Source organism: Micromonospora sp. DT233, from assembly GCF_049841815.1.
GTDB lineage: Bacteria > Actinomycetota > Actinomycetes > Mycobacteriales > Micromonosporaceae > Micromonospora.
In genome coordinates, this window is sequence record NZ_JBNCLB010000009.1 from 142971 (window position 1) to 199192 (window position 56222).

The following is a 56222-nucleotide window of genomic DNA, read 5'->3' on the forward strand; positions in this document are numbered from 1 at the left end:
CCGACGCCGAAGGCGGCCGTACGCCGGTGCGGCCAACCGCCCCCGCCCGGCCCGCGTTGGCGCAGCGCGGCGGCGAGGTAGACCCAGAAGAGCACCAGCGGCACGAGCAGCGTCGGCCCGGGGGCGAACCCGTCGTGGCCGGTGTGGGGCCCGGTCACCGCCGGTCGGCGCAGAGGTCGACCGGCGTGCCCCGCCGCTGGATCAGCCAGCCGACGACGATCAGCACCACCCCGAACGCCAGGAAGCCGAGGTCCCACCAGGTCTGGTGCGGCCCGCCGCGCACGTGGTGGATGCCGAGCAGGTGGTGGTCGATGATCCCCTCGACGAGGTTGAACAGCCCCCAGCCGACCAGCGCCCAGCCCCAGAGCACGGGGGAGCGCCACAGCCGGCCCCGCGACCGGGTCACCCGGGAGTAGAGCAGGGCCAGCCCGGTCAGCACGGCCACCCAGGTCACCACGTGGAAGAGCCCGTCCCAGAGGGTGTTCATCTCCAGGCCCGGCACGGTGTCCACCGGGTACGACTTCACCCCGATGTTGTCGGTGTCGGTGCTGCTGAGCAGGTGGTGCCACTGGAGCACCTGATGCAGCACGATGCCGTCGACGAAGCCGCCCAGGCCGATGCCGAGGACCGTGGCGGGCACCCGGATGTCGGCGCCGTCGATCGTGGGTGTGGCCATGGTGGAACCTCCGCGTCGTCACCGGTCCGGGTGATCCTGCCCCCGTCTCGCGGGGCTAAACGCCGCCGCGTGCCGGTCGGTCACGGGGCGGTCAGCTTGTGGACGGAGCCGGACCCGGGGCGGTCGGCTGGACTAGGCTGCCGGCGATGGACGAAGTGACCCGAATTCCGGTCGGCGGCGAGCGGCCGTACGACGTGTTGGTGGGACGCGACCTGCTCGGCGCGCTCCCGACGTTGCTGCCCGGCGCGACCCGGGTGGCGGTGCTGCACGCGCCGCCGCTGAAGGGGCTGGCCGACCAGATCGGCGTGCGGCTGGCCGCCGCCGGGGCGACCCCGCTGGCGATCGAGGTGCCCGACGCCGAGGCGGGCAAGGACGTCGAGGTGGCCGCCGACTGCTGGGACCGGCTCGGGGCGGCGGGCTTCACCCGTACCGACGCGGTGGTCGGGGTGGGCGGCGGCGCGGTGACCGACCTGGCCGGCTTCGTCGCGGCCTGCTGGCTGCGCGGGGTGCGTTGGGTGCCGGTGGCGACCTCGCTGCTCGGCATGGTCGACGCGGCGGTCGGCGGGAAGACCGGGATCAACACGGCGGCGGGCAAGAACCTGGTGGGCGCGTTCCACCCGCCGGCCGGGGTGCTGGCCGACCTGACGGTGCTCGACAGCCTCCCGGCGGTGGACCTGGCGGCGGGGCTGGCCGAGGTGGTCAAGTGCGGCTTCATCGCCGACCCGGTGATCCTCGACCTGGTGGAGGGGGAGCGGGCGGCGGCCACCGACCCGACCTCGCCGGTGCTGCGGGAGCTGATCGAGCGGGCGGTCCGGGTGAAGGCCGACGTGGTCTCCGGCGACCTGCGCGAGGCCGGGCTGCGCGAGGTGCTCAACTACGGTCACACGCTGGCCCACGCCATCGAGAAGGTCGAGGGGTACCGCTGGCGGCACGGGCACGCCGTCGCCGTCGGCCTGGTCTACGCCGCCGAGCTGGCCCGGCTGGCCGGCCGGCTGGACGCCGCGACCGCGCGGCGGCACCGCACGGTGCTGGCCGCGCTCGGGCTCCCCACGACCTACCGGGCCGACGCGTGGCCGCAGCTGCTGGCCGCGATGCGGGTGGACAAGAAGGCCCGGGGTGCCCGGCTGCGCTTCGTGGTGCTCGACGGCCCGGCCCGCCCGGCGATGCTCGAGGGCCCGGACGACGACCTGCTGCACGCCGCCTACCGGGAGATCACCTCATGAGGGTGTACGTGTTGAACGGGCCGAACCTGGGCCGGCTGGGCACCCGCCAGGTCGACGTGTACGGGGCCACCAGCTACGCCGACCTGGTCGACCTCTGCACGGCCACGGGCCGGGAGCTGGGGCTGGACGTGACGGTCCGGCAGACCGAGGCCGAGCACGAGCTGATCGGCTGGCTGCACGCGGCGGCCGACGAGGGCGCGGCGGTGGTGCTCAACCCGGCGGCGTGGTCGCACTACTCGATCGCGGTGCGGGACGCCTGCGCGATGCTGCGCGGGCCCCTGGTCGAGGTGCACATCTCCAACATCCACGCCCGGGAGGAGTTCCGCCGGCACTCGGTGGTCTCCGCGGTGGCGACCGGGGTGATCTGCGGGCTGGGCGTCGACGGCTACCGCCTCGCCCTGCACCACCTGGCGGCCCGGCCGGGTGTCGCGCCGACGAGCGCCCGAGCGGGCGGCGCAGCAGGGACGGCGGGCCGCGAGTAGACTCGTCAGGTCTGTCCGCCCCGCGATGATCAAGGCAGGAAATGGCCTCCACCAACGACCTGAAGAACGGCCTGGTTCTCAACCTCGACGGAGAGCTCTGGGCCGTCGTCGAGTTCCAGCACGTCAAGCCCGGTAAGGGTGGCGCCTTCGTGCGCACCACCCTGAAGAACGTGCTCAGCGGCAAGGTGGTCGACAAGACCTTCAACGCGGGCACCAAGGTCGAGACCGCGACCGTGGACAAGCGCACGATGCAATACCTCTACGCCGACGGCGAGGACTACGTCTTCATGGATCTGGAGACGTTCGACCAGATCACCGTCCCCGGCGCCACCGTCGGGGACGCGGCCAACTACCTGCTCCCCGAGGCCGAGGCGACCGTCGCCACGCACGAGGAGGTGCCGCTCTACATCGAGCTGGCGACCTCCGTCGTGCTGGAGGTCACCTACACCGAGCCGGGCCTGCAGGGCGACCGCTCCACCGGCGGCACCAAGCCGGCCACCGTGGAGACCGGCGCGACCGTGCCGGTGCCGCTCTTCATCACCACCGGCGAGAAGATCAAGGTCGACACCCGCGACGGCCGTTACCTCGGCCGGGCCTGATGGCCGAGGGCGCCAAGCAGCAGATGCCGGCGCGCCGCAAGGCGCGCAAGCGGGCGCTGGACGTGCTCTACGAGGCCGACCTGCGGGACCGGCCCCCGGTGGAGGTGCTCGCCGGTTACCTCGAACGCATCGAGAAGCCGCACCCGGAGCACCTGCCGTACGCGGTCGGCCTGGTCGAGGGGGTGGCCGCCCACCTCGACCGGATCGACGAGTTGATCGCCAGCTACGCCGAGGGCTGGACGCTGGACCGGATGCCGGCGGTGGACCGCAACCTGGCCCGCATCGCCGTGTACGAGTTGCTCTATGTCGACGAGCTCGACGACGCGGTGGCGATCAGCGAGGCCGTCGAGCTGGCCCGGCAGATGTCGACCGACGACTCGCCGCGCTTCCTCAACGGGGTGCTCGGCCGCATCGCCGAGTACGCCACCCGCTAGGCGGCACCGGCGGCCCGCCCGCCTGGGCCGCCTCGGCGAACCGCCAGCCCGCCGGCCGGCGGGAGACGACGAGAAGGGGGCCCACGCCGAACGGCGCGGGCCCCCTTCGTCGATCGCGGATCAGGAGGCGAAGAACGCCCTCGGGTCGGCGACGAGCACGTTGTGCTCGGTGAGGCGCTCGATCAGGCCCGACGGCGAGGCGTCGTAGACGATCGCCAGGGCGCGCAGGTCGTCGGCGCGGATGGAGAGCACCCGACCGTTGTAGTCGCCGCGCTGCTGCTGGATGGCGCGGGCGTACCGGGCGACGTAGGCCAGCTCCTCGGAGGCCTCGTCGTAGAGCCGCTCCAGGTCCAGCACGATCTTGCTGGTGGGCTCGTGACGGACCCCGCTGCCGTCGGGCAGCAGCTCGGAGACGGGCACCCGGTAGAAGTCGGCCAGCTCGGCCAGGCGGGACACCGTGACGGCCCGGTCGCCGCGCTCGTACGAGCCGACCACCACGGCCTTCCACCGCCCGTTCGACTTCTCTTCCACCCCCTGCAGGGACAGACCCTGCTGCTGGCGGATGGAGCGCAGGCGGGCGCCCAGCGACTTGGCGTATTCAGAGGGCATTCGGACACTCCCAGTGCTGCTTGGGGTTCTCCCCGCGGTGGCTACGGAGCGTGACGGTACGGGGATTGCGACACCTGGTCAAGTGGTCGTGATCGTACCGTTGGCTACCCCGGGCGAGTTGTCCCGGTTCGCCACCCTGATCCAGGGGTCAGTGCCGGCGTCGGCCGGCCCGGTGACCGCTGGTAACGTGGCCGTGAGCCCCGGCCAGGCCGTTCACGGCCACCGGGGCGTGCCAGACATCCTTTAACGACCCGTCCCGTGAGGCGGGGAAGGAGGTCCGCCGTGGCCTACCCACCGGCTGCCCCCGCATCACCACCGCGGCAACCCTCGGTGAAGGTGATCCTCACCGCAGCGGACGTCTCGCGGGTGGTGGACCGCATCGCACATCAGGTGCTGGAGAAGACCCAGGGCGCCGCCGACACCGTGCTGCTCGGCATCCCCACCCGGGGGGTTCCGCTGGCCAGACGCCTCGCCGCCCGGATCAGCACCTTCGAGGGCATCGCCGTGCCGGTCGGTGTGCTCGACATCACCCTCTACCGCGACGACCTGCGCCGCAACGGCGTCCGTGCGGTCGGCCCGACCCAGGTGCCGCCCAGCGGCATCGACGGCAAGCGGGTCGTCCTCGTCGACGACGTGCTCTTCTCCGGCCGCACGGTCCGGGCCGCCCTGGACGCGCTGGGCGACCTCGGCCGCCCCGCCTCGGTGCAGCTCGCCGTGCTGGTCGACCGGGGCCACCGGCAGTTGCCGATCCGCGCCGACTACGTGGGCAAGAACATCCCGACCTCGCTGGCCGAGAACGTGCGGGTCACCCTCGCCGAGACCGACGGCGTCGACGAGGTGCGGCTCTTCGCCGGCGCACCGACCGCCAGCGCGAGCGGCCCGGCCACCGACGAGAGGCCAGCCCGGTGAGCGCGAGGAGTGCAGCGCAGCGGAGCCCCGCAGTCGCGAACGAGAGGCCAGCCCGGTGAGCGCGAGGAGTGCAGCGCAGCGGAGCCCCGCAGTCGCGAAGCAAAGGCGGCCCGGCCAATGATCAAGCATCTGCTCTCCGGCGCCGACCTGGACGCCGCCACCGCCACCCAGATCCTCGACACCGCCGCCGAGATGGCCACCGTGGCCGGGCGCGAGGTCAAGAAGCTGCCCGCGTTGCGCGGGCGGACCGTAGTGAACCTCTTCTACGAGGACTCCACCCGGACCCGGATCTCCTTCGAGGCGGCGGCGAAGCGGCTCAGCGCCGATGTGATCAACTTCTCGGCCAAGGGCTCCAGCGTGACCAAGGGCGAGAGCCTGAAGGACACCGCGCTGACCCTGCAGGCGATGGGGGCCGACGCGGTGGTCGTGCGGCACCCCGCCTCGGGTGCGCCGCACCGGCTGGCCGACTGGGTCGACGGGTCGGTGGTCAACGCCGGCGACGGCACGCACGAGCACCCCACCCAGGCGCTGCTCGACGCGTACACGATGCGTTCCCGGCTGGGCCGCATCGCCGGCCTGCACGTCGCGGTGGTCGGGGACGTGCTGCACTCCAGGGTGGCCCGCTCCAACGTGCTGCTGCTCTCCACCCTCGGCGCGAAGGTCACCCTGGTCGGCCCGCCCACCCTCATCCCGGTGGACATCGTCGCCGCCCTCGCCCCCGGCACCGACGTCTCCTACGACCTCGACGCCGTGGCGCCCGACGTGGACGTGGTGATGATGCTGCGGGTGCAGCGGGAACGGATGAACGACTCCTACTTCCCCTCCGCCCGCGAGTACGCCCGCCGTTACGGGCTCGACGGGCCGAGGATGCGCCGGCTGCCCGAGCACGCGATCGTCATGCACCCCGGGCCGATGAACCGGGGCATGGAGATCACCTCGGAGGTCGCCGACTCGCCCCGCTCCACCATCGTCGAACAGGTCGCCAACGGGGTCTCCGTGCGGATGGCCGTCCTCTACCTGCTGCTCGGGGGGAACAACCAGTGACCGCGTACCTGATCACCGGCGTGAGCGTCGTCGGCGCCGAGCCGTGCGACCTGCTGATCCGCGACGGCGTCGTCGCCGCCGTCGGCGCGGGGCTGAGCGCGCCGGACGCCACCGTCGTCGACGGTGCCGGGCTGGTCGCCCTGCCCGGACTGGTCGACCTGCACACCCACCTGCGCGAGCCGGGCCGCGAGGACGCCGAGACCGTCGAATCGGGTTCCCGGGCGGCGGCGCTCGGCGGGTACACGGCGGTCTGCGCGATGGCCAACACCTCCCCGGTCGCCGACACCGCCGGGGTGGTCGAGCAGGTCTGGCGGCTGGGCCACCAGGCCGGGCTGGTCGACGTGCAGCCGATCGGGGCGGTCACCGTCGGCCTGGCCGGCGAGCGCCTGGCCGAGCTGGGCGCGATGGCCGACTCGGCGGCCCGGGTGCGGATCTTCTCCGACGACGGGCACTGCGTGGCCGACCCGCTGCTGATGCGCCGGGCGTTGGAATACGTCAAGGCGTTCGACGGGATCATCGCCCAGCACGCCGAGGAGCCCCGGCTCACCGAGGGCGCGCAGATGCACGAGGGGGAGGTCTCCACCCGGCTCGGGCTGACCGGCTGGCCGGCGGTCGCCGAGGAGGCGATCATCGCCCGGGACGTGCTGCTGGCCGAGCACGTGGGTAGCCGGCTGCACGTCTGCCACGTCTCCACCGCCGGCAGCGTCGAGGTGCTGCGCCAGGCCAAGGGCCGCGGCGTACGGGTCACCGCCGAGGTCACCCCGCACCACCTGCTGCTCACCGACGCGCGCGCGGAGAGCTACGACCCGGTGTTCAAGGTCAACCCGCCGCTGCGCACCGCCACCGACGTCGCCGCGCTGCGCGCCGCCCTGGCCGAGGGCGTCATCGACGTCGTCGCCACCGACCACGCCCCGCACTCGGTGGAGGACAAGGAGTGCGAGTGGGCGTACGCCCGGCCGGGGATGCTGGGGCTGGAGACGGCCCTGTCGATCGCCCTGGACGTGCTCGGCCCGCAGTGGGACCTGATCGCCGAGCGGATGTCGCGGGCCCCGGCCCGCATCGCCGGGCTCGACGGCCACGGCCTCGACCCGGCCCCCGGCGTGCCGGCCAACCTGACCCTGGTCGACCCGGCCGCCCGTCGCACCATCGAGCCGACGGAGCTGGCCAGTCGCAGTCGCAACACCCCGTACGCCCGCATGACGCTGCCGGGTCGCATCGTGGCGACCTTCCTGCGCGGCGAGCCGACGGTTCTGGACGGAAAGGCTGTCAAGTGAGCGCGAGGAATGCAGCGCAGCGGAGTCCCGCAGTCGCGAACGAAGGGCGGGCCCGGTAATGGGGAAGCGTAGACCGGCGATCCTCGTCCTCGAGGACGGGCGCACGTTCCACGGCGAGGCGTACGGCAGCGTCGGGGAGACCTTCGGCGAGGCGGTCTTCAACACCGGCATGACCGGTTACCAGGAGACCCTGACCGACCCGTCGTACCACCGGCAGGTGGTGGTGCAGACCGCGCCGCACATCGGCAACACCGGCGTCAACGACGCCGACGACGAGTCCGGCCGGATCTGGGTGGCCGGGTACGTGGTCCGCGAGCCGGCCCGCATCGGCTCGAACTGGCGGGCCACCGGGGGGCTGGAGGAGCGGCTGGCCGCCGAGGGTGTGGTCGGCATCAGCGGGCTGGACACCCGGGCGTTGACCCGGCACCTGCGCGAGCGCGGCGCGATGCGCGTCGGCGTCTCCAGCGTCGACGACGACCCGCGCGCCCTGCTGGCCCGGGTCCGGCAGGCCCCGCCGATGGTCGGCGCGGACCTCTCCGCGCAGGTGAGCACCCCTGCGCCGTACGTGGTCGACGCCGTCGGCGAGCACCGGTTCACGGTGGCCGCCCTGGACCTGGGCATCAAGCGCAACGTGCCGCGCCGGCTCGCCGCGCGCGGCGTGACCACCCACGTGCTGCCCGCCTCGTCGAGCATCGACGACCTGCTGGCCACCGGCGCGGACGCGGTCTTCTTCTCGCCCGGTCCGGGCGACCCGGCCACCGCCGACGGCCCCGTCGCACTCGCCCGGGAGGTGCTGCGCCGTCGGGTGCCGCTCTTCGGCATCTGCTTCGGCAGCCAGATCCTCGGCCGGGCGCTGGGCTTCGGCACCTACAAGCTGGGCTACGGCCACCGGGGGATCAACCAGCCGGTGCTCGACCGGGTCACCGGCAAGGTCGAGGTGACCAGCCACAACCACGGCTTCGCCGTGCGGGTGCCGGGCGCGGGGGAGGGGGCGGTCGTCCCCGATGAGGTGATCGAGACCGAGTTCGGTGGCGTCCAGGTCAGCCACGTCTGCCTCAACGACAACGTGGTCGAGGGGCTGCGGGCCCGTGACGTGCCCGCCTTCACCGTCCAGTACCACCCGGAGGCGGCGGCCGGCCCGCACGACGCGGACTACCTCTTCGACCGCTTCGCCGAGCTCATCGAGGGCCGGACCCACAGCGAGGGGCGCAGCAATGCCTAAGCGGACCGATCTCAAGCACATCCTGGTGATCGGCTCCGGGCCGATCGTCATCGGGCAGGCCTGCGAGTTCGACTACTCGGGCACCCAGGCGTGCCGGGTGCTGCGCAGCGAGGGCATCCGGGTCAGCCTGGTCAACTCCAACCCGGCGACCATCATGACCGACCCGGAGTTCGCCGACGCCACGTACGTCGAGCCGATCACCCCGGAGTTCGTCGAGCTGGTCATCGCCCGGGAGCGCCCCGACGCGCTGCTGGCCACCCTGGGCGGGCAGACCGCGCTGAACACCGCGGTCGCCCTGCACAGCGCGGGCGTGCTGGAGAAGTACGGCGTGGAGCTGATCGGCGCGAACATCGACGCCATCAACCGGGGCGAGGACCGGCAGCTGTTCAAGGAGGTGGTGGCGCGCGCCGGTGAGCGCATCGGCCTGCCCGACCCGACCGGCCTGGTGCCGCGCTCACGGGTCTGCCACTCGATGGACGAGGTCGAGGCCACCGTCGCCGAGCTGGGCCTGCCGGTGGTGATCCGGCCCTCGTTCACGATGGGCGGGCTGGGCTCCGGCATGGCGCACACCGACGCCGACCTGCACCGCATCGCCGGCGCCGGGCTGGCCGCCAGCCCGGTGCACGAGGTGCTCATCGAGGAGAGCGTGCTCGGCTGGAAGGAGTACGAGCTCGAGCTGATGCGCGACCGCCGCGACAACGTGGTGGTGGTCTGCTCGATCGAGAACGTCGACCCGATGGGCGTGCACACCGGCGACAGCGTCACCGTGGCCCCGGCCATGACGCTGACCGACCGGGAGTACCAGAGCCTGCGTGACCTGGGCATCGCGGTGCTGCGCGAGGTCGGGGTGGACACCGGCGGCTGCAACATCCAGTTCGCGGTGAACCCGGCCGACGGCCGGATCGTCGTCATCGAGATGAACCCCCGGGTGTCGCGCTCCTCGGCGCTGGCGTCGAAGGCGACCGGTTTCCCGATCGCGAAGATCGCCGCGAAGCTGGCCATCGGCTACACCCTGGACGAGATCCCCAACGACATCACCCGCAAGACCCCGGCGGCGTTCGAGCCGACCCTGGACTACGTGGTGGTGAAGATCCCCCGCTTCGCGTTCGAGAAGTTCCCCGGCGCGGACCCGGAGCTGACCACCACCATGAAGTCGGTGGGCGAGGCGATGAGCCTGGGGCGCAACTTCACCGAGGCGCTGAACAAGGCGATGCGCTCGATGGAAACCAAGTCAGCTGGTTTCTGGACCACCCCGGACCCGCAGGGCGCGACCCTGGAGAACACCCTCGCCGCCCTGGCCACCCCGCACGACGGCCGGCTCTACACCGTCGAGCGGGCGTTGCGGCTCGGCGCGTCGATCGCCGAGGTCACCGCCGCCTCCGGCGGGATCGACCCGTGGTTCCTGGATCAGATCGCCGGGCTGGTGGAGCTGCGGGCGGAGATCGTGGACGCCCCGGTGCTCGACGCCGACCTGCTGCGTCGGGCCAAGCGGGCGGGCCTGTCCGACCGCCAGCTCGCCGCGCTGCGCCCGGAACTGGCCGCCGAGGACGGCGTCCGCACCCTGCGACACCGCCTGGCGGTCCGGCCGGTCTACAAGACGGTGGACACCTGCGCCGCCGAGTTCGAGGCGAGCACCCCCTACCACTACTCGACGTACGACTCGGAGACCGAGGTCGCGCCGTCGGCCCGACCCAAGGTGCTCATCCTGGGCTCCGGGCCGAACCGGATCGGTCAGGGCATCGAGTTCGACTACTCCTGCGTGCACGCGGTGATGGCGCTGCGGGAGGTCGGCTACGAGACCGTGATGATCAACTGCAACCCGGAGACCGTCTCCACCGACTACGACACCGCCGACCGGCTCTACTTCGAGCCGCTGACCTTCGAGGACGTCCTGGAGGTGTGGCACGCCGAGGACTCGTCGGGGCGGGCGGCCGGCGGGCCGGGCGTGATCGGGGTGGTCGTGCAGCTCGGCGGGCAGACCCCGCTGGGGCTGGCGCAGCGGCTCAAGGACGCCGGCGTGCCGGTGGTCGGCACCTCGCCGGAGTCGATCCACCTGGCCGAGGAGCGCGGCGCGTTCGGGGCGGTGCTGCACCGGGCCGGCCTGCGCGCCCCGGCGCACGGCATGGCCACCTCGTACGACGAGGCCAGGGCCATCGCCGAGGAAATCGGCTACCCGGTGCTGGTGCGCCCGTCGTACGTGCTGGGCGGTCGGGGCATGAAGATCGTCTACGACGACCCGACGCTGCGTGACTACATCGACCAGGCCACCGACATCTCCCCGGACCACCCGGTGCTGGTGGACTGCTTCCTCGACGACGCCATCGAGATCGACGTGGATGCGCTCTGCGACGCCGACGGCGAGGTCTACCTCGGCGGGGTGATGGAACACATCGAGGAGGCCGGCATCCACTCCGGCGACTCGTCCTGCGTGCTGCCGCCGATGACGCTGGCCGGCCCGCACCTGGCCGAGGTGCGCCGCTACACCGAGGCGATCGCCCGGGGCGTGGGCGTGCGCGGCCTGCTCAACGTCCAGTACGCCCTCAAGGACGACGTGCTCTACGTGCTGGAGGCCAACCCGCGGGCGTCGCGTACGGTGCCGTTCGTCTCGAAGGCCACGGCGGTGCCGCTGGCCAAGGCGGCGGCCCGGATCGCCCTGGGCGCGACCGTCGCCGAGCTGCGCGCCGAGGGGTTGCTCCCGCCGACCGGCGACGGCGGGACGCTGCTGACCGACGCGCCGATCGCGGTGAAGGAGGCGGTGCTGCCGTTCAAGCGGTTCCGCACCCCGTCCGGTCAGGGCGTCGACTCGCTGCTCGGCCCGGAGATGAAGTCCACCGGCGAGGTGATGGGCATCGACAAGCACTTCGGGCACGCCTTCGCCAAGAGCCAGTCCGCCGCGTACGGGTCGCTGCCCGTCGAGGGGAAGATCTTCGTCTCGGTGGCCAACCGGGACAAGCGCGGCATGATCTTCCCGATCAAGCGTCTGGCCGACCTGGGCTTCCAGATCGTCGCCACCGCCGGCACCGCCGAGGTGCTGCGCCGGCACGGCATCGGCTGCGAGCAGATCCGCAAGCACTACGAGTCCGGCGCGGGCGAGGACGCGGTCTCGATGATCCTCAACGGCGAGGTGGCGCTGGTGGTCAACACCCCGCAGGGTTCCGGGGCGAGCGCCCGCGCGGACGGCTACGAGATCCGTAGCGCGGCCGTGGCAACCGACATCCCCTGCATCACCACGGTCCCGGGCGTGTCGGCGGCCGTGATGGGCATCGAGGCCCGGCTGCGCGGCGACATGACCGTCCAACCCCTGCAGGAACTGCACGCCACGCTGCGGGCTGCCCAGTGACCGCAGGCGTCGGCCGGGGGTGCGGGCGGTGATGTTCGAGCGCGCGGTGCGGCCCTGGCTGTTCCGGGTCGGGGGCGGCGACGCCGAGGCGGCGCACGAGTGGACGCTGCGGCGGCTGGCGGCCGTGTCCCGGTCGCCGGTGGCCCTGGCCGCGCTGCGGGCCCGCTACGCCGTGGCGGCGCCCCGCACGGTCTTCGGGGTGCGCTTTCCCAATCCGGTGGGGCTGGCCGCCGGGATGGACAAGGACGGCGCGGCGCTGCCGGCGTGGCCGGCGCTGGGCTTCGGCTTCGTCGAGGTCGGCACCGTCACCGCGCACGCCCAGCCGGGCAACCCCCGGCCCCGGCTGTTCCGGCTGCGCGACAGCGAGGCCGTGGTCAACCGAATGGGCTTCAACAACGCCGGGGCGCAGGCCCTGGCCGACCGGCTGGCGGCGCTGCCCCGCCCGATCGGGGTGCCGTTGGGGATCTCGCTGGGCAAGTCCAAGGTGACCCCGCTGGCCGAGGCGGTGGGCGACTATCTGGCCTCCTACCGGGCGCTGCGCGGGCACGGGGACTACTTCGCGGTCAACGTCTCGTCGCCGAACACCCCCGGGCTGCGCTCGTTGCAGGACCGTTCCCACCTGGACGCGCTGCTGGCGGCCCTGGTGGGGGAGAAGCCGGTGCTGGTGAAGATCGCCCCCGACCTGACCGAGCCGGCCATCGCCGAGCTGCTGGAGGTATGCCTGGCCCGGGGCGCGGCCGGGGTGATCGCCACCAACACGACCCTGGCCCGCGACGGCCTGGCCCCGGCCGACCGGGCAGCGGGGGCGCAGACCGGCGGGCTCTCCGGCCGGCCGCTGGCCGCCCGCGCCCGGCGGGTGGTCTCCTTCGTCCACACCGAGACCGGCGGTCGGCTGCCGGTGGTCGGGGTGGGCGGCATCGTCGACCCCGACGACGCCGCCCGCATGTTCGACGCCGGGGCGTCGCTGGTGCAGCTCTACACCGGCTTCATCTACCGGGGTCCGACCCTGGTCCGGTCGGTGGCCCGCACGGCCGGCCGGGCCCCGTGACACCCGAGGAGATCCTCGCCGTCGACCGGGAGCACGTGTGGCACCCGTACGCGCCGCTGCCGGCCGCCACGCCGCCGTACCTGGTGCGCAGCGCCCAGGGGGTGCGGCTGCGGCTGGCCGACGGCCGGGAGCTGGTGGACGGGATGTCGTCGTGGTGGGCGGCGATCCACGGCTACCGGCATCCGGTGCTGGACGCGGCGGTCACCGACCAGCTCGGCCGGATGAGCCACGTGATGTTCGGCGGGCTGACCCACGAGCCGGCGGCGCGGCTGGCCGCCACGCTGGTCGAGCTGGCCCCCGACGGGTTGGAGCGGGTCTTCCTCTGCGACTCCGGGTCGGTGGCCGTCGAGGTCGCGGTGAAGATGTGCCTGCAGTACCAGCGGGCCGTCGGGCGCCCGCAGCGGCGGCGGCTGGGCACCTGGCGGGGCGGTTACCACGGCGACACGTTCCACCCGATGAGCGTCTGCGACCCCGAGGGCGGCATGCACCACCTCTGGGGCGACGTGCTGCCCCGGCAGGTCTTCGCGCCGGTCCCGCCGGCCGGCTTCGACACCCCGCCCGACCCGGCGTACCTGGCGGAGCTGACCGACGCGGTCGAGCGGCACGCCGACGAACTGGCCGCGGTGATCGTGGAGCCGGTGGTGCAGGGCGCGGGCGGGATGCGCTTCCACCACCCGGCGTACCTGCAGGCGCTGCGCGAGGTCACCCGCGCCCACGGGGTGCTGCTGGTCTTCGACGAGATCGCCACCGGCTTCGGCCGCACGGGCACCATGTTCGCCGCCGAGCACGCCGGGGTGAGCCCGGACGTGCTCTGCGTCGGCAAGGCGCTCACCGGCGGCTACCTGACGCTGGCCGCCGCGCTCTGCACGGCGGAGGTGGCGTGGGGGATCTCCCGCGACGGCGTCCTGGCGCACGGCCCGACGTTCATGGGCAACCCGCTCGCCTGTGCGGTCGCCAACGCCTCCATCGGCCTGCTGCGGGCCGGTGACTGGGCCGCCGAGGTGTCGAGGGTGGGTGCCGGCCTGCGGGCGGGCCTGGAGCCGCTGCGCGACGCGCCGGGGGTCGCCGACGTGCGGGTGCTGGGCGCGATCGGCGTGGTGCAGCTCGATCACGAGGTGGACGTGCCCCGGGCCACCGCCGCCGCGGTCGAGCGGGGGGTCTGGCTGCGGCCGTTCCGCGACCTGGTCTACACCATGCCGCCGTACGTCACCGACGACGCCGACGTCGCCCGGATCGCGGCCGGGATCGCCGCCGCGGTGGCGGTGGGCTGACCGCCCGGCGGGGCCGCGCCGCCCGGTGCGGCGCGACCCGGCCCGGTCGGCGGCCGGGAGGACCGCCGTGGGGCCCGGCGGGTCCGGGTGGGGCCGGCGGCGGTCGGTCTGGCGGCCGGCGGCGGCGCGGGTACGCGTGGCGGGAGTCGCCGCGCTCAGCAGAGGTCGAGAGGGAGGAATCGGATGGAGAGCTTCGGTGGCCGGTTGTGGCGGGCGGTGGCGGAGCGCGGGCCGCTCTGCGTGGGCATCGACCCGCACCCGGGGCTGCTGGCCCGGTGGGGGCTGGCGGACGACGTGGACGGGCTGGAGCGTTTCAGCCGCACCGTGGTGGAGGCCCTCGGCGACCGGGTCGCGGTGGTCAAACCCCAGTCCGCGTTCTTCGAGCGGTTCGGTTCACGCGGCGTGGCGGTAATGGAGTCAACTATCCGACAGTTGCGCGAAGCCGGCTCGCTCGTTCTTCTCGACGTCAAGCGTGGGGACATCGGTTCGACCGTCGCGGCGTACGCCTCCGCGTACCTCGATCCATCCAGCCCCCTGTATGTCGACGCGATCACGGCGAGCCCCTACCTGGGAGTAGGTTCCCTCGCCCCGATGTTCGAGCGCGCCGCCGCGCACGGCGGCGGAGTGTTCGTTCTGGCGCTGACGTCCAATCCCGAGGGTGCCGCCGTGCAGCGCGCCCGCGGCGCCGACGGGCGCACCGTCGCGCAGACCGTGATCGATGAGATTGCCCAGCTCAACCGGGGTGCGCAGCCGCTCGGAAGCATCGGTCTGGTGGTCGGGGCGACCATCGGCGAGACGGGTCACGACCTCTCCGCCGTGCACGGTCCACTGCTCGCGCCGGGGCTCGGCGCGCAGGGCGCGACGGCGGCGGATCTGCGTACCGTCTTCGGCTCCGCCCTGCCGGCGGTGCTGCCGTCGTACTCCCGCGAGGTGCTGCACGCCGGACCCGATCCGGCGGCGCTGCGGGCCGCCGCCGAGCGGGTCCTGAACGAGTGCCGGGCGGCCCTGGGCGGACCGGCGACTGAGTGAAGGCTCGGTCCTGTTGCCCCGTCCGCCGCGTGCCCACGTTGCCGAATGCGCCCGCGAACGCTAGTTTTCCCCGCGCTGGGAACCACGGACCCCTTCGGTTCCCGGCGATCCACGTTTCACAACTGCGGCGTGGTGTCCCGCCCGTCGCTAGGGACCTGAGGAGAACTGGTGCCCCTCCCGTCACTGACCCCCGAACAGCGCGCAGCCGCGCTCGAAAAGGCTGCGGAGATCCGCAAGGCCCGTGCTGAGCTGAAGGAGCAGCTCAAGCAGGGAAAGACCACCCTCGCCTCCATCCTCGAGCGCGCCGAGTCCGACGACGTCGTCGGCAAGCTCAAGGTCTCGGCCGTCCTGCAGGCGATGCCGGGCATCGGCAAGATCCGGGCGACCCAGATCATGGAGAAGCTCAAGATCGCCGACAGCCGGCGGCTGCGCGGCCTGGGCGAGCAGCAGCGCAAGGCGCTGCTGGCCGAGTTCGCTTCGAACTGACCGCGGCGGTTCGCCGTCACCTGCGCACGGCAGCGTGTAGAAACGAGCCGTGAGCACGGATGACGAGACGCGCCCGGCGGCTCGGCTCACCGTCCTGACCGGCCCCAGCGGGGCCGGCGTGGGCAGTGTCGTCGAGCTGTTCCGGGCGCGTTGTCCGTCGGTCTGGCTCGCGATACCGGCGACGACCCGCCCTCGCCGTGGGGGCGAAGTGGACGGCGTCGACCGGATCTTCGTCGACCCGGCGCGGTTCGACCGGCTGGTCGCCGCCGGTGGGCTGCTGGAATGGGCCCGCGCCGGGCCGTACTCGCGGGGCGTGCCGGCCGGCCCGGTCGAGCAGCGGCTCGCCGCCGGCCGGCCGGTCCTGCTCCCGCTGGACCCGCGCGGGGCGCTCGCGCTCCGCGCGGCCCGCCCGCAGCTCCGGCTGGTCCTGCTCGTCCCGCCCGGCCGGCGGCCCGAGCCGGCGGTGGCGGCCGTGGCCGCGCACGTCGTGACCCACGACCGCACCGAGCGGGCGGTCGATGAGCTGGTAGGCTTGCTCGGTTCTTCTTTTCTGGCTCCGTCTCAGCCGCCGCCGCGCGGCTGAGAGACCCACCGCGTCCGCGCGGTAAAGAGACGCAGAGGTTTATTTCGTGGGATCCATCGCCAACCCCGAAGGCATCACCAACCCGCCGATCGACGAGCTTCTCGAGAAGACCACGTCGAAGTACGCCCTGGTGATCTTCGCCGCCAAGCGCGCCCGCCAGGTCAACGCCTACTACAGCCAGCTCGGCGAGGGCCTGCTGGAGTACGTCGGCCCGCTCGTGGAGACCACCCCTCAGGAGAAGCCCCTCTCCATCGCCATGCGCGAGATCAACGCGGGCCTGCTCACCGCCGAGCCGACCGACCAGCCGTAGTCCGCCGCACGCCGATGTCCGCCCAGATCGTCCTCGGGGTCGGCGGCGGCATCGCCGCCTACAAGGCATGTGAGCTGCTGCGTCTGCTCACCGAGTCGGGCCACCGGGTCCGCGTGGTGCCGACCGCGTCGGCGCTGCGCTTCGTCGGGGCGCCGACCTGGGCCGCGCTGAGCGGCCAGCCGGTCGCCGACGACGTCTGGGCCGACGTGCACGAGGTGCCGCACGTGCGGCTCGGCCAGCGGGCCGACCTGGTCGTGGTCGCCCCCGCCACCGCCGACCTGCTGGCCAAGGCCGCCCACGGCCTCGCCGACGACCTGCTGACCAACACGCTGCTCACGGCCCGCTGCCCGGTGCTGCTCGCCCCGGCGATGCACACGGAGATGTGGGAGCACCCGGCCACCGTGGCCAACGTCGCCACGCTGCGCTCCCGGGGCGTGCGGGTGATCGAGCCCGCGGTCGGCCGGCTCACCGGCGCCGACAGCGGCAAGGGGCGGCTGCCCGACCCGGCCGAGATCTTCGCCGTCGCCCGGCGGGCGCTGGCCCGTGGCCTGCACGCCCCGGCCGACCTGGCCGGCCGGCACGTGGTGGTCACCGCCGGCGGCACCCGGGAGCCGCTGGACCCGGTGCGCTTCCTGGGCAACCGCTCCTCGGGCAAGCAGGGGTACGCCTTCGCCCGCGCCGCCGTCGCCCGCGGCGCCCGGGTCACCCTGGTCTCGGCCAACGTGGCGCTCGCCGACCCGGCCGGCGTAGACCTGGTCCGGGTCGGCACCACCGAGGAGCTGCGCGAGGCCACGCTGCGGGCCGCCGAGCGCGCCGACGCGGTGGTGATGGCGGCGGCGCCCGCCGATTTCCGTCCCGCCACGTATTCGACGGGGAAAATCAAGAAATCGGACTCGGGGCCACCTACCATCGAACTCGTCACCAATCCGGACATCGCCGCTGAGTTGGGCGGTCAGCGCCGCCCGGAACGGGTGTTGGTGGTCTTCGCGGCCGAAACGGGCGACGCCGAGGCCAACGGCCGGGCCAAGCTGGCCCGGAAACGGGCGGACCTGGTCGTCGTCAACGAGGTCGGCCCGGAGAAGGTCTTCGGCGCGGAAACCAACGAGGCCACCGTCATCGGCGCGGACGGTTCGGTGCACACCCTGCCCGAACAGTCCAAGGAGGACCTGGCCGACGGCGTCTGGGATCTCGTGGTGGCGCGGTTGCCCCGGCAGCCGGTGCCGCCGACCTGACCCGATCTAGTGTGTCGCTTGAAGTTGGGTGACTACACTTCCGCGGAACGACTTTTCGACATCCTTAGGAGTGCCGTGACACGCCGCCTCTTCACGTCCGAATCGGTCACGGAAGGCCACCCGGACAAGATCGCCGACCAGATCAGCGACGGCATTCTCGACGCACTGCTCGCCCAGGACGCGCACAGTCGCGTGGCCGTCGAGACCCTGATCACCACCGGCCAGGTGCACGTGGCGGGCGAGGTGACGACCAAGGCGTACGCCGACATCCCGACCATCGTCCGGGAGACGATCCTGGGGATCGGCTACGACTCGTCGAAGAAGGGCTTCGACGGGGCCTCCTGCGGGGTCAGCGTCTCCATCGGCGCGCAGTCGCCCGACATCGCCCAGGGCGTCGACAACGCCATGGAGCTGCGCACCGGCTCGTCGGAGAGCGCCCTGGACGCCCAGGGCGCCGGCGACCAGGGCATGATGTTCGGCTTCGCCTGCTCGGAGACCCCCGAGCTGATGCCGCTGCCGATCGCCCTGGCGCACCGGCTGGCCCGCCGGCTGACCGCCGTGCGCAAGGACGGCACGATCCCCTACCTGCGGCCCGACGGCAAGACCCAGGTCACCGTGGAATACGAGGGGCTGCGCCCGGTCCGGCTCAACACGGTCGTGGTCTCCAGCCAGCACGCGGCCGACATCTCGCTGGACACCCTGCTCACCCCGGACGTGCGCGACCACGTCATCGCCCCGGAGCTGGAGAGCCTCGGCCTGGACACCGAGGGCTACCGGCTGCTGGTCAACCCGACCGGGCGGTTCGAGATCGGCGGCCCGATGGGCGACGCCGGCCTGACCGGCCGGAAGATCATCGTGGACACCTACGGCGGGTACGCCCGGCACGGCGGCGGCGCGTTCTCCGGCAAGGACCCGTCGAAGGTGGACCGCTCCGCGGCGTACGCGATGCGCTGGGTGGCCAAGAACGTGGTGGCCGCCGGCCTCGCCGAGCGCTGCGAGGCGCAGGTCGCGTACGCGATCGGCAAGGCCCACCCGGTGAGCCTGTTCATCGAGACGTTCGGCACCGAGACCGTGCCGGTCGCCTCGATCGAGCGGGCCGTATCGGAGGTCTTCGACCTGCGCCCGGCCGCCATCATCCGGGACCTCAACCTGCTGCGCCCGATCTACCGCCAGACCGCGGCCTACGGCCACTTCGGCCGGGAGATCGCCGACCTGACCTGGGAGAACACCGACCGGGCCGCCGACCTCAAGTCGGCCGCAGGAGCCTGAGCGGCACCAAGCGCAGCGACCGGCGGCCCGCGGACGGGTCGCCGGTCGCTCGCGTCTGCGTGGACGTGCCGCTGGCCCACCTCGACCGCCCCTTCGACTACCTGGTCCCCGCCGAGTGGGCCGACGTCGCCGTCCCCGGGACCCGGGTGAAGGTGCGCTTCGCCGGCCAACTCGTCGACGGCTGGCTGCTGGAGCGGGCCGCCGAGTCCGGGCACACCGGCAAGCTGGCGTACCTGGAGAAGGTCGTCTCCCCGGAGCCGGTGCTCGCCCCGGAGATCGCCGGCCTGGCGCGGGCCGTCGCCGACCGGTACGCCGGCAGCCTCGCCGACGTGCTCCGGCTGGCCGTGCCGCCCCGGCACGCCCGGGTGGAGAAGGAACCCCACGAGCCCAGGGAGCCGTTGCCGCCGCCGGCGCCGCCCGACCCCGCCGGCTGGGGGGCGTACCCGACCGGGCCGGCGTTCCTGCGGGCCCTGACGCGGGGGCTGCCCGCCCGCGCGGTCTGGTCCGCCCTGCCCGGCGAGGACTGGCCCGCCCGGTACGCCGAGGCGGTCGCCGCCACCCTGGCCGGCGGCCGGGGCGCCCTGGTCGTGGTCCCCGACGCCCGCGACCTCGACCGGCTCGACGCCGCGCTCACCGCCGTCCTCGGCACCGGCCGGCACGTCGCCCTCTCCGCCGCGGTCGGCCCGGCCCGCCGGTACCGGGCGTTCCTGGCGGCCCGGCGCGGCGACGTCGCCGTGGTGATCGGCACCCGGGCGGCCATGTTCGCCCCGGTGGCCCGGCTCGGCCTGGTCGCCGTGGTCGACGACGGCGACGACCTGCACGCCGAGCCGCGCGCCCCCTACCCGCACGCCCGCGAGGTGCTGCTCACCCGCGCCCAGCTCGCCGACGCCGCCGCCCTGGTCGGCGGGTACGCCCGCAGCGCCGAGGCGCAACTGCTGGTGGAGACCGGCTGGGCCCGGGAGGTCGTCGCCGACCGGGCCACCGTGCGGGCGCGTACCCCCGCCATCGCCCCCACCGGCGACGACCCGCAGCTGGCCCGCGACCCCGGCGCGGCGACGGCCCGGCTGCCCAGCCTGGCCTGGGCCGCCGCCCGCGACGCGCTGCGCGCCGACGCCGGCGTGCTGGTCCAGGTGCCCCGCCGGGGATACCTCCCCTCGATCTCCTGCGCGCAGTGCCGCACCCCGGCCCGCTGCCCGCACTGCGCCGGCCCGCTCGCGCTGCCCTCGGCCGAGGGCACCCCGGCCTGCCGCTGGTGCGGCCGGGTCGCCGCCGCCTACGCCTGCGCCGAGTGCGGCGGGCGGCGGCTGCGGGCCGCCGTCACCGGCGCCCGGCGCACCGCCGAGGAGCTGGGCCGGGCCTTCCCGGACGTGCCGGTGCGGACGTCCGGTCGGGAGGAGGTGCTCACCGTCGTGCCCGGGGGCGCCGGCCTGGTGGTGGCCACGCCGGGGGCCGAGCCGGTCGCCGAGGGCGGCTACGGGGCGGTGCTGCTGCTCGACTCGTGGGCCCTGCTCACCCGGGCGGACCTGCGGGCCGGCGAGGAGGCGCTGCGCCGGTGGCTGAGCGCCGCCGCGCTGGCCCGCCCCGCCGCCGCCGGCGGCCGGGTGGTGGTGGTCGCCGACGGGGCCCTCGCCCCGGTACAGGCGCTGCTGCGCTGGGACGCCGCCTGGTTCGCCGCCCGGGAGCTGGCCGAGCGGCGCGAGCTGGGCTTCCCGCCGGCGGTGCGGATGGCCAGCGTCACCGGCACCGCCGACGCGGTGGCCGACCTGCTGGCCGGGGCCCGGCTGCCCGCCGAGGCGGAGCTGCTCGGCCCGGTGCCCGCCGACGGCGAGAAGGAGCGGATGCTGCTGCGGGTGCCCCGGGCGCGGGCGGCGGCCCTGGCCGAGGCGCTGCACACCGCCGCGGGGGTCCGCGCCGCCCGCCGGGCGACGGACCCGGTGCGGCTGCAGGTCGACCCGCTGAGCCTGTTCTGAGCGTCGTCACGATCCGTGGTCATGGCTGCGTGATAGCATCGCCCGTCATGCCCGGGCGCACGGATTGCGCGACGATGGCGGGAGCGCGTCGGTGCGACGCGGTGTCGGGGATGTCAATCAGTCGGTGATCAAGGGTGGACCAGTCGTGACCGTTCGTCAATCGATCGTCTTCAACGGTGACCTCGGCAGCGGCAAGAGCACCGTCTCCGTCGAGATCGCCAAGCGGCTGGGGCTGCGCCGGGTCAGCGTCGGCGACCTCTACCGGCAGATGGCCCAGGAGCGGCAGATGACCGCCCTCCAGCTCAACCTGCACGCCGAGCTCGACCAGGCCGTCGACGGCTACGTCGACCAGCTCCAGCAGAAGATCGCCGCCTCCGGCGAGAGCCTGGTGATGGACTCCCGGCTGGCCTGGCACTTCTTCACCGACGCGCTCAAGGTGCACATGATCACCGAGCCGACCGAGGCGGCCCGCCGGGTGCTGGCCCGCCCCTCCGGCCCGGCGGAGAGCTACGCCACCCTGGCGGAGGCGAAGGCCAAGCTGCGGGAGCGCAGCGAGAGCGAGCGGAGTCGGTTCATCGTCCGCTACGGCGTCGACAAGGCCCGGCTGCGCAACTACGACCTGGTCTGCGATTCCACCCGGGCCACCCCGGAGCAGGTCATCGCCCACATCGTCGACGCCTACGAGGGCCGCCTCGGCGCCGACGTGCTCCGCGACGCCCCGCCGCTGCTGCTGCTCGACCCGGCCCGGGTCTACCCGACCGAGGAGATCGGCACCCTGCGCGGGCTCTGGGACAGCGGCTTCGTCGGCGCGGTCGCCGGTGCTGGTGACGAGGCGCTGGAGCCGCTGACCATCGGCTACACGGGGGAGTACTTCTTCGTGGTCGACGGGCACCGCCGGCTCAGCGCGGCGATCCAGAGCGGTTTCCCGCTGGTCCCCGCCCGGCTGGTCGCCGAGGCCGAGGAGCCGGTGGTCGGCGGGATGAGCGCCGTGGAGTACTTCACCACCCAGGTCCGCCCCGGCATCGTCTACGACTGGGAGGCGGCCCACAAGATCCAGCTGCCGCTGCCGGAGCACTGCCTGCGCGCCGGCGACAGCGTGCTCGCCGGCGACCCCGCCCCGGGCCTCTGACCCCGGCGGTCCCACCACCCCCCGCCCCGACTGCCCGCCCCCGTCACCCCGTGTGACGAGCGTCCGCCCGCCAGCCCGGCACCGCCCGGAGACTCCGTAGACTGGGCGGGCACGACGCCGTCCGACCGAAGGAGCCACCCCGAGTGACCGTCCAGCCCATCCGTCTGTTCGGGGATCCGGTGCTGCGCACGCCGGCCGATCCGGTGGTCGACTTCGACGTGGAGCTGCGCAAGCTCATCGCCGACCTGACCGACACGATGCGCGAGCAGAACGGCGTCGGCCTGGCCGCGCCCCAGCTCGGAGTGGGCCTGCGGGTGTTCGTCTTCGACGTCGACGACATGCTCGGCCACCTGGTCAACCCGGTGCTGGAGTTCCCCGACGCCGAGGAGCAGGACGGCCCGGAGGGCTGCCTGTCGATCCCCGGCCTCTACTTCGACACCAAGCGCCGGCAGAACGTCATCGCCAAGGGCTTCACCGGCCACGGCGACCCGGTGCAGTTCGTCGGCACCGGCCTGATGGCCCGCTGCGTCCAGCACGAGACCGACCACCTCGACGGGGTGCTCTTCGTCGACCGGCTCGACCCGGCCGCCCGCAAGGAGGCCATGAAGGCGATCCGCCAGGCCGACTGGTACGACCCGGCGACCCCGCCCACGGTCAAGCTGACCCCCCACGTGACGACCAACCCGTTCAGTCTGGGTCGGTGACCCGGGTGCGCCTGATCTTCGCCGGCACCCCGGCCGTCGCCGTGCCCGCCCTGGCCGCCGTCGCGGCCTCCGGCCACGAGCTGGTCGCCGTGCTCACCCGCCCCGACGCCCCCGCCGGTCGGGGCCGTGGCCTGGCCCGTTCGCCCGTCGGGGCGTGGGCCGACGAGCACGGCATCGAGGTGCTCACCCCGGCCCGCCCGCGCGAGCCGGAGTTCCTCGACCGGCTGCGCGAGCTGGCCCCCGACTGCGTGCCGGTGGTCGCGTACGGCGCGCTGGTGCCCCCGGCCGCGCTGGAGATCCCCCGGTACGGCTGGGTCAACCTGCACTTCTCCCTGCTGCCCGCGTGGCGGGGCGCGGCCCCCGTCCAGCACGCGGTGCTGCACGGCGACGAGTTCACCGGGGCGAGCGTCTTCGCGCTGGAGGAGGGGCTGGACACCGGCCCGGTCTACGGCACCCTGACCGATCAGATCCGCCCCACCGACACCTCCGGGGCGCTGCTGGCGCGGCTGGCGGACTCGGGGGCCGGGCTGCTGGTGGCCGTCCTCGACGCCATCGCGGCGGGCACCGCGCGGGCCGAGCCGCAGCCGGCCGACGGGGTGTCGCTCGCGCCGAAGCTGACCGTGGAGGACGCCCGGGTGCGCTGGGGCGACCCGGCGTTCGCGGTGGACCGGAGGGTCCGCGCCTGCACCCCGGCGCCGGGGCCGTGGACCACGTTCCGCGGCGAGCGGGTCAAGCTCGGCCCGGTGACCCCGGTGCCGGACGGCCCCGAGCTGAAACCGGGCGAGCTGCTGGCGGAGAAGTCCCGGGTGCTGGCCGGCACGGGCACCGTCCCGGTGGCCCTCGGCGAGGTCCGCGCGGCGGGCAAGAAGGCCATGCCGGCCAGTGACTGGGCGCGCGGCGTCCGGGTCGGCACCGGAGAGGAACTGGCGTGACGGGCCCGACGGAACGACCCGAGCGCGCCCACGACGGGCAGCGCCCCCCGCGCTCCGAGCGGAGCCAGACCGACCGACGCCCGGAGCGCTCGTCGGGCGGCCCGCGCGGCGACCGCCCGGCGTACGGCGACCGCCCGGCGGCCCGGGGCGAGCGCCCTTCGTACGGCGACCGGTCGGCACCCCGGGGCGAGCGCCCTTCGTACGGCGACCGGTCGGGCCGGGGCGGTCGGCCGGGCGAGGAGCGGCGGGACGGCCGGCCGGCGCGGCCGGCCGTGGACCTGCCCCGATTCGTGGCCTACCAGGCGGTCGCGGCGGTGCACCGCGACGACGCGTACGCCAACCTGGTGCTGCCGGCGCTGCTGCGCGAGGAGCGGCTGACCGGCCGGGACGCCGCCTTCGCCACCGAGCTGACCTACGGCACCCTGCGGCACCTCGGCACCCTCGACGCGATCCTCACCGAAGCGGCCGGCCGGGACGTGGCCCGGATCGACCCGCCGGTGCGCGACGCGCTGCGGCTGGGCGCGTACCAGCTGCTGCACACCCGGGTGCCGGCGCACGCGGCGGTCTCCTCGACCGTCGACCTGGTCCGCACCGTCGGCTTCGGCGCGACCGGCTTCGCCAACGCGGTGCTGCGCGAGATCTCCGGCCGCGACGCCGACGCCTGGGTGGCGAAGCTCGCCCCGGCGATGGAGGTCGACCCGATCGGGCACCTGGCGGTGGCGTACAGCCACCCGCAGTGGGTGGTGCGGGCGTTCGCCGAGGCGCTCGACGGTGACCTGGGAGAGACCACCCGGCTGCTGATCGAGGACAACGAGCGCCCGGCGGTGCACCTGTGCGCCCGGCCGGGCCTGGCCGACCCGGTGGAGCTGGCCGAGCAGGTCGGCGGCGCGCCGGGGGCGTTCTCCCCGTACGCGGTCTACCTGCCCGGCGGCGCGCCGGGTGAGCTGGCGGCGCTGGCGCAGGGCCGGGCACACGTGCAGGACGAGGGCTCCCAGTTGGTGGCCGACGCCCTCGCCCTCGCCCCGCTGGAGGGCTCGGACGAGCACTGGCTGGACCTCTGCGCCGGGCCGGGCGGCAAGTCCGGGCTGCTCGGCGCGCTCGCCGCGCAGCGGGGGGCCCGGCTGACCGCCGTCGAGGTCTCCGAGCACCGGGCCCGGCTGGTCGAGCAGGCCACCCGGGGGTTGCCGGTGACGGTGCTGCACACCGACGGCCGCACGGTCGGGGCCGAGCCGGAGCTGCCGGAGGGGCACTTCGACCGGGTGCTGGTCGACGCGCCGTGCACCGGGCTGGGCGCGTTGCGCCGCCGGCCGGAGGCCCGCTGGCGTCGGCAGCCGTCGGACCTGCCGCCGCTGACCCGGTTGCAGCGGGAGCTGCTGGTGGCGGCGCTGCGGGCGGCCCGTCCGGGCGGCCTGGTGGCCTACGTGACCTGCTCCCCGCACGTCGTGGAGACGCACGTGACGGTGACCGAGGCGGCCCGTCGCAGCGGGGTGCCGGCGGACTTCGTCGACGCCCGGCCGCTGCTGCCGGCCGGGATGCCGGGGCTGGGCGACGGGCCGTCGGTGCAGCTTTGGCCGCACCGGCACGGCACCGACGCCATGTTCCTCGCGGTGCTGCGGCGCGGCTGAGTGACGTGCCGTGCTGCGGCGCGGCTGGGTGACGCCGGGACACGGCGAAGGGGGCGGCCGATCGGCCGCCCCCTTCGCGTCGGGTGTCAGGCCGCCGCGGTGGCGGCGCAGCCGGTCACTGGACCGGCAGGCCCTTGGCGCCGGCGCCCTTCAGCGAGCGGGTCAGGTTGCGGTCGACCCAGAGGAAGCACTGCACCCCACGGTTGCCGTCCCTCCAGTCCGTCCGGAAGGGGTGGTAGAAGATCGTCCCCGCCCGGTACTGCATGTCGCTGTTGTTCGGCACCTTGACGTACGAGGCGGTCAGCGCCTGGCAGCCCTTGTGGATGCGCAGCCGGTTGGCGTCGATCTGCTCGAAGGGCACGTCCGGGCCCCGGAAGACGCCGACGAACTCGGCCCGGTGCTTGCTGGTGCAGGGGGTGGGGGACATCTCCTTGACGTCGTTCTTGACGATCTTGGGGTTGAAGCAGCGGTGCGCCAGGGGCGCCTTGTCGGTCAGCGCGCCCTTCAGGCTGCCGCTGCGGGCCACGACGCTGGGGTCGTCGACGCTCTCCACCTCGCTGAGGTCGCAGCGGAACCACCGCGCCCCGCCGTCCCACCCCTTGGTCGACGGGAAGACCACGGCGAGGGAGAGCCGGCCCGCGCGCCACTCGCCGCCGACGGCCTTGTTGACCTCCCGGTCGCACTCGGCGCGGGCGGCCCGCACCCCGGCCGAGCCGGCGGCCGGGCGAGTGCTCCGCTCGGCGGGCGCGCCGGTGAGCGTGCCGACGTGGAGGGTCTCCACCCGGTGGGTCGTGCCGCAGTCCACCGGGTTGTAGCCGCTGAGGTAGCCGATGTCCTGCACCGTGGTGTGGCACGCCCCGGCCACGGGTGCGAACTGCGTCGGCGCGGCCATCGCCCGCCAGTCGTCGACGAGGTTCCCGTCCACCCCGGCGGGCGTGCCGCAGCCGGCCAGGGCCACCGCCGCGCCCGCGCCCACGGCGACCGCCGTCCACCAACGCCGCATTTGTCCGACCTCCCGTCGCGGGCGGCGCGCTCATCGGCACCTCGCCGGTCGCGCCACCGGAGCGGGAGCATACGGCACGGACGCCCGGTTCGCGGGGCTGCCTCCGGGACGGCGGTGCCCCCGGGACGGCGGCGACCTCGGGACGGCGGTGCCCCCGGGACGGCGGTGCCCTCGGGACGGCGGTGCCCCCGGGATCGGCCCGGTCGGCCGCGCGCCGATCGTCACGGCGGGGTCACCGCGCGTCCCACCTGATGCCGCGGTGCGGCGGCGGGGGACGGCGTTCGTACACTGGCGCGGTGACCGTTACACCGCCGATCGTCGCGCCCAGCATCCTCGCCGCCGATTTCGCCCACCTCGCCGATGAGGTCCGTGCCGTCGAGGACGCCGCGGACTGGCTGCACGTGGACGTCATGGACAACCACTTCGTGCCCAACCTGACCATCGGGCTGCCCGTGGTGCAGAGCCTGCGGGCGGTGACCCGGCTGCCGTTCGACGTGCACCTGATGATCGACGACCCGCGCCGCTGGGCCCCCGGGTACGCCGACGCCGGGGCGTACAACGTGACCTTCCACGCCGAGGCGTGCGACAACCCGGTGGCGCTGGCGAAGGACCTGCGCGCGGCCGGGGCGAAGGCCGGGCTGGCCATCGACCGGGACACCGCGATCGAGCCGTACCTGGAGCTGCTGCCCAGCTTCGACACGTTGCTGATCATGACGATCAAGGCCGGTTTCGGCGGGCAGCGCTTCGTCCCCGAGCTGCTGGAGAAGGTCCGCGCCGCCCGCCGGCACGTCGACGCGGGCCACCTGGAGCTGCGCATCGAGGTCGACGGGGGGATCGCCGCGGACACCATCGAGCAGGCCGCCGCGGCCGGCGCGGACGCCTTCGTCGCCGGCACCGCCGTCTACGGCGCCGACGATCCGGCCGAGGCCGTCCGTCGCCTGCGGGGCCTGGCGGAGCGCGCGGTCGCCGGGGCCTGAGGTGGAGCCGGCCGAGGAGCGACCCGACGTCATCCTCGTCGTCGACGACGACGCCGACATCGCCCGGTTCGTCGCGTTCAACCTGCGGCTGCACGGCTACGAGGTGGTCACCGCCGGGGACGGCCAGGAGGCGCTCGAGGTGATCGAGCGGCAGCGGCCCGACCTGGCGGTGGTGGACCTGATGATGCCGCGCGTCGACGGGCTGGAGCTGACCCGGCGGCTGCGGGCCGACCCGATGACCTCCGCCCTGCCGGTGATCATGCTGACGGCCAAGGGGATGACCGGGGACAAGGTCCACGGGCTCACCGCCGGCGCGGACGACTACCTGGTCAAGCCCTTCGACACCGCCGAGCTGGTGGCGCGGGTCAGCTCGACGCTGCGCCGCAACAAGGAGTTCCGGGAGGTCTCGCCGCTGACCGGCCTGCCCGGCAACTCCCGCATCCGCCGGGAGATCACCGACCGGGTCCGCAGCGGCGCCGACTACGCCGTCGGCTACGTCGACATCGACCGCTTCAAGAGCGTCAACGACCGCTACGGCTTCGTCCGGGGCGACGAGTTCATCTCGGCGCTGGCCCGCAGCCTGCACCGGGCGGTCGTCGCGATCGGGCTGCCACCGGCGTTCCTCGGCCACGTCGGCGGCGACGACTTCGTCATCGTCTGCGCCCCCGAGCAGGTCCGCCCGCTGACCTCCCGGGCGGTGGTCGACTTCGAGAACGCCGCCGACCGGCTCTACGACCAGTCCGACGCCGAGCGCGGCTACGTCGAGCTGAAGGACCGCCGGGGCAACATCCGCCGGGCCGCGCTGGTCACCCTCTCGATCGGGGTCTCCGTCTCCGACGCCGGCAAGCGCTTCACCAACCCCTTGGAGGCGATCGCCGCCGCCTCCGAGATGAAGACGGTGGCCAAGAGCCAACCGGGCTCGTACGTGGCGGTCGACCGGCGACGCAGCGTCTCCTGAATCGGGCCCACCGGTGTGAGGTGGCACCCTGAGGGCAGACGGGCGGCGCGTACCGTGCCACACTTCTGGGGTACCCACCACGCGCTGGCGGGACTCGGTGTGATTCCGAACCGGCGGTGATCCACGGTCCGACCGTGGTAAGCCCGCGACCCGGACGGCCCTGCCGCCCGGTGGACCTGGTGAGACTCCGGGGCCGACGGTTGGGGGCGGTGACCCACCCCCAGAAAGTCCGGATGGGAGACAGCGCGCGGGACGGGGGCCTTGCCGGCCGCTGTGACCAGCGCGCCGTCCGGGCCTGCCGGGTTCGGCTGTGCCGTTGCCGAATCCCGCCCCCGCCTGCCCGTCAGCCTCCCGACCGCCCGCGCGACCGGCGAGCGAGAGGACGGCACAGGGCGATGGCCAGCGGCTCCGTGGACGAGGCGATGCGTCGGGCGGTCGCGCTCGCGGCCCGCGGGCTCGGCACCACCAGCCCCAACCCGGTGGTCGGCTGCGTGCTGCTCGACGCGGACGGCGAGGTCGTCGGGGAGGGATTCCACGCGTACGCGGGCGGCCCGCACGCCGAGATCGTCGCGCTCGCCCAGGCCGGCGAGCGGGCCCGGGGCGGCACCGCCGTGGTCACCCTCGAGCCCTGCGACCACACCGGCCGCACCGGCCCGTGCAGCGACGCCCTGATCAACGCCGGCGTCGCCCGGGTGGTCGTCGCCGTGCCCGACCCCAACCCGGTGGCCTCCGGCGGCGCGGCCACCCTGCGGACCGCCGGCATCCAGGTCGACTTCGGGGTACGCGCCGCCGAGGCCGAGGCCGGCAACGTCGCCTGGCTCACCTCGATGCGGCGCGGCTGGCCGTACCTGACCTGGAAGTTCGCCGCCACCCTCGACGGGCGCTCCGCCGCCGCCGACGGCACCAGCATGTGGATCACCTCGGAGGCCGCCCGGACCGACGTGCACGCCCTGCGCGGCACCGTCGACGCCGTGCTCGCCGGGGTGGGCACCGTGCTGGCCGACGATCCCCGGCTGACCGCCCGCAACCTGCGCGACGGCACCCTGGCCATCCGGCAGCCGCTGCGGGTGGTGGTGGACAGCTCCGGGCGTACCCCCGCCGCCGCCCGGGTCCGCGACGGCGCCGCCCGCACCTGGGTCGCCACCGCCGACGAGGTCGGCGCGGGCCCGGACGGCCGGGTCGACCTGGCGGCGCTGCTGGCGCAGCTGCACCAGCGGGGGGTGCGCTCCGCGCTGCTGGAGGGCGGCCCGACGCTGGCCGGCGCGTTCCTCGCCGCCGGGCTGGTCGACCGGGTCGTCGGGTACGTCGCGCCGAAGCTGCTCGGCGCGGGGCCGACCGCCCTGGCCGGCGCGGGGGTGGGCACCATCGCCGACGCCATCGACCTGGAACTCACCGACGTCACGCGGGTCGGCCCCGACCTGCGGATCACCGCGCTGCCCCGAACGAGGGAGAGCTGACATGTTCACCGGCATCGTCGAGGAGCTGGGCGAGGTCGTCGCCGTGACCGAGACCGCGGCGGACTCCGCCCTGCTGGCCCTCCGTGGCCCGCTGGTCACCACCGACGCCCGACACGGCGACTCCATCGCGGTCAACGGGGTCTGCCTGACCGTGGTCGGCGTCGACGGCGGCGTCTTCACCGCCGACGTGATGGGGGAGACGCTGCGCCGCTCCGCGCTCGGCGCGCTGCGCCCCGGCGCCCCGGTCAACCTGGAACGCGCCGCCGCGTTGAACAGCCGGCTCGGCGGGCACATCGTGCAGGGCCACGTCGACGGGGTCGGCGAGGTGCTCTCCCGCGAGCCGGCGCCGCAGTGGGAGACGGTCCGCTTCCGCCTCCCCGCCGCCCTGGCCCGGTACGTGGTGGAGAAGGGCTCGATCACCGTCGACGGGGTGTCGCTGACGGTGGCCGACGTCGGGCCGGACTGGTTCGCCGTCGGGCTGATCCCCACCACCCTCGCCCTGACCACCCTCGGCGCCCGCGCGGTCGGCGACCCGGTCAACCTGGAGGTGGACGTGCTGGCCAAGTACGTCGAGCGGCTGCTCGCCGACCGGCTCCCCGCCGGGGGTGGGCGGTGACCGGCCCGCTGGGCTGGCTGCTCGACGCCCAACTGCACGTCGGCGGCTCCCCGGTGCTGCTGCGCGAGATCGTCGGCAACGTCTTCGGCCTGCTCTCGGCGCTGCTCGGGCTGCGCCGGGTGGTCTGGGCCTGGCCGGTGGGCATGATCGGCAACGCGCTGCTGCTGACCGTCTTCCTCGGCGGGGTCTTCGCCACCCCGCAGGCCCACGACCTCTACGGTCAGGCCGGCCGGCAGGTGTTCTTCTTCGCCGTCAGCGCGTACGGCTGGTGGCGCTGGCAGCGCAACCGCCGCGGCGGCGTCGACGGCGAGCCCGCCGTGGCGGTCGCGCCGCGCTGGGCCACCGGGCGGGAACGGATCGGCGTGCTGCTGGTCGCCGTGCTCGGCACCGCCGCCGCGTACCCGGTGCTGGCCGCGCTCGGTTCCTGGGGGCCGCTGCCGGACGCCTGGATCCTCACCGGCAGCCTGCTGGCCACCTACGGGATGGCCCGGGGCTGGGTGGAGTTCTGGCTGCTCTGGATCGCCGTGGACGCCGTCGGCGTGCCGCTGCTGCTGCGCGGCGGATTCTACCCCTCGGCCGCCATGTACCTGTTCTACGGGGCGTTCTGCGTCTGGGGGTTCGTCTCCTGGTGGCGCACCTCCCGCACGACGCGCCCGGCCCGCGTCGCCGGCCGCCCCAGCTACTCGGAGGTCGTCGCGTGAGCGCACCCAGCAAGCGAACCGGAGAGTCGCCCATGAGCGAGTACAGCCCCTTCGCCAGCATCGAGCAGGCGGTGGCGGAGATCGCCGCCGGCCGGCCCGTCGTGGTGGTCGACGACGCCGACCGGGAGAACGAGGGCGACCTGATCATCGCCGCCGAGCTGGTCACGCCGGAGCTGATCGCGTTCATGGTCCGCTACACCTCCGGCTACATCTGCGTGCCGCTGACCGAGAGCGAGTGCGACCGGCTGGACCTGCCGCCGATGCACCACACCAACCAGGACCGGCGGGGCACCGCGTACACGGTGACGGTGGACGCCCGGGAGGGCATCGGCACCGGCATCTCGGCGGCCGACCGGGCGCACACCATCCGGCTGCTGGCCGCCGCCTCCACCGGCCCCACCGACCTGGCCCGCCCCGGGCACGTGGTGCCGCTGCGGGCCCGCGAGGGCGGGGTGCTGCGCCGTCCCGGGCACACCGAGGCGGCGATCGACCTGACCCGGCTGGCCGGGCTGCGCCCCGCCGGGGTGATCTGCGAGCTGGTCAACGACGACGGCACCATGATGCGCCTGCCGGACCTGGAGAAGTTCTGCGCCGAGCACGGGCTGACCCTGGTCACCATCGCCGACCTGATCGCCCACCGCCGGCACACCGAGAAGCAGGTGGAGCAGGTCGCGGCGGCCCGGATGCCCACCCCGTACGGGGTGTTCCGGGCGCTGGGCTACCGGGCCGAGCACGACCCCGCCGAGCACGTCGCCCTGGTAATGGGCGACCTCGGCGACGGCACCGACGTGCTGGTGCGGGTGCACTCCGAGTGCCTGACCGGCGACGTCTTCGGCTCGCTGCGCTGCGACTGCGGCCCTCAGTTGCAGGCCGCGCTGGCCCGCGTCGCCCAGGAGGGCCGGGGGGTGGTGCTCTACGTGCGCGGGCACGAGGGGCGCGGGATCGGGTTGCTGCACAAGCTCCAGGCGTACCAGTTGCAGGACCTGGGCCGCGACACCGTGGACGCCAACCTGGACCTGGGGCTGCCGGCGGACGCCCGCGACTACGGCACCGGCGCGCAGATCCTCTACGACCTGGGCGTGCGGTCGATGCGGCTGCTGACCAACAACCCGGCCAAGCGGGCCGGGTTGGAGGGGTACGGCCTCACCGTGGTCGGCCGCGAGGGGCTGCCGGTGCGCCCGCACCCCGAGAACGTGCGCTACCTGCGCACGAAGCGGGACCGGATGGGGCACCTGCTGGACGAGCTGGACGAGGTGACCGAGGCGCCGCTGGGCCGCCTGGTCGCCGACGACGAGATCGGAGCGTGACCATGGCGGGTTTCGGTGAGCCGGGGGTGACGGCGGTCGACGCCGCCGGGCTGACGGTCGGCGTCGTCGCCGCGCGCTGGCACGGCGAGCTGACCGACCACATGCTGGAGCGGGCGCTGGCGGCGGCGCAGGCGTGCGGGGCGCGGGCGGTGGCGGCCCGGGTCGCCGGCTCGGTGGAGCTGCCGGTGGTGGCCCAGGCGATGGCCCGCCGCTTCGACGTGGTGGTCGCCCTCGGCGTGGTGGTCCGGGGCGCCACCGCCCACTTCGACTACGTGTGCCGCTCGGTCACCGACGGGCTGACCCGGGTGGCCCTCGACGAGGGCAAGCCGGTCGCGCACGGGGTGCTCACGGTCGACACCATCGAGCAGGCCCGGGACCGGGCCGGGCTGCCCGGCTCGGCGGAGGACAAGGGCTGGTCGGCGACGGTGGCGGCGCTGGACGCCGCGCTGGCCGTGCGCGGCCTGGACGCCGCCGCCGGGAACCGGCTCGGCTTCGGCCGCTGACCACTGTGGAAAACGGCACACGCGCGACGGCCGGCACCGGGAACGACTCCCCGATGCCGGCCGCCGTGGCCGACCGCCGCGTCAGCAGGCTTTGTAGACGTACGTGGAGCTGCCCGGGGCGGTGACGTCGAGGTCGCGGCGGACCACCGAGACGCGCGCGCCGACCGCCGTGCAGGCCTTGGTGTACGCGGTGCTCGTGTACTCGATGACGATGAGGTTGTTGCCGTACACGGCCGTGTAGTCGGTGCACTCGTTGTAGCGGCCGCACTCCTCGGCGATGGCGAAGTCCAGGCCGGCGGCCTTGCCTGCGGTGCCGAGCTCGGTGGTGTTCTTCTGCCCGATGGCGAGCCCGGCGGCGTGTGCGTGCGGGGCCAGCAGCTTCAGGTATGCCACCGCGTTGGCCTTGGTGAGCAGGCCGTCGGAGCGCTGGTACGAGTCGATGTTGTCGGGCTCGACGGCCTTGAAGCCGTCGGCCGCGCAGCCGCTGATCCAGCCGTTGACGATGGCGGCGATCGCGGTGCGCTTCGCGGCGGTGCGGAGGTCGAGCAGGATCTCGTCCCAGTCGCCGTCGACGACGTACTCGCCGTCGGAGTCGCGCAGCAGCAGGTTGTCGTGGTTGTCCTGCCACCAGGAGACCTCGTCGGGCTGCACCTGGAAGGCGTTGACGTAGCAGATGTTGTAGATCCCGGGGGCCGGCGTCGCGTTACGGTCGCGGCTGACCACCGTGACGCCGCTCGGCGGGGTGTAGGGCTCGCCGATCTGGTAGTCGAACTTGCCGTTGACCGGCGGAAGGGCGTACGCGGCGGCCGCGGGACCGGCGTGCACGGCGACGCCGCAACCGACGGCGGCGGTGAGCGCGACGGCGCCGGCGGCGAGGCGGCGGGCGAGGGAAAGCTTGACCACGGGGGCGGCTCCGGAGTGCTCGCATCCACCCGGCCCCGATGAACGGGCACCCGGGCGAACTGGGCGGATCGGCTGGGCGCGATGGGCGCTGGTGGCCCATTCAACTGATTGAACACATAGGTGTCAATTGCCGGATGCGGGCGGTCGCCGCACCCGGTGCCGCACGTCACGCCCCTATGGACCGGCCGGGGCGGGTGGAGGCCCGCTCGACGACCCGCCACTGATCGGTGAAGTCGGCGCGGCTGCCGGTGAGCACCTGGTGGGCGCAGGCGGCGCCCTGGTCCCGCATGGACTGCGCGACCGTCGTGAGGTTCAGGGGGCGCGCGACGGCCGCGTCGTCCCAGCCGGTGACCGCGACGTCGGCGGGCACCCGCAGCCCGGCGTCGGCCAGGGCGCGCAGCGCGCCGGCGGCGAGCGCGTCGCTCATCGTGGCGAGGGCGTCGGGGCGGCGGGCCCGTGACATTCCCTCGTACGCACCGTCTACGACAACGCGAACCGGTCCACCGCGGAAATCTTCCTGCACGGCGACGGTGTGACGAACCTCGTGGAGAAGTGGCGTGTCTCCACCACCCACGAGGGTGATCTGACCACCGTCACCCCGCCGACCGGCGGCACGCCGACCACCACGATCGTCGACGCCCAGGGCCGCACCGTCGAGTTACGCGAGCACACCACCAGCTCTGGTGTCACGGGTCCCCACCAGTCGACCTGGTACACCTACAACAGCAAGGACCAGCTCACGACGATCGCCGACCACGTCGGCAACAGGTGGACCTACACCTTCGACGTCAAGGGCCGGCAAACCTCCTCGAAGGACCCGGACAAGGGAACCACCACCAACCAGTACAACGACTTCAACGAGCTTGAGAAGACAACCGACGCCCGAGGCGAAGTCCTCTGGTACGGCTACGACGCCTTGGGCCGCAAGACCGAACTCCGTGACGACTCCGCGACCGGGGCCCTGCGCGCGAAGTGGAAGTACGACCAGCTCTACACCGGCTCCACGGCAAAAGCGAAGGGTCAACTGACCGAGTCCTACCGGTACGACCCGCCGGGCTCGACGAACATCTACAAGTGGCAGGTCGGCGCCTTCAACCCTCGCGGTCAGCCCAGCACCACCAACTACGTCATCCCCGCCGTCGAAGGAGCCGGCCTCTCCGGCACGTGGACCTACGGCCACGGCTACTCACCCTATGACGGCACGCCTACCTACACCGGGTATCCGAAGTCGGCAACTGGCAGCACCATCAACACCGGTCTCTCCAATGAGCAGGTCGAGACTGTTTACAACGCCGGCACCGGGCTGCCCACCTCGCTGACCTCCACGAGCGCAGGCACCTACGTCACGTTGCAGACCTACACCGAGTTCGGCGAACCCAACATCACCACCCGGCAAACCTCGGGCGGTCTCTACGTCGAGGACGCCACCTACTACGACGAGGTCACCCGCCGGGCAAACCGCGTCACCATCCAGCCGCAGACCGCCGCCGGAACCGTCTCCGACCGTCGCTACACCCCCGACGACGCCGGCAACATCACCACCATCACCGACACCCCCGCCGTCGGCAGCAGTGAAACCCAGTGCTTCCGATACGACACCCTGCGTCGTCTCACCTCCGCCTGGACCCCCGCGAGCAGCACCCCCTGCAGCACCAACCCCAGCACCGCGACCCTCGGCGGTCCCGCACCCTACTGGCTCGACTGGACCTTCGACGCCGTGGGCAACCGCACCCAAGAGGTCTCCCACGGTGCCATCAGCAACACCCAACGCACCTACACCCACCCGACCGGCGGGGCGGACGTAGCGCGTCCGCATGCCGTCACCAAGGTCACCACCACGGTCGGGGCGAATCCCGCCGTCGTCACCAACTACAGCTACGACAACGCGGGCAACACCACCTGCCGGCCGGCCGGCACCGCCGCCAACGCCTGCCCACCCGACGCCCAGTCGCAGAACCTTGCCTGGGATGCCGAAGGTCGCCTCGCCACGATCTCCGGTAACGCACCCACCGCCGGCAGCAACATCTACGACGCCGACGGTAACCGTCTCCTCCGCCGTGACGCCACCGGCACCACCCTCTACCTCCCCGGCCAGGAGATCCGCCGCGAGAACACCAGCGCGGTCAGCGGCACCCGCTACTACAGCTTCGGCGGCCAACTCATCGCCAGCCGCAACTCCACCGGCCTCACCTGGACCTACCCTGACCACCAAGGCACCCAACTCACCGCCATCAATGCCACCACCCACGCCGTCACCACCCGACGCCAAGACCCCTACGGCCAACCCCGCGGCGGCACGCCCAGTTGGCCCAACACCAAGGGTTTCGTCGGTGGCGACCAAGATCCCACCGGACTCACCCACCTTGGGGCCCGCGAATACGATCCCAGTCTGGGCAGGTTCATCAGCGTCGACCCATCCACGACCTCGCCAACCCTCAGCAGTGGCAGGGCTACTCCTACGCTGACAACAGTCCCGTCACCCTGTCCGACCCCAGCGGCCTCAGAGCCTGCTCCGACGACAACTGCGGCCCTGGTGCCGACTACGAAGACCTCTACGGTGACTACGTCGAGGTCGACGGCGACAACGACGGCTGCGGCGGTTGCAGCGGCGACCCCCAGGCGCCCGCCCGGCCCAGCCCTCAGGAGGTCACCAATCACCTGAAGACCCCAGTGCCGGGCGGTATCCCCGACTACGTCCTTGCCACCGGCTACCGAGACGCCGACGGGGTATTCACCTGGGGCGAAGCATACGAATGGGCCGCCCAGGACCCTGCCCACGGCTCCTACGCCTGTTACCACATGCTCGGCCTGCCCGAATCGACCTGTAGCAGCGTGAACTGGAAATCCAACTCGGGCGGACTGGCTGGCGTCGTCGCCGTCATCCTGGTAGCTGGAACTGCGGCCTGCCTCGTAGTAGGGCCCGAGTGCTGGGCAGCCGCAGGGGTCGTGCTGACGCGCATCGCGGTTTCCGCCGGCGGCCGGTTCGCTGCCAGCGCTGCCGCAGGAGCGGGAGAGTTCGCCGCAGGCGGCAGCCTCCTCGGAGCCGCCGGCACCGGAGCCCTCACCGGCTACAGCCTCTTCGCCGCCAGCGCTGCCGGACGTGCCGGAGCGGCATGCAGCTTCGCCGGAGACACACCCGTCCTCCTCGCCGACGGAAACACCAAACCAATCAGCGAGCTGAAAGTCGGTGATCTGCTGGCTGTCGCAGACCCCGAAACCGGCGAGGTGGGTCAGGAAGCCGTCTCCAACGTATGGGTACACGAAGACAACATTCACATCCTGGATGTAGGGGGTAAACCGCTTTCCACGACTGAAGACCACCCGTACTGGAACATGATTTCGGAGAGTGGAGAGGTGTTAGCTTCGAAGATTGCAAAACAGGTCCCGCAAAGCGCTATCGTAAAGGCCTATCAATATATGGAGATCCCCCCGCCGTGAAAATCAATTCAATCATGTCTAGAATTCTCGGGCATGGACCTGTGGGATTGATTGATTATTTGCCGCCTGACTTAGATGAGGTTGCGCGCTCCGGGTGGATTGTCGGCCCATCCGGGACGCTCCTGCTGAAATCCCTATGGGGGGGAGGGTGGCGGAAAAATATTTCCACCTCGGAAGTCGGGTCATACGAGTATGAGGTGAATGACGTCTATGTTCCCCTGTCGGACCTCGTGCAGAACGAAGCGAAGTATTTGAATAGCGCGGCTGCGCGATGCCTTTCTTTCGCTGCTCGGATGTTGAGAGATGCTGCCACACTTCCTGGAGCTGAAAGTTTGCTGACAATAGTGAGTGTATTTGTGGATGAGGAAGATGAAGAGTTCTTTTTGCAAGGAGCCAATGTAAGATTTTTTAGCCGTCGCGGCGATTATCCAAACTGGTTTGAAGACCTAGGACGGTATCAGAAGGAGGCGATCGCTGTAGTCGATATTGCTGACCTTGCGGAGTTTGGCTCATTGCCGTAGAGCTTTCCTCTCGGGCTCAGGCGGCCGGCTTCGATGATTCGGTGCAGGAACTGCCGCGTCCGAGCTCGGTGGGCTGGCCCAGCATCCGCTGCGGCGGGCCGGCCTCGATGACCCGTCCGCTGTCGAGGAAGCAGACCTGGTCGGCGACCGCCGCAGGGGCCGTGCTGACGCGCATCGCGGTTTCCGCCGGCGGCCGGTTCGCTGGCGTGCCGGGACAGCCCGACATCGGCCGGCGTGGCCCAGGTGGTGCCCCTGGTAGGTCGGAACCCCGGAGCGTGCCCTTCCTCGGCCCAGGGTAGTGCCGTAGCGGTCGGTCAGAGGCGGCCGGCCTCGATGATCCGGTGCAGGAACTGGCGCGTCCGGGGCTCGGTGGGCTCGCCCAGCACCCGTTCCGGCGGGCCGGCCTCGATCACCCGCCCGCCGTCGAGGAAGCAGACCTGGTCGGCGACCTCGCGGGCAAAGCTCATCTCGTGGGTGGCCAGCACCATCGTCATCCCGTCGGCCTTCAGGTCGCGGATCAGGGTCAGCACCTCGCCGACCAGCTCCGGGTCCAGCGCCGAGGTGACCTCGTCGAGCAGCATCAGCCGGGGCGAGTTGGCCAGCGCCCGGACGATCGCCACCCGCTGCTGCTGGCCGCCGGAGAGCCGGTCGGGGTAGGCGTCGGCCTTCGCGCCGAGCCCCACCCGGTCCAGCAGCTCCCGGGCCTGGGCCTGCGCCTCGGCACGGGCCCGCCCGTGCACCCGCACCGGGGCCAGGGTGACGTTGTCGAGCACGCTCAGGTGCGGGAAGAGGTTGTACGACTGGAAGACCATCCCGATCCGCCGGCGCACCCGGTCCGGGTCGACCCGGGGGTCGGAGATCTCCGCACCGTCCAGCTCGATGGTGCCGTCGTCCAGCTCCTCCAGCAGGTTGACGCAGCGCAGCAGCGTCGACTTGCCCGACCCGGACGCCCCGATCAGCGCCACCACCTGATGCTCCTCGACGGCCAGGTCCAGCCCGTCGAGCACCACCTGACCGGCGTACGACTTGCGCAGCCCCCGGCACCGCAGCAGCGTCATGCTCAGCCCCTTCCCTGGCGGCGGGCGGCCCGCAGCGTCACCGCGTCGGTGACCGCGATCAGCGGGATCGCCAGCAGCACGAACAGCACCCCGGCCACCACGTACGGCGTGTAGTTGAACGTCACGGCGGTGGCGATCTGCGCGGCCCGGACCGCGTCGATCGGGCCGGCGAGCGAGACCAGCCCGACGTCCTTCTGCAACGCCACCACGTCGTTGAGCAGCGGCGGGGCGACCCGGCGCACGGCCTGCGGCAGCACCACGTGCCGCATGGTCTGCCGGTAGTTCAGCCCGAGCGAGCGCGCCGCGGCGAGCTGGCTGGGGTGCACCGACTCGATGCCGGCGCGGAACACCTCGGCCAGGTACCCGCCGTAGGTGAGCACCAGCGCCAGCCCGCCGAGCACCAGCACCGACGGCATGCCCTGCAACCGCAGCCCCGGCACGCCCAGGGTGAGCAGGTACAGCACGATGATCAGCGGCAACCCCCGGAAGGTGTACGTGTAGCCGGTGGCAAGCGCGCGGACCGGGAAGAAGACCGGGCCGCGCAGCGTGCGCAGCAGCGCGATCAGCAGGCCGAGCAGCAGCGCGCCGGCCGCGCAGCAGACCAGCAGCCGCACGTTGAGCCAGAGCCCGGCGAGCACCTCGGGCAGCGCGTCGCGGGCGACGCCCGGGTCGGCGAAGGACTCCCGGACCCGGTCCCAGCCGGGCGCCCCGGTCACGGCGACGACCAGCAGGGTGCCGAGCGCGGCCGTGGAGGCGGCGGCGACCAGCACGCTGGTCACCGTCTGCCGCCGCCGGTACGCCGCCCGCCGCCGCTGCGCCTCGGAGGGGACGTACGCGACGGTGGTCACGTCAGCTCGGTCGCCCCCGCGACCTGGGCCAGCCACTTCTGCTCCAGCTGCTGGAGCGTGCCGTCGGCGCGCAGCTGGTCGACCGCGCCGCTGACGCAGGCGGTGAGCGGGGAGTTGCGGTCCAGCAGCAGCCCGAACGCCTCGGGCGAGCCGACCTGGGGCAGCTGCCCGACGATCGTGGTGTCGGTGAGCTCCGCGCCGGTGATGTAGAAGGCCGTCGGCAGGTCCACCACCAGGCCGTCGATCTGCCGGTTCTGCAAAGCCTTCTTGGCGTCGTCGTTGCTGTTGTAGACCTGCGGCTGCGCCGTCGGCTTGATCACCTGGGTGATGGCCTGGTAGCTGGTGGTCCCGACCTGGGCGCCGAGCTTCGCGCCGCGCAGGTCGGCCAGGGACTTCTTGCCGGCGATCTTGCCGGACTTCGGCGCGATCACGGCCTGCCGGACCAGGTGGTACGGGCTGGAGAAGTCGACCGCCTTCTTGCGCTCCTCGGTGATGGAGAACTGGTTGATGTCGAAGTCGAAGTTCTTCGGGCCGGGGGCGACGGCGGTGTCGAACTTGACCCGGGCCCAGGTGACGTCGGCGGGGGCGTACCCGAGCTTGGTGGCGACCGCGTAGGCCACGGCGGACTCGAAGCCCTCGCCGTTGGCCGGCTTGTTGTCGGTGAACCACGGCTCGTACGCCGGCTCGTCGGTGGCGACGGTGAGCTTGCCGGCGGTGCGGGTGGGCAGCTTCTCCTTGGCGCAGCCCGCGCCCGCCGTGGCGGCGGGGGTGGCCGGGTTGACGGTGGGGGCCTCGTCCTGGGGCGCGCAGGCGGCCAGCGAGATGGCGACGGCGCAGACGGCGGTGAGCGCGAGGGGCGCTGAGCTGCGGGGCATGGCCGACAGGGTACGACCGGCGGGGGACTTTCCGCAGGAGCGTCCCACCATGCTGATGGCAGGCGTGGGCGTCCCGTTCGTCCCCGGTCGTTGCGTCGCCGAAACCGCCCCGGCGTGGCCGGGACCCGCTGCGCGGCCGGGCGCGCGGGTGCTGGAAGAATCGCACCCCGTGAAGACGTTCGAGGAGTTGTTCGCCGAGCTGCAGGCCAAGGCCGCCGCCGGCACCCCCGGCTCGGGCACGGTGGCCGCGCTGGAGAAGGGGGTGCACTTCATCGGCAAGAAGGTCGTCGAGGAGGCGGCCGAGTCGTGGATGGCGGCCGAGCACGAGGGCCCGGAGCGGGCGGCCGAGGAGATCTCCCAGCTGCTCTACCAGGCGCAGGTGCTGATGCTGGCCACCGGTCTGGAGCTGAAGGACGTCTACCGACATCTGTGAGTGCCCCGCCCGCTGATCTTCTCCACCGATCGAAGGAGCACTCCGCCATGCTGCGTGTCGCCATTCCCAACAAGGGCACCCTGGCCGAGCCGGCCGCCCAGATGCTGCGCGAGGCCGGTTACCGGCAGCGCCGCGACCCCAAGGACCTGGTCTGCCGGGACGAGGCCAACGACGTCGAGTTCCTCTACCTGCGCCCCCGGGACATCGCCACCTACGTCGGCTCCGGGGACCTGGACCTCGGCATCACCGGCCGGGACCTGCTGGTCGACTCGGCCGCCCCCGCCGAGGAGGTCGTCGACCTCGCCTTCGGCGGCGCCACCTTCCGCTTCGCCGCCCGACCGGGCACCATCGCCACCACCGAGGAGCTGGGCGGGCACCGCATCGCCACCGCGTACCCGGGGGTGGTCCGCCGTTACCTCGACGAGCACGGGGTGAGCGCCGACGTGATCCGGCTCGACGGCGCGGTGGAGAACGCGGTGCGCCTCGGCGTCGCCGACGTGGTGGCCGACGTCGTCTCCACCGGGGCCACCCTGCGCCAGGCCGGCCTGGAGATCGTCGGCGATCCGCTGCTGGTCTCCTCGGCGGTGCTGGTGCGCCGGGTCGCCGCCCCGGAGCACCCGCAGGCGGCGCAACTGCTGCGCCGGATGCACGGGGTGCTGGTCGCCCGCCGCTACGTGATGCTCGCGTACGACGTGCCGGCCGGGCTGCTCGACCGGGCCAGCGCGCTCACCCCGGGCATCGAGTCGCCCACCGTCTCGCCGCTGCACCGCGAGGGCTGGGTGGCGGTGCAGGCGATGGTGCGACGCGACGACGTGCACCGGATCATGGACGAGCTCTACGACCTCGGCGCCCGCGCCATCCTGGTCACCAACATCCACGCCTGTCGGCTCTGAGGCCCCCGCCGCCCCGCCCCGCCGCCCGCCGCGCCGAGGCTCACGGGTGGCGGTGGTGGCGTGGGCGGCGGGGTCGGGTGGCAGACTGGTCGGGTGAGCGATACCGAACTGGTGACCCTGCGCCCCCGCCGGATCCGGCAGGTCTGCTGGGTGTCGGCCGCCGCGCTGGTGGTGGTCTTCAGCCTGGTGGCGACCTCGCTGACCGGCGCGACCGGTTCCGGCTACGGCGCCTTCCAACGCGGCGACCAGCTCGCCATGATCGGCCTGGGCCTCTTCGGCGCGCTGGGCATCCTGCTCTTCACCCGGCCCCGGGTGGAGGCGGACGCGCGCGGGGTGCGGGTGCGCAACGTCATCGGCTCGTACCAGCTGCCCTGGGAGGTCGTGCGGGGAGTGCGCTTCGACCGGGGCGCGCCGTGGGCGAGCCTGGAGCTGCACGACGACGACCTGCTGCCGATGGTGGCCCTCCAGGCGGCCGACAAGGAGCTGGCGGTCGAGGGGGTCCGCGCCCTGCGCCGGCTGCACCAGGCGCACCTCGCGGCCCTCGCCGGCGGCCCGGCCCCCCGCTGACCGCCCGGGTTGGGGTGGGATCGGGGCAGGGTGTAGGGTGAGCGAGTCGACCAGACTGCCCCCGTGTCCCACGTGTGGGCGGTCCTGAAGCGGAGCGCCTGCTCCCACCCGAGTCACCCCAGTTGGTGTCCGGGTCCCGGTCACCGGTTCCGGGCACGTCCCGGTCCCGGATGCGCGATCATGTGGTCGTGCCGACCGGTCGAGTGGGCCCTGGCATGCGCCGGGGCCTTCTGCTTTCCGAGTCGGTTCCCACCACGGGAGCCGCGGAGTCGGCCGGCACCGCAGACATCGACTCGAGGAGGCCACATCAGCGTCGAACCACGCGTGAACGAGCAGATCCGGGCACGTGAGGTCCGACTGGTCGGCCCCGAGGGTGAGCAGGTGGGCATCGTCCCGCTGGAGCGCGCCCTTCAGCTGGCCGCGGACGTCGACCTGGACCTGGTCGAGGTTGCGCCGATGGCGCGCCCGCCGGTGTGCAAGCTCATGGACTTCGGCAAGTTCAAGTACGAGAGCGCACTCAAGGCGCGCGAAGCGCGGCGTAACCAGCAGCAGACCGTCATCAAGGAAATGAAGCTCCGGCCGAAGATCGACCCGCACGACTACGAGACCAAGAAGGGTCACGTGGTGCGGTTCCTCAAGGCCGGCGACAAGGTCAAGGTAACGATCATGTTCCGCGGTCGGGAGCAGAGCCGCCCGGAGCTGGGTTACCGGCTCCTGCGCCGGCTCGAATCCGAGATCACGGAGCTGGGATACGTCGAGGCCGCTCCGAAGCAGGACGGCCGAAACATGATCATGGTTCTCGCTCCGCACCGGGCCGTCAAGGCTTCCGCGGTCGCCGCGACGGCGTCCCGTGGCGCTCCCCGGGACCGGGCCGCGGAGGACTCAGCGGCTCCGGTTGCTGGCGAGACCCCGGCGGCCGGCGAGACCGCAGCAGCCGGTGACACCGGCACGACCGCCGACACCAGCGGTCAGTAACAGGGGAGAAGGCGACCAATGCCGAAGATGAAGAGCCACACGGGCATGGGCAAGCGGGTCAAGGTGACCGGCCGGGGCAAGATCGTTGCTCAGCAGGCCGGTCTGCGGCACAAGCTGGAGAAGAAGCCCTCCACCGTGACCCGTCGGCTGTCCGGCACCGTCGAGGTGGCCAAGGCCGACGTCAAGCGCATCAAGAAGCTGCTCGGCCGCTGACGCGCGCCAACTGAACCGAATAAGGAGTTGAGATGGCACGCGTCAAGCGGGCTGTGAACGCCCAGAAGAAGCGTCGTACCCTGCTGGAGTCCGCGAGTGGTTATCGCGGCCAGCGCTCCCGGCTGTACCGCAAGGCCAAGGAGCAGGTGCTGCACTCGATGCAGTACGCCTACCGGGACCGTCGCGACCGCAAGGGCGACTTCCGGCAGCTGTGGATCACCCGGATCAACGCGGGTGCCCGCGCCAACGGGATGACCTACAACCGGCTGATCCAGGGCCTGCGCCTGGCCGGCGTCGAGGTCGACCGCAAGATCCTGGCCGACCTGGCCGTCAACGACGCCACGGCCTTCGCCGCGATCGTCGAGGTCGCCCGCGCCGCCGTGGCGGCCGAGGGCACCGGTGGCGCGGCGGCTCAGGCCGCCTGATCCGCCAGCACCCGACCGAGGCGTCCGCGTCGTCGTCCCAGACGAACGCCGGGCGCCTCGGTCGTGCTCCGGAGCCGCACCCCATGCCCTTCACCCCGCGTACCCCCAGGGTCGCCGCGGCCCGGCGGCTGCACCGCCGCCGCGACCGCGACGCCGACCGCCGCTTCCTCGCCGAGGGCCCGCAGGCCGTCCGGGAGGCCCTGGCCCGCCCCGGCACCGTCGTCGAGCTCTTCGGCACCCCGGCCGCGCTGGACCGGCACGCCGACCTGGCCGCGCTCGCCGCCCGCGCCGACGTGCCCGTCTCCGAGATCACCGACGACGCCCTCGCCGCGCTCGCCGAGACCGTCGCCCCGCAGGGCCTCGTCGCCGTCTGCGGGCACCTCGACGTGCCGCTGACCGCCGCCCTCGAAGCCGGCCCCCGCCTGGTGGCGGTGCTCGCCGGCATCCGCGACCCGGGCAACGCCGGCACCGTGCTGCGCACCGCCGACGCCGCCGGGGCGCAGGCCGTGGTCTTCGCCGGCGACGCCGTCGACCCGTACAACGGCAAGTGCGTGCGGGCCTCCGCCGGCAGCCTCTTCCACGTCGACGTGGTGCGCGCCCCCGACCCCCGCGCGGTGGTCGAGGCGCTGCGGGCCGCCGGCCTGGCGGTCCTGGCCACCACCGGGTACGGCGACAGCGACCTCGACGACCTCGCCGACGCCGGCGCCCTCGCCGCCCCGACGGCGTGGCTCTTCGGCGCCGAGGCGCACGGGCTGCCCGAGGAGCTGACCGCCGCCGCCGACGCCCGGGTGCGGGTGCCGCTGCACGGCCGCGCCGAGAGCCTGAACCTGGCGGCGGCCGCCGCCGTCTGCCTGTATGCTTCGGCCAGAGCACTGCGCCGCCGCCCCTGAGGCCCCGGCGCGGTCCCACAACAGGGGAGCGTCCAGAGATGATGAACGCGTCACGGCGTTCGTTTAGCCAGCCCGCCGGTGTCGGCGGGCGGCGGGCCTGACCCTTCCCCTGCGCGATCTCCCACCGGCGGGCTGCGGCGCAGCCGCGCGTCCGTAGACTCGCCTCGCCGCCCGTGACGGGCCGGCGCCGCCGTGAGGGAGTGCCCGTACGCCATGACCTACCGCAACGATCCGTACGACCCGAAGCAGGTCGCCCTGCTCGACCCGGACGCCCTGGCCGAGGCCGTGGCCGACGCCGAGCGGGCGTTCGCCGCCGCCGCCGACCCGGACGCGTTGACCGCGCTGCGCCCCGCGCACCTCGGTGACCGCTCCCCGGTCTCGCTGGCCCGCCGGGAGATCGGCGCGCTGCCCCCGGCGGCGAAGTCCGACGCCGGCAAGCGGGTCAACGAGGCCCGCCGGGCCATCGACGCCGCCTACGCCGCCCGCGCCGAGGTGCTGGGCCGCGAGCAGGCCGAGCGGGTGCTGGTGCAGGAGCGGGTCGACGTCACCCTGCCCTACGACCGTCACCCGCGCGGCGCGCGGCACCCGCTGAGCACGCTGACCGAGCAGATCAGCGACCTCTTCATCGGGATGGGCTACGAGGTGGCCGAGGGGCCCGAGGTCGAGCTGGAGTGGACCAACTTCGACGCCCTCAACATCCCCGCCGACCACCCGGCCCGGGGCCTGATGGACACCTTCCACATCGCACCGCCGCCGGGGGCGCAGAGCTCCGGGCTGGTGCTGCGCACCCACACCTCCCCGGTGCAGGCGCGCACCATGCTGCACCGCGAGCCGCCCATCTACGTGGTGGTGCCCGGCCGGGTCTACCGCACCGACGAGATGGACGCCACCCACGCGCCGGTCTTCCACCAGGTCGAGGGCCTGGTCGTGGACCGGGGCATCACCATGGCGCACCTGCGCGGCACCCTCGACCACTTCGCCCGCGCCATGTTCGGCGAGGGCGCGAAGACCCGCTGGCGGCCGCACTACTTCCCGTTCACCGAGCCGTCGGCCGAGTTCGACGTGTGGTTCCCGGAGCACCGCGACGGGCCGCGCTGGGTCGAGTGGGGCGGCTGCGGCATGGTCAACCCGAGGGTGCTGCGGGCCTGCGGGATCGACCCGGAGGTCTACTCCGGATTCGCGTTCGGGATGGGCATCGACCGGACCGTGATGTTCCGCCACGGGGTCAGCGACATGCGGGACATGGCCGAGGGCGACGTGCGCTTCACCCGCGCGTTCGGGGCGTAGACGGTGCCGGGACGAGACAACGAGACGGTGGTCTGAGAAGTCATGCGAGTTTCTGTCAGCTGGCTACGGGAGTACGTCGACCTCCCCGCCGACCTGCCCGCCGAGGACCTGGAGCAGGCGCTGGTCGACCTCGGCATCGAGGTCGACGCGGTGACCGACCTGCGGGCCAGCGTCACCGGCGCCCTGGTCGTCGGCGAGGTCCTGGAGATCGAGGAGCTCACCGGCTTCAAGAAGCCGATCCGGTTCTGCCGGGTCGACGTGGGCGCCGCCAACGGCACCGGCGAGCCGCAGGAGATCGTCTGCGGGGCGCGCAACTTCGCCGTCGGCGACCGGGTGGTGGTGATCCTCCCCGGCGGCGTGCTGCCCGGCGGCTTCGCCATCGGCGCGCGCAAGACCTACGGGCGCAACTCCCACGGGATGATCTGTTCGGCGCAGGAGCTGGGCCTGGGCGACGACCACGCGGGCATCATCGTGCTGCCCGAGGCGAGCGCGGCCAAACCCGGCGACGACGCCCGCGGCGTGGTCGGCCTCGACGACGTGATCGTCGAGCTGGAGATCACCCCCGACCGGGGGTACGCCCTCAGCGTGCGGGGGATCGCCCGCGAGCTGGGGCACGCCCTCGGCGTGCCGTTCCGCGACCCGGGGCGCAGCCCCGCCCCGGGGGCGACGGCCGAGCCGGCGTACCCGGTCGAGCTGCGCGACACCGTCGGCTGCGACCGGTTCGCCGCCCGGATGGTGCGCGGCTGCGACCCGGCCGCGCCGACCCCGGAGTGGATGCGGCGGCGGCTCACCATCGCCGGCATCCGCACCATCTCGCTGCCGGTGGACATCACCAACTACGTGATGCTCGAGCTCGGCCAGCCGATGCACGCCTTCGACGCCGAGCGGATCAGCGGTCCGCTGGTGGTGCGCCGGGCGCAGGCGGGGGAGAAGCTGACCACGCTGGACGGCGTCACCCGGGTGCTGGCCGCCGAGGACATGGTGATCTGCGACGACACCGGGCCGATCTCGCTGGCCGCGGTGATGGGCGGCGAGACCAGCGAGGTCGTCGCCACCACCACCGAGGTGCTCTTCGAGGCCGCCCACTGGGACCCGGTGATGGTGGGGCGCACCGCCCGCCGGCACAAGCTGTTCAGCGAGGCGGCGAAGCGCTGGGAGCGGGGCGTCGACCCGGCCCTGCCGCTGGTCGCCGTCGAGCGGGCCGTCCGGCTGCTCACCGAGCACGGCGGCGGCACGGCGGGGGAGCAGATCCTCGACCTGGACCACGTCCGGCCGCGTACCCCGGTCAGCATCCCGGCGGACCTGCCGGGCCGGCGGGTGGGGGTGGCCTACTCCCCGGAGCGGGTGGTCGCGCTGCTGGAGCAGGTCGGCTGCCACGTCACCCGGGGCGCCGGCCGGCTGGGCGAGGACCCGGGCGACGCCGGGGTCCCGGCCATCGGCGGCGCGGACGTGCTCAGCGTCGTCCCGCCGAGCTGGCGTCCGGACCTCACCGACCCGGCCGACCTGGTCGAGGAGGTGGTCCGCCTCGACGGGTACGACCGGGTGCCCTCGGTGCTGCCCACCGCGCCCCCCGGCCGAGGGCTGACCTGGCAGCAGCGGCGGCACCGGGCCGTGGCCCGGTCGCTGGCCGAGCGCGGGTACGTCGAGGTGCTGGCCCACCCGTTCGTCGCCGGTGAGCTGGCCGACCTGCTCGGCCTGCCCGCCGACGACCCGCGCCGGGCCGCGGTGCGGGTGGCCAACCCGCTGTCGGAGGAGGAGCCGCTGCTGCGCACCACGCTGCTCGGCCCCCTGCTGGGCATCCTCAAGCGCAACATCGGCCGGGGTCAGCGTGACGTGGCCCTCTACGAGATCGGCGCGGTCTTCCACCCGCGCCCGGGTGTCGGCGCACCGCCCACGATGGGGGTGGACCGGCGGCCGACCGACGCGGAGTTCGCCGCCGCCGACGCGGTCGTGCCCGACCAGCCCCGGCACGCCGCGGTGGTGCTGACCGGCGACGTCGACCCCGCCGGCTGGTGGGGTGGCGGCCGGGCCGCCGGCTGGGCGGACGCGGTGCAGGCCGGCCGGGCGGTGCTCGCCGCCGCCGACATCCCCGCCGACCGGGTGCAGGTGCGGGCCGCCGAGTACGCCCCCTGGCACCCCGGCCGCTGCGCCGAGCTGCTGGTCGACGGGGTCGTCGTCGGGCACGCCGGCGAGCTGCACCCGGCCGTGCTGGCCGCGCTGGAGCTGCCGAGGCGCAGCAGCGCCATGGAGCTTGACCTCGACGCGCTGCCGGCCGCCCCGGTCGTCACCGCCCCGACGATCTCCGGCTTCCCGCCGGCGCTGATCGACGTGGCCCTGGTGCTCGACGAGGGGGTGCCGGCAGCCGAGGTGCAGCGGGCGCTGGTCGAGGGGGCCGGCGAGCTGCTGGAGGACGTGCGCCTCTTCGACGTGTACGCCTCGGAGCAGCTCGGGGCGGGGCGTCGGTCGCTGGCGTACAAGCTGACGTTCCGCGCGGCGGACCGGACGCTGACGGTCGAGGAGGCGGTGGCCGCCCGCGACGCGGCGGTGGCCCGCGCCGCCGAGCTCTTCGGCGCGACCCTGCGCGGCGCCTGACGGTGCGGGGCCCCTTCCTGACGCGCTTGGGCAGGAAGGGGCCCGCTGACCGCCTGTCAACGGGCCTGGCGACTGCGGAACGTGAGGAAGTTGCCGGGCGACCCGGTGGGGAGACCCTAGGGGCGGCAGCCGTGTGCCGCTATGACCGCAAGATGCTCAAGGTCGCGTGGCCGGCTGAGCATCTTCTTCGTGGCGGCCACGACGGAGAGCCGTACGAAACGAATGCCATCGATGACGTCGGCATCATCGATCAGCAGGACGTTCTGGGATATGCGAACCCGGTTGAGATGGTCTCGAATCCGCCCTCGGGCACGGTCGCGGGTCAGCCGTGGTGCGGTGGTGCGTCGGCCAGGGATGCTTGCGGGCTTCGGTCATGCGGTGGCCGTCGCGGTGACTGCGAGCCACAGGATCAGACCCTTCCAACCGGAGAACACCGGCAGGATCGCGTATGTGGCATATGACGTCGTGAACGTCCGGGCAGCCCACGGCCGCTGGTGGAGGACCTCCAGACTCAGCGGGAGCAGGACTGCGACGAGAAGACCAAGCACCAAACGGGTCAGTTCCAAGGTTCGCCCCCAGCACGCGACATGGCGTCCGTTCCGTCCGAAGGTATCCATCCCGGTCAACCGGGAGCGGTAACGCGGCGTCGGTGCCGAGGCCGGCAGGGGACGGTCTGGACGGGTGGCAGCAGGGCCCCGTATACGCACCGTGGCCTGTGGTGATCACGATCACCTTTTCATGGCCATGCAGGGGATCGTATGACCTTGCAGCGGGTCGCTTCGGCCGGGTAGCCTTCTCTGCATAGTCATGCGGAGGTGAGAATGGGTATCCGAGTTGCGGTCGCCGGGGCGAGCGGTTACGCCGGGGGCGAGCTGCTGCGCCTGGTCGCCGGCCACCCGGAGCTCGACCTGGTCACCGCCACCGCGCACCGCCAGGTCGGCGTGCCGGTCGCCGCCGTACACCCGCAGCTCGTCGGGCTGGACCTGGTCTTCGCGGCGACCGACCCGGCGACCCTGGCCGACGCGGACCTGGTCTTCCTGGCCCTGCCGCACGGCGAGTCGGCGGCCCTGGCCGCCGCCCTGCCCGCCTCGGTGCGGGTGGTCGACCTCGGCGCGGACCACCGGCTGCGCGACGCCGCCGCCTGGTCGCGGTACTACGGCGGCGAGCACGCCGGGGCCTGGACCTACGGCCTGCCCGAGCTGCCCGGCCAGCGGGCGGCGATCGCCGGCGCGACCCGGGTGGCCAACACCGGCTGCTACGCGGCGGCCATCACCCTCGCGCTGGCCCCGCTGATCGCCGCCGGCGCGGTCGCCCCCGCCGACGTGGTCGTGGTGGCCGCCTCCGGCACCTCCGGCGCGGGCCGGGCCGCCAAGGCCCACCTGCTCGGCAGCGAGGTGATGGGCGACCTGTCGCCCTACAAGGTCGGCACCCACCAGCACGTGCCCGAGATCAAGCAGGCCACCGGCGCGACCAGCCTCTCCCTCACCCCGGTGCTGGCCCCGATGCCGCGCGGCATCCTCGCCACGGTCACCGCCGCGCCCACCGGCACCGGCGTCGACCCGGCGGCGGTGCTGGCGCAGGCGTACGCGGACGAGCCGTTCGTGCACGTGCTGCCCGAGGGGCGCTGGCCGCACACCGCCGCCACGCTCGGGGCGAACTCCTGCCACCTGCAGGCCGCCGTCGACGCCGACTCCGGCCGGGTGATCGTGGTCAGCGCGCTCGACAACCTCGGCAAGGGCGCGGCCGGTCAGGCCGTGCAGAACGCCAACCTGATGCTCGGCCTGCCCGAGACCACCGGCCTTTCCGTCTGGGGGACCGCACCATGAGCGTCACCACCCCACGGGGGTTCCGGGCGGCCGGTGTCGCCGCCGGGCTCAAGGCCGGCGGCGCGAGCGACGTGGCCCTCGTCGTCAACGACGGCCCGGACGCCGGGGTCGCCGGTGTCTTCACCGCCAACCGAGTCAAGGCCGCCCCCGTGCGCTGGACCCAGCAGGTCGTCCGGGGCGGTGTGGTCCGCGCCGTGGTGCTCAACTCCGGCGGCGCGAACGCCTGCACCGGCCCGGCCGGCTTCCAGGACACCCACGCCACCGCCGAGCACACCGCCGCCGCGCTGACCGCGTCCAGCCCTCGGCTGCGGCTCGGGGCCGCCGACGTCGCGGTCTGCTCCACCGGGCTGATCGGGGAGCGGCTGCCGATGGCGAAGCTGCTGCCCGGGGTGCGGGCGGCGGTCCGGGGCCTGTCCCGCAGCGGCGGCGACGCCGCCGCCGAGGCGATCATGACCACCGACAACCGGGTGAAGACCACCGTGGCCCGGGGCGTCGGCTGGAGCGTCGGCGGCATGGCCAAGGGCGCCGGCATGCTGGCCCCGGCCATGGCGACCATGCTCTGCGTGCTGACCACCGACGCGGTGGCCGGGCCGGCGCTGCTCGACGCCGCCCTCCGGGCGGCCTGCCGGGTCACCTTCGACCGGGTCGACTCCGACGGCTGCATGTCCACCAACGACACGGTGCTGCTGCTGGCCAGCGGCGCCTCCGGGGTCGAGCCGACCGAGGCGGAGCTGACCGACGCGGTCACCGCCGCCTGCCACGACCTGGCCCAGCAGCTCGTCGCCGACGCCGAGGGCGCCACCAAGCAGATCACCATCGACACCGTCGGCGCTGCCGACGAGGCCGACGCGGTCGAGGTGGGCCGGTCGGTGGCCCGCAACAACCTGGTCAAGACCGCGCTGTTCGGCAACGACCCGAACTGGGGTCGCATCCTCGCCGCCGTCGGCACCACCACCGCCGCGTTCGACCCGGACGCCGTCGACGTGGCCGTGAACGGCGTCTGGGTGTGCCGGGCCGGGGCCGCCGCCGAGGACCGCGCCAAGGTCGACCTCACCGGCCGGGACGTCACCATCCGCATCGACCTGCACGCCGGTGCCGCCGAGGCGACCCTCTGGACCAACGACCTGTCGCACGCGTACGTGCACGAGAACTCGGCGTACTCGACATGAGCGCGCGCAACCCCGCCGGGGCCGGGACGCCGGGCGCGGGCCCGAGCCTCAGCGCCGACCTCACCCGGGCACAGGCCAAGGCCGAGACGCTGATCGAGGCGCTGCCCTGGCTGGCCCGCCTCGCCGGCGCGACCGTCGTGGTCAAGTACGGCGGCAACGCCATGGTCGAGCCCGAGTTGCAGCGGGCCTTCGCCGCCGACATGGTCTTCCTGCGCTACGCCGGGCTCAAGCCGGTCGTGGTGCACGGCGGCGGCCCGCAGATCTCGGCCATGCTCGGCCGGCTCGGCATCGCCAGCGAGTTCAAGGGCGGCCTGCGGGTCACCACCGCCGAGGCGATGGACGTCGTGCGGATGGTGCTGGTCGGCCAGGTCGGGCGGGAGCTGGTCGGGCTGATCAACGCGCACGGCCCGTTCGCCGTCGGCCTCTCCGGCGAGGACGCCGGCCTCTTCACCGCCGTGCGCCGCCCCGCGTACGTCGACGGGGAGCCGGTGGACGTCGGCCAGGTCGGCGACGTCGAGTCGGTGGACGCCTCGGCGGTCACCGACCTGATCGCGGCGGGCCGCATCCCGGTGATCTCCACCGTCGCGCCGGACGCCGACGGGGTGCTGCACAACCTCAACGCCGACACCGCCGCCGCCGCGCTCGCGGTCGCCCTGGACGCCCGCAAGCTGGTCGTCCTCACCGACGTGCCCGGCCTCTACGCCAACTGGCCCGACACCGACAGCCTCGTGTCGCAGATCAGCACCGACGAGCTGGCGGAGCTGCTGCCGACCCTGGAGTCGGGGATGGTCCCGAAGATGGAGGCCTGCCTGCGGGCGGTGCGCCAGGGCGTGCCCGCCGCCCACGTCGTCGACGGCCGGGTCGCCCACTCCACGCTGCTGGAGGTCTTCACCTCGGAAGGATTCGGAACGATGGTCGTGAGCGCGAGGAGTGAGCCTGCGAGCCCCGCAGTCGCGAACAAGGAAGGCACGGCCAGATCATGACCGCGCTGGTGCAGCGCTGGCGGCAGTCGCTGATGGACAACTACGGCACCCCGCCGCTGGCGCTGGTCTCCGGCGCCGGCGCGGTCGTCGTCGACGAGGCCGGCCGGGAGTACGTCGACCTGCTCGGCGGCATCGCCGTCAACGCCCTCGGCCACGCCCACCCGGCGGTGGTGGCCGCCGTGTCGAAGCAGGTCGCCACCCTCGGGCACGTCTCCAACCTCTTCGTCGCCGAGCCGCCGGTGGCCCTGGCCGAGCTGCTCCTGGCGCTGGCCGGCCGGCCCGGTCGGGTCTTCTTCGCCAACTCCGGCGCGGAGGCCAACGAGGCCGCGTTCAAGCTCTCCCGGCTGACCGGCCGCTCCCACGTCGTCGCCACCGTCAACGGCTTCCACGGCCGCACCATGGGCGCGCTCGCGCTGACCGGCCAGCCGGCCAAGGCCGACCCGTTCCGCCCGCTGCCCGGCGACGTCACCCACGTCCCGTACGGCGACGCCGCCGCCCTGGCGGAGGCGGTGACCGACGCGACCGCCATGGTGATCCTGGAGCCGATCCAGGGCGAGGGCGGCGTGGTCGTCCCGCCCTCCGGCTACCTCGCCGAGGCCCGGCGGATCACCGCCCGGCACGGCGCGCTGCTGGTGCTCGACGAGGTGCAGACCGGCATCGGCCGCACCGGGCACTGGTTCGCCCACCAGGCCGAGGGCGTCGAACCGGACGTGATCACCCTCGCCAAGGGCCTCGGCGGCGGCCTGCCGATCGGTGCCTGCCTGGCCTTCGGCCGCGCGGCCGACCTGCTCGCCCCCGGCTCCCACGGCACCACCTTCGGCGGCAACCCGATCAGCTGCGCCGCCGCCCTGGCGGTGGTGTCGACCATCGCCGGCGAGGGGCTGCTCGACCACGTCAAGCGGGTCGGCGAGCGGCTGCGCCGGGGCATCGAGGCGCTGGGACACCCGCTGGTGGGCGAGGTGCGCGGCGCGGGGCTGCTGCTCGGCGTCGCGCTCACCGCCGACGTCGCCGCCCCGGTGGCCGCCGCGCTGCGGGAGGCCGGCTTCCTGGTCAACCCGGTGCAGCCGGGCGTGCTGCGGCTGGCCCCGCCGCTGATCCTCACCGTCGAGCAGGTCGACGCCTTCCTGGCCGCCCTGCCCGCCGCCCTCGACACCACCGGACCGGAGACCACCGCATGACCCGGCACCTGCTGCGCGACGACGACCTCTCGCCCGCCGAACAGTCGGCGGTGCTCGACCTGGCCGCCGTGCTGAAGGCCGAGCGCCACGCCCACCGGCCACTGGCCGGCCCGAGGTCGGTGGCGGTGCTCTTCGACAAGCCGAGCCTGCGCACCCGGTTCTCTTTCGAGGTGGGCATCGCCGAGCTGGGCGGGCACCCCGTCGTGGTGGACACCCAGGTCACCCACTTCGGCCGGGGTGAGACGCTGGCCGACGCCGGCCGGGTGCTGTCCCGGTACGTGGCGGCGATCGTGCTGCGCACCCACGGCGACGACCGCCTCGCCGAGGTCGCCGAGCACGCCACCGTGCCGGTGGTCAACGCGCTCACCGACGGCTTCCACCCCTGCCAGCTCCTCGCCGACCTGCTCACCGTCCGCGAACGCTGCGGCGGCACGGCCGGCCGGACCCTGGCGTACGTGGGGGACGCGGCGAACAACATGTCGCAGTCGTACCTGCTGGCCGGGGCGACCGCCGGGATGCACGTGCGGGTCGCCGGGCCGGACGGGTTCGACCCCGACCCGCAGGTGGTGGAGCGGGCGGCGGAGATCGCCGCCGGCACCGGCGGGTCGGTGCGGGTGCTGCGCGACCCGGTGGCGGCGGTACGCGACGCCGACGTGGTGGCCACCGACTGCTGGACCTCGATGGGGCAGGAGTCCGACGGGCTGGACCGGCTCACCCCGTTCCTGCCGTACCGGGTCGACGAGGCGCTGCTCGGCCACGCCGCGCCCGGCGCGATCGTGCTGCACTGCCTGCCCGCGCACCGGGGCGAGGAGATCACCGGCGAGGTGCTCGACGGCCCGCGCAGCGCCGTGTTCGACCAGGCGGAGAACCGGCTGCACGCGCAGAAGGCGCTGCTGACGTACCTGATCGGTCAGCCGCAGTGACCGGGCTGACCCGCACGGCGCGGCACGCCCGGATCGTGGAGCTGATCCGCGCCCAGGCGATCCGCTCGCAGACCGAGCTGGCCGACCTGCTGGCCGGCGACGGCGTCGCGGTCACCCAGGCCACCCTGTCGCGCGACCTCAAGGAGCTGGGCGCGGTCACCGCCCGCGGCGGCGACGGGCGTCTGCTGTACGTCATCCCCGAGGACGGCCACCGCCCGCTGCGCGACGCCGAGGCCGCACCGGCCCGGCTGATCCGGCTGCTGCGCGAGCTGCTCAACGAGGTCGACTCCAGCGGCAACATCGCCGTGCTGCGCACCCCACCGGGCGCAGCCCAATACCTGGCCAGCGCGTTGGACCGAGCGGGCCTGTCCGAAGTCGTCGGCACCATCGCCGGCGACGACACCATCCTCGTCGTGGCCCGCGAGGCCGTCGGCGGGGCCGCGTTGGGCGAGAAGCTCGCCGCGTGGTCGCGCCGGGAAGAGAACACCGAAGGGAACAGCACATCATGACCGAGCGGGTCGTCCTTGCGTACTCCGGAGGTCTGGACACCTCCGTCGCCATTCCGTACCTGGCCGAGCAGACCGGCGCCGAGATCATCGCGGTGGCCGTGGACGTGGGGCAGGGCGGCGAGGACCTCGAAGCCATCCGGCAGCGCGCCCTGGACTGCGGGGCCGTCGAGTCGGAGCTCGTCGACGCGCGCGACGAGTTCGCCGCCGAGTACTGCCTGCCGGCGATGCGAGCCAACGCCCTCTACATGGACCGCTACCCGCTGGTCTCCGCGCTGTCCCGGCCGCTGATCGTCAAGCACCTGGTGACGGCAGCCCGCAAGCACGGCGGCACCATCGTGTCGCACGGCTGCACCGGCAAGGGCAACGACCAGGTCCGCTTCGAGGTCGGCCTGGCCGCGCTCGCCCCCGACCTGAAGATCATCGCCCCGGCCCGGGACTTCGCCTGGACCCGGGACAAGGCGATCGCGTTCGCCGAGGAGCGGGGCCTGCCGATCGACGTGACGGCCAAGTCGCCGTACTCGATCGACCAGAACCTGTGGGGTCGGGCCGTGGAGACCGGCTTCCTCGAGGACATCTGGAACGCCCCCATCGAGGACCTCTACTCGTACACCTCCGACCCGGCCGTCGCGCGCGACGCCGACGAGGTGGTCATCACCTTCGACGCCGGCGTGCCGGTGGCGATCGACGGCGAGACCGTCACCCCGTACCAGGCGATTCTGGAGCTCAACCGGCGCGCGGGCGCGCAGGGCGTCGGCCGCCTCGACATGGTCGAGGACCGCCTCGTCGGCATCAAG

General features: G+C 73.5%; 57 protein-coding genes, 1 pseudogene and 1 riboswitch (2 of these 59 cut by a window edge). Of the genes and pseudogenes, 48 read left to right on the top strand and 10 right to left on the bottom strand.

The genetic code is table 11. The annotated features are described in order from the left end of the window. Together ACLQ2V_RS20135 and ACLQ2V_RS20140 are read right to left on the bottom strand one after the other, a co-directional pair. Positions 1–158: the start of a cytochrome c oxidase assembly protein gene (locus tag ACLQ2V_RS20135; protein ID WP_425720068.1), read on the bottom strand. The gene continues 637 nt to the left of window position 1, outside the view; the window shows 158 of its 795 coding nt (coding positions 1–158); its start codon is at positions 156–158; the stop codon falls past the left edge of the window. Further along, positions 155–676 carry a DUF2243 domain-containing protein gene (locus ACLQ2V_RS20140; protein WP_425720069.1) on the bottom strand — a complete coding sequence of 174 codons (522 nt, stop codon included), beginning with the start codon at positions 674–676 and terminating at the stop codon, positions 155–157. Before ACLQ2V_RS20140 ends, ACLQ2V_RS20135 begins: the two co-directional genes overlap by 4 nt. Positions 677–822: 146 nt before the next feature. On the opposite strand from ACLQ2V_RS20140, the gene aroB reads away from it, so the two are divergent. From aroB to nusB, 4 genes are read left to right on the top strand one after another with little or no spacing between them, the layout of a single operon-like run. Further along, on the top strand, positions 823–1899 hold the full coding sequence (gene aroB / locus ACLQ2V_RS20145; RefSeq protein ID WP_425720070.1) for a 3-dehydroquinate synthase: 1077 nt from the start codon (positions 823–825) through the stop codon (positions 1897–1899). Beyond that, entirely contained in the window at positions 1896–2381 is a 486-nt protein-coding gene (aroQ, locus tag ACLQ2V_RS20150; protein WP_425720071.1) for a type II 3-dehydroquinate dehydratase, read from the top strand. The genes aroB and aroQ overlap by 4 nt, the downstream gene beginning before the upstream one ends. Before the next feature lie 41 nt (positions 2382–2422). After that, a complete protein-coding gene (efp, locus tag ACLQ2V_RS20155) occupies positions 2423–2980 on the top strand; it encodes an elongation factor P (RefSeq protein WP_425720072.1) in 558 nt (185 codons plus the stop codon). Between the two features lie 23 nt (positions 2981–3003). Then, positions 3004–3414, top strand: a complete 411-nt coding sequence (gene nusB / locus ACLQ2V_RS20160; RefSeq protein ID WP_425720129.1) for a transcription antitermination factor NusB — start codon at positions 3004–3006, stop codon at positions 3412–3414. A gap of 120 nt (positions 3415–3534) precedes the next feature. Here nusB and ACLQ2V_RS20165 read toward each other — a convergent pair whose 3' ends face one another. Next, positions 3535–4023, bottom strand: a complete 489-nt coding sequence (locus tag ACLQ2V_RS20165; protein WP_425720073.1) for a transcriptional regulator — start codon at positions 4021–4023, stop codon at positions 3535–3537. A 282-nt stretch (positions 4024–4305) separates the two neighbouring features. Between ACLQ2V_RS20165 and pyrR the strand changes: the two genes are divergently transcribed. The 18 genes from pyrR to ACLQ2V_RS20255 all read left to right on the top strand — a co-directional run bounded on the left by pyrR (position 4306) and on the right by ACLQ2V_RS20255 (position 25400). After that, entirely contained in the window at positions 4306–4932 is a 627-nt protein-coding gene (pyrR, locus tag ACLQ2V_RS20170; RefSeq protein WP_425720074.1) for a bifunctional pyr operon transcriptional regulator/uracil phosphoribosyltransferase PyrR, read from the top strand. 117 nt (positions 4933–5049) lie between these two features. Then, entirely contained in the window at positions 5050–5976 is a 927-nt protein-coding gene (locus ACLQ2V_RS20175; RefSeq protein ID WP_425720075.1) for an aspartate carbamoyltransferase catalytic subunit, read from the top strand. Then, a complete protein-coding gene (locus tag ACLQ2V_RS20180; protein ID WP_425720076.1) occupies positions 5973–7250 on the top strand; it encodes a dihydroorotase in 1278 nt (425 codons plus the stop codon). The genes ACLQ2V_RS20175 and ACLQ2V_RS20180 overlap by 4 nt, the downstream gene beginning before the upstream one ends. A gap of 58 nt (positions 7251–7308) precedes the next feature. Beyond that, entirely contained in the window at positions 7309–8472 is a 1164-nt protein-coding gene (carA, locus tag ACLQ2V_RS20185) for a glutamine-hydrolyzing carbamoyl-phosphate synthase small subunit (RefSeq protein WP_425720077.1), read from the top strand. After that, positions 8465–11812, top strand: coding sequence for a carbamoyl-phosphate synthase large subunit (gene carB, locus ACLQ2V_RS20190; RefSeq protein WP_425720078.1), 3348 nt, complete (start codon positions 8465–8467; stop codon positions 11810–11812). The genes carA and carB overlap by 8 nt, the downstream gene beginning before the upstream one ends. A gap of 28 nt (positions 11813–11840) precedes the next feature. Next, positions 11841–12860, top strand: coding sequence for a quinone-dependent dihydroorotate dehydrogenase (locus tag ACLQ2V_RS20195; RefSeq protein WP_425720079.1), 1020 nt, complete (start codon positions 11841–11843; stop codon positions 12858–12860). Beyond that, a complete protein-coding gene (locus tag ACLQ2V_RS20200) occupies positions 12857–14131 on the top strand; it encodes an adenosylmethionine--8-amino-7-oxononanoate transaminase (protein ID WP_425720080.1) in 1275 nt (424 codons plus the stop codon). The genes ACLQ2V_RS20195 and ACLQ2V_RS20200 overlap by 4 nt, the downstream gene beginning before the upstream one ends. A gap of 183 nt (positions 14132–14314) precedes the next feature. Then, positions 14315–15160, top strand: coding sequence for an orotidine-5'-phosphate decarboxylase (gene pyrF / locus ACLQ2V_RS20205; RefSeq protein ID WP_425720081.1), 846 nt, complete (start codon positions 14315–14317; stop codon positions 15158–15160). Between the two features lie 168 nt (positions 15161–15328). Beyond that, positions 15329–15646 (top strand): integration host factor, actinobacterial type, encoded by a 318-nt coding sequence (mihF, locus tag ACLQ2V_RS20210; protein WP_425720082.1) that lies wholly within the window; start codon positions 15329–15331, stop codon positions 15644–15646. A 49-nt stretch (positions 15647–15695) separates the two neighbouring features. Further along, the gene (locus ACLQ2V_RS20215; protein WP_425720083.1) at positions 15696–16229 is read left to right on the top strand and encodes a guanylate kinase; all 534 of its coding nucleotides are present in this window, start codon (positions 15696–15698) and stop codon (positions 16227–16229) included. Between the two features lie 46 nt (positions 16230–16275). Next, on the top strand, positions 16276–16539 hold the full coding sequence (rpoZ, locus tag ACLQ2V_RS20220) for a DNA-directed RNA polymerase subunit omega (RefSeq protein ID WP_007075826.1): 264 nt from the start codon (positions 16276–16278) through the stop codon (positions 16537–16539). A 14-nt stretch (positions 16540–16553) separates the two neighbouring features. Next, positions 16554–17771, top strand: a complete 1218-nt coding sequence (coaBC, locus tag ACLQ2V_RS20225; protein WP_425720084.1) for a bifunctional phosphopantothenoylcysteine decarboxylase/phosphopantothenate--cysteine ligase CoaBC — start codon at positions 16554–16556, stop codon at positions 17769–17771. Between the two features lie 75 nt (positions 17772–17846). Beyond that, positions 17847–19040 (top strand): methionine adenosyltransferase, encoded by a 1194-nt coding sequence (gene metK, locus ACLQ2V_RS20230; RefSeq protein WP_425720085.1) that lies wholly within the window; start codon positions 17847–17849, stop codon positions 19038–19040. 59 nt (positions 19041–19099) lie between these two features. Next, positions 19100–21010 carry a primosomal protein N' gene (locus ACLQ2V_RS20235; protein WP_425720086.1) on the top strand — a complete coding sequence of 637 codons (1911 nt, stop codon included), beginning with the start codon at positions 19100–19102 and terminating at the stop codon, positions 21008–21010. A gap of 145 nt (positions 21011–21155) precedes the next feature. Then, a complete protein-coding gene (locus ACLQ2V_RS20240; protein ID WP_425720087.1) occupies positions 21156–22139 on the top strand; it encodes an AAA family ATPase in 984 nt (327 codons plus the stop codon). A 143-nt stretch (positions 22140–22282) separates the two neighbouring features. Beyond that, positions 22283–22843: a peptide deformylase gene (def, locus tag ACLQ2V_RS20245; RefSeq protein ID WP_425720088.1), complete on the top strand. Its 561-nt coding sequence runs from the start codon at positions 22283–22285 to the stop codon at positions 22841–22843. A gap of 5 nt (positions 22844–22848) precedes the next feature. Then, on the top strand, positions 22849–23775 hold the full coding sequence (fmt, locus tag ACLQ2V_RS20250; protein ID WP_425720130.1) for a methionyl-tRNA formyltransferase: 927 nt from the start codon (positions 22849–22851) through the stop codon (positions 23773–23775). Next, entirely contained in the window at positions 23772–25400 is a 1629-nt protein-coding gene (locus tag ACLQ2V_RS20255) for a transcription antitermination factor NusB (RefSeq protein ID WP_425720089.1), read from the top strand. Before fmt ends, ACLQ2V_RS20255 begins: the two co-directional genes overlap by 4 nt. A gap of 115 nt (positions 25401–25515) precedes the next feature. Here ACLQ2V_RS20255 and ACLQ2V_RS20260 read toward each other — a convergent pair whose 3' ends face one another. After that, on the bottom strand, positions 25516–26403 hold the full coding sequence (locus ACLQ2V_RS20260) for a septum formation family protein (protein ID WP_425720090.1): 888 nt from the start codon (positions 26401–26403) through the stop codon (positions 25516–25518). Between the two features lie 296 nt (positions 26404–26699). Between ACLQ2V_RS20260 and rpe the strand changes: the two genes are divergently transcribed. From rpe to ribH, 7 genes are all read left to right on the top strand, one after another. Further along, on the top strand, positions 26700–27380 hold the full coding sequence (rpe, locus tag ACLQ2V_RS20265) for a ribulose-phosphate 3-epimerase (protein WP_425720091.1): 681 nt from the start codon (positions 26700–26702) through the stop codon (positions 27378–27380). 1 nt (position 27381) lies between these two features. After that, positions 27382–28338 carry a GGDEF domain-containing response regulator gene (locus ACLQ2V_RS20270; protein ID WP_425720092.1) on the top strand — a complete coding sequence of 319 codons (957 nt, stop codon included), beginning with the start codon at positions 27382–27384 and terminating at the stop codon, positions 28336–28338. 79 nt (positions 28339–28417) lie between these two features. Then, a riboswitch (FMN riboswitch) is annotated at positions 28418–28587 on the top strand. A 146-nt stretch (positions 28588–28733) separates the two neighbouring features. Beyond that, the gene (ribD, locus tag ACLQ2V_RS20275; protein ID WP_425720093.1) at positions 28734–29795 is read left to right on the top strand and encodes a bifunctional diaminohydroxyphosphoribosylaminopyrimidine deaminase/5-amino-6-(5-phosphoribosylamino)uracil reductase RibD; all 1062 of its coding nucleotides are present in this window, start codon (positions 28734–28736) and stop codon (positions 29793–29795) included. A 1-nt stretch (position 29796) separates the two neighbouring features. Further along, positions 29797–30411: a riboflavin synthase gene (locus ACLQ2V_RS20280; RefSeq protein ID WP_425720094.1), complete on the top strand. Its 615-nt coding sequence runs from the start codon at positions 29797–29799 to the stop codon at positions 30409–30411. After that, positions 30408–31112 (top strand): nicotinamide riboside transporter PnuC, encoded by a 705-nt coding sequence (gene pnuC, locus ACLQ2V_RS20285; protein WP_425720095.1) that lies wholly within the window; start codon positions 30408–30410, stop codon positions 31110–31112. The genes ACLQ2V_RS20280 and pnuC overlap by 4 nt, the downstream gene beginning before the upstream one ends. Positions 31113–31144: 32 nt before the next feature. Next, on the top strand, positions 31145–32419 hold the full coding sequence (locus ACLQ2V_RS20290; RefSeq protein WP_425720096.1) for a bifunctional 3,4-dihydroxy-2-butanone-4-phosphate synthase/GTP cyclohydrolase II: 1275 nt from the start codon (positions 31145–31147) through the stop codon (positions 32417–32419). Positions 32420–32421: 2 nt separating this feature from the next. After that, on the top strand, positions 32422–32922 hold the full coding sequence (gene ribH, locus ACLQ2V_RS20295; RefSeq protein ID WP_425720131.1) for a 6,7-dimethyl-8-ribityllumazine synthase: 501 nt from the start codon (positions 32422–32424) through the stop codon (positions 32920–32922). Positions 32923–33003: 81 nt separating this feature from the next. Here ribH and ACLQ2V_RS20300 read toward each other — a convergent pair whose 3' ends face one another. Together ACLQ2V_RS20300 and ACLQ2V_RS20305 are read right to left on the bottom strand one after the other, a co-directional pair. Further along, positions 33004–33894, bottom strand: a complete 891-nt coding sequence (locus ACLQ2V_RS20300) for an endo alpha-1,4 polygalactosaminidase (RefSeq protein WP_425720132.1) — start codon at positions 33892–33894, stop codon at positions 33004–33006. 97 nt (positions 33895–33991) lie between these two features. Continuing rightward, positions 33992–34288 carry a substrate-binding domain-containing protein gene (locus tag ACLQ2V_RS20305; RefSeq protein ID WP_425720097.1) on the bottom strand — a complete coding sequence of 99 codons (297 nt, stop codon included), beginning with the start codon at positions 34286–34288 and terminating at the stop codon, positions 33992–33994. Between the two features lie 69 nt (positions 34289–34357). Here ACLQ2V_RS20305 and ACLQ2V_RS20310 point away from each other — a divergent pair, with 69 nt between their 5' ends. From ACLQ2V_RS20310 to ACLQ2V_RS20320, 3 genes are all read left to right on the top strand, one after another. Next, a complete protein-coding gene (locus ACLQ2V_RS20310) occupies positions 34358–36487 on the top strand; it encodes an RHS repeat-associated core domain-containing protein (protein WP_425720098.1) in 2130 nt (709 codons plus the stop codon). Between the two features lie 8 nt (positions 36488–36495). Further along, positions 36496–37263, top strand: coding sequence for a Hint domain-containing protein (locus ACLQ2V_RS20315; protein ID WP_425720099.1), 768 nt, complete (start codon positions 36496–36498; stop codon positions 37261–37263). 197 nt (positions 37264–37460) lie between these two features. Continuing rightward, positions 37461–37784, top strand: a complete 324-nt coding sequence (locus ACLQ2V_RS20320) for a hypothetical protein (RefSeq protein ID WP_425720134.1) — start codon at positions 37461–37463, stop codon at positions 37782–37784. Between the two features lie 17 nt (positions 37785–37801). Here the strand turns inward: ACLQ2V_RS20320 and ACLQ2V_RS20325 are convergent. The 4 genes and pseudogenes from ACLQ2V_RS20325 to ACLQ2V_RS20340 all read right to left on the bottom strand — a co-directional run. Beyond that, positions 37802–37932, bottom strand: a pseudogene (locus ACLQ2V_RS20325) (peptide ABC transporter ATP-binding protein); the annotation flags it as partial. Positions 37933–38098: 166 nt separating this feature from the next. Then, a complete protein-coding gene (locus ACLQ2V_RS20330; RefSeq protein WP_425720100.1) occupies positions 38099–38842 on the bottom strand; it encodes an amino acid ABC transporter ATP-binding protein in 744 nt (247 codons plus the stop codon). A 2-nt stretch (positions 38843–38844) separates the two neighbouring features. Next, entirely contained in the window at positions 38845–39690 is an 846-nt protein-coding gene (locus ACLQ2V_RS20335) for an amino acid ABC transporter permease (RefSeq protein WP_425720101.1), read from the bottom strand. Then, positions 39687–40565 carry an ABC transporter substrate-binding protein gene (locus ACLQ2V_RS20340; protein WP_425720102.1) on the bottom strand — a complete coding sequence of 293 codons (879 nt, stop codon included), beginning with the start codon at positions 40563–40565 and terminating at the stop codon, positions 39687–39689. Before ACLQ2V_RS20340 ends, ACLQ2V_RS20335 begins: the two co-directional genes overlap by 4 nt. 169 nt (positions 40566–40734) lie before the next feature. Between ACLQ2V_RS20340 and ACLQ2V_RS20345 the strand changes: the two genes are divergently transcribed. From ACLQ2V_RS20345 to ACLQ2V_RS20420, 16 genes are all read left to right on the top strand, one after another. Further along, on the top strand, positions 40735–40998 hold the full coding sequence (locus ACLQ2V_RS20345) for a phosphoribosyl-ATP diphosphatase (RefSeq protein WP_036375234.1): 264 nt from the start codon (positions 40735–40737) through the stop codon (positions 40996–40998). Between the two features lie 47 nt (positions 40999–41045). After that, the gene (hisG, locus tag ACLQ2V_RS20350; RefSeq protein WP_425720103.1) at positions 41046–41891 is read left to right on the top strand and encodes an ATP phosphoribosyltransferase; all 846 of its coding nucleotides are present in this window, start codon (positions 41046–41048) and stop codon (positions 41889–41891) included. 93 nt (positions 41892–41984) lie between these two features. Further along, positions 41985–42458, top strand: coding sequence for a PH domain-containing protein (locus tag ACLQ2V_RS20355; protein WP_425720104.1), 474 nt, complete (start codon positions 41985–41987; stop codon positions 42456–42458). 324 nt (positions 42459–42782) lie between these two features. Continuing rightward, positions 42783–43433: a translation initiation factor IF-3 gene (gene infC / locus ACLQ2V_RS20360; RefSeq protein ID WP_425720105.1), complete on the top strand. Its 651-nt coding sequence runs from the start codon at positions 42783–42785 to the stop codon at positions 43431–43433. A gap of 18 nt (positions 43434–43451) precedes the next feature. Next, a complete protein-coding gene (gene rpmI / locus ACLQ2V_RS20365; protein WP_425720106.1) occupies positions 43452–43646 on the top strand; it encodes a 50S ribosomal protein L35 in 195 nt (64 codons plus the stop codon). A 32-nt stretch (positions 43647–43678) separates the two neighbouring features. Beyond that, positions 43679–44071 carry a 50S ribosomal protein L20 gene (gene rplT, locus ACLQ2V_RS20370; RefSeq protein WP_425720107.1) on the top strand — a complete coding sequence of 131 codons (393 nt, stop codon included), beginning with the start codon at positions 43679–43681 and terminating at the stop codon, positions 44069–44071. Positions 44072–44154: 83 nt separating this feature from the next. After that, positions 44155–44961, top strand: coding sequence for a TrmH family RNA methyltransferase (locus ACLQ2V_RS20375; RefSeq protein ID WP_425720108.1), 807 nt, complete (start codon positions 44155–44157; stop codon positions 44959–44961). Positions 44962–45174: 213 nt separating this feature from the next. Continuing rightward, positions 45175–46248, top strand: a complete 1074-nt coding sequence (pheS, locus tag ACLQ2V_RS20380; RefSeq protein ID WP_425720109.1) for a phenylalanine--tRNA ligase subunit alpha — start codon at positions 45175–45177, stop codon at positions 46246–46248. 42 nt (positions 46249–46290) lie between these two features. Continuing rightward, positions 46291–48840 carry a phenylalanine--tRNA ligase subunit beta gene (gene pheT, locus ACLQ2V_RS20385; RefSeq protein WP_425720110.1) on the top strand — a complete coding sequence of 850 codons (2550 nt, stop codon included), beginning with the start codon at positions 46291–46293 and terminating at the stop codon, positions 48838–48840. A gap of 821 nt (positions 48841–49661) precedes the next feature. Continuing rightward, a complete protein-coding gene (argC, locus tag ACLQ2V_RS20390) occupies positions 49662–50666 on the top strand; it encodes an N-acetyl-gamma-glutamyl-phosphate reductase (protein ID WP_425720111.1) in 1005 nt (334 codons plus the stop codon). Then, on the top strand, positions 50663–51835 hold the full coding sequence (argJ, locus tag ACLQ2V_RS20395) for a bifunctional glutamate N-acetyltransferase/amino-acid acetyltransferase ArgJ (RefSeq protein ID WP_425720112.1): 1173 nt from the start codon (positions 50663–50665) through the stop codon (positions 51833–51835). The genes argC and argJ overlap by 4 nt, the downstream gene beginning before the upstream one ends. Further along, entirely contained in the window at positions 51832–52818 is a 987-nt protein-coding gene (argB, locus tag ACLQ2V_RS20400; protein WP_425720113.1) for an acetylglutamate kinase, read from the top strand. Before argJ ends, argB begins: the two co-directional genes overlap by 4 nt. Further along, entirely contained in the window at positions 52815–53996 is a 1182-nt protein-coding gene (locus ACLQ2V_RS20405) for an acetylornithine transaminase (RefSeq protein ID WP_425720114.1), read from the top strand. The genes argB and ACLQ2V_RS20405 overlap by 4 nt, the downstream gene beginning before the upstream one ends. Then, positions 53993–54919, top strand: a complete 927-nt coding sequence (gene argF, locus ACLQ2V_RS20410) for an ornithine carbamoyltransferase (RefSeq protein WP_425720115.1) — start codon at positions 53993–53995, stop codon at positions 54917–54919. Before ACLQ2V_RS20405 ends, argF begins: the two co-directional genes overlap by 4 nt. Then, entirely contained in the window at positions 54916–55428 is a 513-nt protein-coding gene (locus ACLQ2V_RS20415; RefSeq protein WP_425720116.1) for an arginine repressor, read from the top strand. The genes argF and ACLQ2V_RS20415 overlap by 4 nt, the downstream gene beginning before the upstream one ends. Next, positions 55425–56222, top strand: partial view of an argininosuccinate synthase gene (locus ACLQ2V_RS20420; protein ID WP_425720117.1) — the 5' portion only. The gene runs 408 nt beyond the window's last position; only the first 798 of its 1206 coding nucleotides appear in the window; it begins with the start codon at positions 55425–55427; its stop codon lies off the right edge, out of view. The genes ACLQ2V_RS20415 and ACLQ2V_RS20420 overlap by 4 nt, the downstream gene beginning before the upstream one ends.

Coding starts and splice junctions, on each gene's coding strand:
- ACLQ2V_RS20140 (WP_425720069.1), bottom strand. CDS start 676: ATGGCCACACCCACGATCGACGGCGCCGACATCCGGGTGCCCGCCACG.
- aroB (WP_425720070.1), top strand. CDS start 823: ATGGACGAAGTGACCCGAATTCCGGTCGGCGGCGAGCGGCCGTACGAC.
- aroQ (WP_425720071.1), top strand. CDS start 1,896: ATGAGGGTGTACGTGTTGAACGGGCCGAACCTGGGCCGGCTGGGCACC.
- efp (WP_425720072.1), top strand. CDS start 2,423: ATGGCCTCCACCAACGACCTGAAGAACGGCCTGGTTCTCAACCTCGAC.
- nusB (WP_425720129.1), top strand. CDS start 3,004: ATGCCGGCGCGCCGCAAGGCGCGCAAGCGGGCGCTGGACGTGCTCTAC.
- ACLQ2V_RS20165 (WP_425720073.1), bottom strand. CDS start 4,023: ATGCCCTCTGAATACGCCAAGTCGCTGGGCGCCCGCCTGCGCTCCATC.
- ACLQ2V_RS20175 (WP_425720075.1), top strand. CDS start 5,050: ATGATCAAGCATCTGCTCTCCGGCGCCGACCTGGACGCCGCCACCGCC.
- carA (WP_425720077.1), top strand. CDS start 7,309: ATGGGGAAGCGTAGACCGGCGATCCTCGTCCTCGAGGACGGGCGCACG.
- carB (WP_425720078.1), top strand. CDS start 8,465: ATGCCTAAGCGGACCGATCTCAAGCACATCCTGGTGATCGGCTCCGGG.
- pyrF (WP_425720081.1), top strand. CDS start 14,315: ATGGAGAGCTTCGGTGGCCGGTTGTGGCGGGCGGTGGCGGAGCGCGGG.
- coaBC (WP_425720084.1), top strand. CDS start 16,554: ATGTCCGCCCAGATCGTCCTCGGGGTCGGCGGCGGCATCGCCGCCTAC.
- ACLQ2V_RS20260 (WP_425720090.1), bottom strand. CDS start 26,403: ATGCGGCGTTGGTGGACGGCGGTCGCCGTGGGCGCGGGCGCGGCGGTG.
- ribD (WP_425720093.1), top strand. CDS start 28,734: ATGGCCAGCGGCTCCGTGGACGAGGCGATGCGTCGGGCGGTCGCGCTC.
- ACLQ2V_RS20280 (WP_425720094.1), top strand. CDS start 29,797: ATGTTCACCGGCATCGTCGAGGAGCTGGGCGAGGTCGTCGCCGTGACC.
- ACLQ2V_RS20290 (WP_425720096.1), top strand. CDS start 31,145: ATGAGCGAGTACAGCCCCTTCGCCAGCATCGAGCAGGCGGTGGCGGAG.
- ribH (WP_425720131.1), top strand. CDS start 32,422: ATGGCGGGTTTCGGTGAGCCGGGGGTGACGGCGGTCGACGCCGCCGGG.
- ACLQ2V_RS20305 (WP_425720097.1), bottom strand. CDS start 34,288: ATGTCACGGGCCCGCCGCCCCGACGCCCTCGCCACGATGAGCGACGCG.
- ACLQ2V_RS20330 (WP_425720100.1), bottom strand. CDS start 38,842: ATGACGCTGCTGCGGTGCCGGGGGCTGCGCAAGTCGTACGCCGGTCAG.
- ACLQ2V_RS20340 (WP_425720102.1), bottom strand. CDS start 40,565: ATGCCCCGCAGCTCAGCGCCCCTCGCGCTCACCGCCGTCTGCGCCGTC.
- hisG (WP_425720103.1), top strand. CDS start 41,046: ATGCTGCGTGTCGCCATTCCCAACAAGGGCACCCTGGCCGAGCCGGCC.
- rpmI (WP_425720106.1), top strand. CDS start 43,452: ATGCCGAAGATGAAGAGCCACACGGGCATGGGCAAGCGGGTCAAGGTG.
- rplT (WP_425720107.1), top strand. CDS start 43,679: ATGGCACGCGTCAAGCGGGCTGTGAACGCCCAGAAGAAGCGTCGTACC.
- ACLQ2V_RS20375 (WP_425720108.1), top strand. CDS start 44,155: ATGCCCTTCACCCCGCGTACCCCCAGGGTCGCCGCGGCCCGGCGGCTG.
- pheS (WP_425720109.1), top strand. CDS start 45,175: ATGACCTACCGCAACGATCCGTACGACCCGAAGCAGGTCGCCCTGCTC.
- pheT (WP_425720110.1), top strand. CDS start 46,291: ATGCGAGTTTCTGTCAGCTGGCTACGGGAGTACGTCGACCTCCCCGCC.
- argC (WP_425720111.1), top strand. CDS start 49,662: ATGGGTATCCGAGTTGCGGTCGCCGGGGCGAGCGGTTACGCCGGGGGC.
- argJ (WP_425720112.1), top strand. CDS start 50,663: ATGAGCGTCACCACCCCACGGGGGTTCCGGGCGGCCGGTGTCGCCGCC.
- argB (WP_425720113.1), top strand. CDS start 51,832: ATGAGCGCGCGCAACCCCGCCGGGGCCGGGACGCCGGGCGCGGGCCCG.
- ACLQ2V_RS20405 (WP_425720114.1), top strand. CDS start 52,815: ATGACCGCGCTGGTGCAGCGCTGGCGGCAGTCGCTGATGGACAACTAC.
- argF (WP_425720115.1), top strand. CDS start 53,993: ATGACCCGGCACCTGCTGCGCGACGACGACCTCTCGCCCGCCGAACAG.